The sequence below is a fragment of the Micromonospora sp. DT201 genome, assembly GCF_049841575.1.
In the GTDB taxonomy this organism is placed as follows: Bacteria; Actinomycetota; Actinomycetes; order Mycobacteriales; family Micromonosporaceae; genus Micromonospora.
Genome location: NZ_JBNCKP010000002.1, coordinates 1 through 56,063, shown reverse-complemented (window position 1 = coordinate 56,063; position 56,063 = coordinate 1). Strand labels below are relative to the sequence as shown.

Genomic DNA, 56,063 nt, shown 5'->3' with positions numbered 1-56,063 from the left:
GCGCTCTCGGCCGGGGCCAGCCGGAGCTGGGCCAACCCCCAGAGCACCAGCAGTGGGCCGACCGCGATCAGGCCGCTGGTCTTGGTCACCGCGGTCAGCCCGGTGGCCGCCCCCAACCCGAGGAGCGTGCCCCAGCCGGTCCGCCGACGCAGCCCATCCAGCACGAGGGTCGCCGCGCAGGCCACCCACGCCGCGCAGACCAGGTCGGTCTGCGTGCTGGTCGCCTGGAGCACCACCATCGGCGTGGTCGCCAGCACGAACGCGCTGAGCAACTGGGCCCTCCGGCCGCCGCCGAGCTGCGCGGTGATCCGTGCGACCACCAGCAGGCAGATGACTCCGGCCGCCCACTGCACCAGGTTGTACAGCTGGTCCCCGCCGGTGAGCAGGCGCAGGTGCAGCAGCAGATACTCGGCTCCGGGCGGGATGGTCACCTGCCGGTGGATCGCGGTGGGCCAGAAGTCCAGGTCGCCCTGGGCCACCCAGTGCTCCACCTTCGGCAGGTGGTACGTCTGCGAGTCGAAGTTGTTCGGCTCGGCCAGCAGCGCGACAAGCAACTCCACCAGGACCAGCCCGGCGACCGTGCCGGCGAGCAGCCGCTCCCCCCGACCCGCCGTACGCCAGGCGTCGACCGCCACGGCGAGCAGGCCGGATTGTGCCCGACCCGTCCGGGTCGGCGCGGGGTCGGACTCGGCCGCACCGGGGTCGACGGCCGGGGTGGAGGTCTCGGGGGTGCCACCGGACGCCACGGCGCCGACCGGCACCGGTCGCGCTGTGGCGGTGCGTGGCTGCGCGAGAAGGGTCGCCCGTCGCCGCCGCACCCACACTGCTGTCGCGGCAGCCGCTAGGAAGAGCAGCCAGGCGGCGGCGAACGCCGGCCGGGTCAGCGCGTGCAACGCGCCGAGCACCTCGACGACGAGCACCGCGTACGCCCCGCTGAGCAGGGCGGCGCGCACCACGGCGAGCCGCAGCGGTGCCACCGCGCCGGCCTCGCGCGGCCTCGTCGCGACGGTGAGCAGGAGCACCGCGGCGACAGGAACCGCCGCGAGCAGGGAGCCGGCAGCCGACATGGCGGGAAGTAAACACCATCGGGCTGAACCCGCCACGCCGACCGCCCGACGGTGGCGGCAGACCTTGGGCTGACCAGCCACGCTAGGCTATGGCTGACGTGTCGTCGCCACCGTGGAGATTCCCGTGAAGCTCTCGATCCTCATGCCGGTCTTCAACGAGGAAGAACGCATCGCGGATGCCCTCAAGCAGGCATTGGCGGTGGACTATCCGTGCGAGATCGAGTTGGTAGTCGTCGACGACGGTAGCCGGGACGGCACCGGCGAGGTCCTCGGCCGCGCCGATGACGTACGCCTGCGGGTCATCACCCACCAGCGCAACGCCGGCAAGGGTGCCGCCATCAAGACGGCGGTCGACAGCGCCGAGGGCGACTACATGGTCATCCTCGACGCCGACCTGGAGTACGACCCACAGGACATCCCCAAGCTGCTCGCTCCGGTGCTCGACGGGCGAGCCACGGTCGTCTACGGCAATCGCACCTTCGGCAGCCACAGTGCCTACAGCTTCTGGTACGTGATGGGTAACAAGGGCGTCACGATGGCGGCCAACGTGCTGTTCAACTCCTACATCGGTGACCTTGAGACCTGCTTCAAGCTGATGCCGGTGGCGCTCTACCGGTCGCTCGACGTGCGCTCGCGCGGCTTCGGCATGGAGGCCGAGGTGACCGGCAAGTTGCTGCGCCAGCGGATCCGCCCGTACGAGGTCCCGATCAGCTACCGGGCGCGTGGCCGCGAAGAGGGCAAGAAGATCACCTGGAAGGACGGCGTCGAGGCGGTCTGGATCCTCGGCCGCGAACGCGCCCGCCGCCGCCCCGCCGCCTCATCCGCGCGCTGATCCGAGGAACGCGCTGATCGACCGCCGCAGACCGTCGGCGTCCAGGCTGTGCCACCGGGCGTGGTCGGCCGGATCTCCGTACCGTCGCAGGTCGGTCTGACCCACCCCGAGCGCGAGGAGCCGATGCGGCACGTCCGCCAGGGCCCGGCTGACGACCGCGCTCGACGTGCCCGCCAGGTACGGCTCGACCAGCACCACCTCGGTCCCGACAAGCGCCCGTAGCCCGGGCGTGTCGAACGGCCGGGGAGTGTGGGTGTACGCGACCGTCACGTCCATCCCCTCGGTCGCCGCCAAGGTGGGATCGAGCATCGGCCCGACAGCCACCACCAGTGGCGCGTTCGTCCCACCCTGCCGGAGCACCCGTAGCCGATCGGCGTCCGGGTACGCCTGCGCATTGCGCTGCTCACTGAGCCGCAGGTAGATCGGGTCGTCGGTGGTCGCGGCGTGCCGGAGCAGCGGTGCGACCTCGTTCGGGTGACCGGGCACCCGCACCGTCCAGCCGTCGCCGAGAGAGTCGAAGAGCGCGACATCCCCGGGCGACTGATGGGTCCGGCCCTCCGCCGACCCGTCGTACGACGCGCCGATGCTGACCAGGACCGCGCCCACGCCCTGGTGGTCCAGATCCAACTTGATCTGCTCGTACGCCCGGTCGACCAGGAACGTCGCGTACGAGTGCACGATCGGGCGGAGCCCGGTCAGGGCGAGTCCGCCGGCCACGCCGATCATCAGTTGCTCCCGGATGCCGACGTTGAGCACCCGGTCGGGGTGCCGGTGACCGGCCGGAGCGAACTGGCTGGCTGAGATGTCGGCCAACACGAGTGCGGTTCGTGGATCCTCGTCGAGGAGTGCGGTGGTGGTGTCCAGGAAGGCGGCACGCATGGCGGTCATCCCTTGCTCTCGACGCGGGCGACGACCAGGTGCGGCCGTCGCGGCCGGTGCCCGGTCAGCGCCGTGTGCAGGGCGGTGTGGTCCCGGCCGTCGACGGTGTCGGCGGTCCAGCCGTTGACGGTGAACCGGCCGGCGATGCCACCGGACCAGCCGTGTGTGGCCGACGAGTTGTCGACCACGACTGCGGTGAGGTTTTCCAGGCCGGTTGCTCCGGCGTACGCGATCGCCTCGTGGTTGGAACCCTCGTCCAGTTCGGCGTCGCCGAGCAGCACGTACACCCGGGGTTTGAGCAGCCCTTGGGCCCGCAGGCCGAGGGCGGTGCCGACGGCCAGCCCGAGCCCGTGACCGAGCGAGCCGGAGCCGATCTCGACCCCGGGCACCAGCAGTCGGTCCGGGTGGTGGCCGAGCCGGCTCTCCGGCCCGGCCAGGTCGTCGAGCCAGGCGTCCGGGATGAAGCCGTGCGCGGCGAGCACCGCGTAGTAGGCGGCCGGTCCGTGCCCCTTGGAGAGCAGGAACCGGTCCCGCTCCGGGTCGCCGGCGGTGTCTGGGGTGACCCGCAGCACCCGGTCGTAGAGCACCTGGAGCACGTCGATGGTGGAGTGCGCGCTGGGCGCGTGCTTCTCGTCGCCGGTCAGTCGTCGGAGCAACCCGGGAAGCCGGGAGCCGGTGTCGGTGTCGGTGTCGGTGGTCATCGTGGTGGCCATGCCACTACTGTGTGACTTGAAGTGCACTTCAACTCAAGGACCTGGTGATGCAGGATCTACTGACGATCGGCGAGCTGTCCGTCCGCTCCGGCGTGGCGCCGTCGGCGCTGCGCTACTACGAGCGACTCGGGCTGATCCGCGCCGACCGTACCGGCGGCAACCAGCGTCGGTACGCCCGCGCCGAGCTGCGGCGGGTCGCCTTCATCCGGATCTCCCAGCAGGTCGGCGTCTCGCTTGAGGAGATCCGTGCCGCGTTGGAGTCGCTTCCCGAAGCCCGCACGCCGAGCCCGCAGGACTGGGCGCGGCTCTCCGCGAGCTGGCGGGGCCGGTTGGACGAGAAGATCCGGCTGCTCATCAACCTCCGCGACGACCTGGATGGTTGCATCGGCTGTGGCTGCCTGTCCCTGCAGCGCTGCACGCTCAACAACCCGGGGGACGCGCTGGCCGGCGAGGGGCCGGGCGCCCGCCTGATGCTGCCCCGCGCGACCGAGGAGTCGACGCCAGCGGACTCGCTCGCCTGACAGCCGGCATGTCGCCGGACCGGCACCCCGCCCACGTCACACGCGCATGAGCAGCACCTTGCCGAAGTGATCGTTCGACTCCACGAGCCGGTGCGCCTGCGCCGCCTCGGTCATCGGCAGCCGCCGGTCCACGACCGGTCGGATCATTTCAGCCTCGATCAACGGCCACACCTCGTCCCGTACGCCCTGGACGATCTCGGCCTTCTCCGCGAGCGGTCGGGAGCGTAGCGACGTCGCGGTGACGCTCGCCCGTTTGGTCAGCAGTGCGCCGAGATCCAACTCGGCTTTGCGCCCACCCTGCATCCCGATCGTCACCAGTCGGCCGCCGGTCGCCAGCGCGGAGACGTTCCGGCCCAGGTAGGACGCGCCCATGATGTCGAGGATGACATCGGCGCCGCGCCCATCGGTGGCTCGCCGGACCTCCTCGACGAAGTCCTGCTCCTGGTAGTCGATCGTGTGAGCCGCGCCCAACTCGCGCAGCCGGGGGTGCTTGGGCGCCCGTGCGGTGGTCAGGACGGTAGCGCCGAGGGCTGCCCCGAGCTGGATCGCGAAGGTGCCGATCCCGCTGCCGCCGCCGTGCACCAGCAGCCTTTCGCCCGCGCTGAGCCGCCCCACCACGACCAGGTTCGACCAGACCGTGCAGGCCACCTCGGGCAGCGCCGCGGCGTCGACCGGGTCGCAGGCCGGCACCGGCAGCAGTTGCCCGGCGGGGACCGCGACCCGCTCGGCGTACCCCCCGCCCGCCAGCAGCGCGCAGACCTGCTGCCCGACCGCCCAACCGGCGACGTCTGGGCCGACCACGGTGATCACCCCAGAGCACTCCAAGCCGGGGTACGCGGGCGCGCCCGGCGGCGGAGGGTAGTGCCCCTGCCGTTGCAGCAGGTCAGCGCGGTTGACGCCGCTGGCCCGCACATCCACGATCACCTCATTGGGGCCCGGCTCCGGGTCGGGCACCTCGGCCCAGACCAGCGCTTCGGGTCCACCGGGCTGCGGAATGGTGATGGCTCGCATGGGCTCAGTCTTCCCGATCTCACCGGGTGCCGCAGGCGCACGCTTCAGCCCACTGTGGACGCGCCGGACCGCCAGGCCGGCGCATTCGGGGAGGGACGCCGGGCCGCCCAGCGGGAGCCGTGGCAGACTATGCGTGGCCGTACACCTGCGGGTTGCGGCCCAGGAGGGTTCGCCTAGTGGCCGATGGCGCTGGTCTTGAAAACCGGTAAGGCAGCGATGTCTTCGTGGGTTCGAATCCCACACCCTCCGCCCCCTGGCAGCAAAACACCCCTGACCAGCGCGAGCGCTGGTGATCCACTCCGCTTCGGCGATGTGGCGGTGTCCGCAGCGCGGGATACCGCCACATCGGTGACATGGAGTCGATCACAGCCGCCGGGCGCCGGCCTGCTGACCGCCTGAAGCGTTGGGCAGCACCGCCTGAGGCGTTGGGCAGCATCGTTACGCGCCCGGTCATTCCGGCGGCGACGGCGGCCTGCCGTTCGTCGCGGACCGCCTGGTCCACGCCTCGTAGCGTTCCGGTGCCCCGCGTCCCGGTCACTCCGGCAGGTCTGTGCCCCGCCGTGCGTCTCGGATCGTCGCCTCGGCCAGCCGCTCGACCGCGCGTCGGCGTTCTCGGGCGAGCGACTGCTGGTCCGGCTTCCGCAGTGCGGTGACGGCGGCGATCAGGAAATCGCGCCACATGCCTGCCAAGAAGTCCCCCTGTGGAACGTTGCGGTGACAACCATATCTTTGTGGGGTGATTGCCGGACAGCGGCCATCCGGTCGTCCGCCGCCGCCGAACGGGGTATGAAGAGGCTGGTATCTCCGCACACCGGAAGGACACGTCCCGATGACCCTGGAACGACCGATCGCCCCGGACCCGTACGAGCTGCTGCCGACGCTGCCCTCGTTCACGCTGACGAGTGACGACGTCCAGAACGGCGAGCCGATGGACGCCCGGCACGCGCATGGCAGCACCGGGGGTGACAACGTCTCGCCGCAGCTGACCTGGTCGGATTTCCCTGCCGAGACGAAGAGCTTCACGGTGACCTGCTACGACCCAGACGCGCCGACCGGCAGCGGCTTCTGGCACTGGGTGCTCGTGAACGTGCCGGTCGAGGTCACGCAGTTGCCCAGCGGCGCCGGTGGCGCGGCTGGCGCCGACCTCGGTGGGGCGTTCTCGGTCCGCAACGACTACGGCGAGAAGGGTTACGGCGGGGCGGCCCCTCCGGCCGGCGACCGCCCGCACCGGTACGTCTTCGCGGTGCACGCCGTGGATGTCGACCACCTGGACCTGACCCCGGATGTCAGCCCCGCCTACGTCGGCTTCAACCTCGCGTTCCACACCCTGGCGCGAGCGGTGATCCGCCCGACGTACCAGATCAAGGAGTAACCCCTGACCCCCGCGATCTTGCACTTTCTGTCCCGGCATTAGTGACATAAGGGACAGAAGAGCCACCGAAACTGCAAGATCGCGGGGGTGGGTGGGGTGGGGTGGGGGGTGGGGTGGGGTTAGGACGGGACGCGGGCTACGGCGAAGACTGACTGGCCGAACGGGGGGCGTACGCGCTGCTCGGCGGCCTTCGTGGCGGGCAGGACCACGGTGTCGTAGACCTTGACCATCGGGCCTTCCTTCGGCATCAGCCGGAAGACCTTGGTGGCCATGAAGTAGCCGATCAACCCCAGCGCGTTGGCGTAGTGCATCTTCTCGATGGTCAGGCCGGCCTCGGTCATCGCCGCTGCGAGCGTCTTCTTCGTGTAGCGACGGACGTGCCCGGTGGCGATGTCGGCCGGGCTCATCGCGAACTCGAACGCCGGCACGATGATGATCACGGCGCCGCCGGGCCGGACCAGGTCGCGCATGCTGCTCAGCGCACCCACGTGGTCCTCGATGTGCTCCAGGACGTTGTACGAGACCGCGGCGCTGTAGTTGCCCCGGTCGTTGTGTGGCAGCAGCATCTGCCGGACGTCGATGTTCGGTCGGTCGGCGAGGCGCTCCTTGAGCTGCACCAGCCGGTCCGGGTCGGCCTCGGTGGCGGTGAATCGGGGCAGCCGCTCTGACCATTCCAGGGCGTAGTCACCGAGACCGCTGCCGATCTCGATCGGGTCGTCGCCGAGGTACGGCACCGCCAGTTCGATGAACCAGCGACGGTGGTTGACGGCGGTCGCCAGGCCTTCCAGCACCTCGGACTGCACGCGCTGATCCCCAGTGATTTCTGCCATGCGTCGATTCCTCACGATATGAACTCGACCCGTGCCTGGACCGACAGAGTGAATCATCCGCTGGGATGGCAGAAGAATCGGGGCATCGGGGGTGGCCGAATTGTGGTCGGGGGGTGGGTTCGTGATCGGCGGTCGGCGAACCCGGCACATAGTACGGCAGTACCCCGAAACGTGTCACGGCAGCGCCATGCTCTGACTACCCTATGAATTGTCATGACTACTCCTGAACCGGGCGTGCCCAGCGACAGCGACGGTTCGGCCGCTGTGTCGTCGGCGCAAGGGGCCTCTGGTGACGCTCGGCCTTCCCGCAGGGGTAAGTGGGCCGACTTGGCCGCCGTGCTGAGCTTCGTGGTGCTCGGCTTGTGGGTGACCGGCCGCCTCTGGCTGAAGCCGGGCAGTGGCGTGCGGGACAACCAGTCCGATCAGTCGCAGTTCGAATGGATGATGGCGCACGGTGCGCGAGTCGTCACGCATTTTGCGTATCCGTTCCATTCCAATCAGATGAACGTCCCGGACGGCGTGAATCTGATGGCTAATACGTCCGTATTATCCATTTCATTGCCACTGACGCCGGTCACCCTGCTCCTGGGGCCGCGAGTGGCATTCCTGGTCTTTCTCACCGCCGGCATGATTGCCACCGCCACTGCCTGGTATTTCCTGCTCTCCCGGGTCCTGATCGGCACCCGTGGGCCGGCGTGGCTGGGCGGCGGGTTCTGCGCGTTCGCGCCGGCCATGGTGTCGCACGCCAATGGGCACCCGAACATCGTGTCGCAGTTCGTCGTCCCGTTGATCATTTGGCGCACGCTGCGACTCGGTGAAGCGGGCCGCTGGCTGCGTAACGGGGTCCTACTCGCGCTCGTGATCGTCTGGCAGGCGTTCCTCAACCTGGAGATCCTGCTGATGACCGCGATCGGCCTCGCGGTCATCGTCGGCGTACTCGCCCTCGGTCGTGCCGATCTTCGGGCGCGGGCCCGGCCGTTCATCGCCGGTCTTGCCGTCGCAGCCGTGGTCGCCGCGCTGCTGCTGGCGTACCCCCTGTACGTGCAGTTCTTCGGGCCGGACGCCTACTCCGGGCTGTCCCGGCTGATCCGCGGCTACTCCAGCGACCTGGCCTCGTTCGTCGCGTACTCCCGCGAAGCGCTCGCCGGTAGCCCGCGTACCGCCGCCGGCCTCGCCAAGAACCCGACCGAGGAGAACAGCTTCTTCGGCTGGGCGTTGGTGGTGCTGGTGATCGCCCTGGTCTGGTGGTTGCGCCGCTCGGTCATGGTGCTCGCGCTGGCCGCGCTCGGGCTGCTCTTCGCGGTGCTTTCGCTAGGCCGGGAGGTTCGTTTCGACAACCGGGGTACGGGTGTGCCGGGGCCCTGGGCGGCGCTGGAGAACCTGCCGATCCTGCACTCGGTGGTGCCGACGCGGTGGGCATTGGCGATCACCCCGATCATCGGGCTGCTGCTTGCCTACGCCGCCGAACGCGCCCGCGAGCTGGCCAGCGCACACCCGGCCGCCAGGGGTCAGATCCGCTTCGTCACCGCAACCGTGCTCACGATGGCCCTGTTGCCCATCGTCCCCACTCCGCTGCCCGTGGCCGAGCTCAACCCGGTCCCGACCTTTGTGACGAGTGGGGCCTGGCGTCCCTACGTGACTGGTGGGCGCAGCGTGGTGACCCTGCCGTTGCCGGACACCACCTACGCGGAGCCGCTGCGCTGGTCTGCGGAAACCCGGCTGGACATGCCGCTGGCCCGGGGCTACTTCCTCGGCCCGGACACCCGCCCGAACGCCGAGGCCCCACGGGTCGCGCTGTTCGGTGCACCGCCCCGCCCGACCAGCAGCTTCTTCGCCACCATCCGGCGCACCGGAGCGGTGCCGCCGATCACTCCGCAGGGCCGGGTCGAGGCGGTCGACGACCTGCGTTTCTGGCGGGCCGGTGTGGTCGTCCTCGGGCCGCACGAGCACGAAACCGCGCTGCGCCGGGGAATGACCGAGCTGACCGGGATCGAGCCGGTCTTCACCGGCGGTATGTGGGTGTGGGACGTCCGATCGTTGACCGACTGAGAGCCAAAGTTAGCGAACGCAGCAGCCCTGGCAGACCTTGGGGCGGGGCAGGGTGAAGGCGAGGCAGCAGGTGCGCCGCTGCACGCTCGGCTCACCGGTCGGCCCCGGCACCAGCTCGATCAGGTCGGCCAGGTCGAGCGCGCCGAGCAGGGTGTCGATGCTCTGCACCGTCGAGCCGGGCAGACCGTCCGCAGCTCGCAGGATGCCGTGCGCGATGCCGGACGCGACCGAGCCGAGCAGCGTCCGGGTGCCCACCCGGACCTCCGACTGGATCGCCGTGATGAGCGGCGCCAGGTGGGCGTCGAGCAGTGAGGCACGCAGTGCGGCCAAAAGCTCAGCCTCGTCGGCGACGACCCGCACCTCCGGCAGGCCGGCGAGCGCCAGTGGGTCGCTCGGCAGCACTGCCACGGTGGTGCCACGGCGCAGGCCGAGGGTGAGCAGCTGCCGGTGGTCCTCGAAGTGGATCAGCACGTCGGCCGGATCGAGCAGCGGCACCCGCCGGGCGGAAGCCCAGCCGAGCACGACCGGCAGCGCGGTCCAATAGCTGTACGACTTCCAGGCCAGCGCGGCGCAGGCGTGCGGGGTGCCGCCCCAGCGGGCGGCAGCGCCGTTCAGCAGCTCCGGCAGCCGAGCGCCGTCGATCAGGGTGGTGGCGGGCGCCCAGCCGAACTCGTCGTCGACCAACAGGCCCCGGGCGAGCCCGGGAACGTCGTCGGTGCCGAACATGGCCCGTAGCGCCGCGGTGACGGGGGCGAGCGGCGTGGCGATGGTGTCCCGCCTCGGCAGCACCGCTGTCACCTGAGTCGCCCCCCGTTCGCGTGACCGAGGAGTGTGGCCCCGGCGGACGACCAGTGCCGTCCTGAGCTAAGGCTAGCCTAACCAGCCCTTCTGGTCTAAGGGAAGCCTCACCTTGGTCTGATCGGGAGGCGCAGGTCACCCCGGCTTTTGGCCGAAGCAGCGCTCCGTGCTCCGCGTACTACCCGGCGTGAGCGGTGGGAAACAGTGCCGCAGAATCGATGGTCGTCGGTGAATTGTCAACCCGTGTGTCGAAAAGGTGCCAGATGCGTGTGCGCCCGCGCACTGAACGTGAAACTTATAGCCCCGGCCACGAGGAAGCTGATGACGACCTCACCCCTCGAACGGGCTGCCGACTCCTTCGCGGCCGAGCTCGCCCGACAACGGACTGGGCGAGGGCTGTCCAAGAAACAACTCGCCATCCTGATGGGGTTCGACCCGTCCTACGTGAGCCACGTCGAAGGGCGTCGGCACCGCCCCACCGAGGACTTCGCCCGCCGCGCCGAGGCCGTCCTGGAGGCCAGCGGCGCGATCTGGCAGCGCTTCCGGGAGTACGACGACCTGCGGCACGCCCGGACGGGTCAGCCGCACCGCGAGCCGTACCTGCCCGGGCAGTGGCTGCCGCCCGGCACCGGCCTCGTCGTTGAGCGGGAGCTGGCCACCCTCACCCACACCGACGACGGCTACCGGTGTGTCATCCACCGCGAGCTTTACAACGCCGGCACCGAGCCGGTCACCCGCTACCTGGTCCGGGTCGCCGTGGACCGCTACCCAAACGATCCCGGCCGCTCCAACCGGCACCACCGGGAGCACCAACTCACGTTCGCCGAGCTGCAATTACAGGCCCGCCGAGACGATGGCACCGGTGACGCGGAGCCGATGCACTGGCGCGCCAAACACGATCGGGACGCGTTCAAGGAGATCTGGCTGCTCTTCGAGAACGGGGAGCGGCGCTTCCCGCTCTACCCGGGTGATCGGGCAACCATCGAGTACGCGTACAGCGTCGGGCACGAGAAGTGGGGTCCCTGGTTCCAGCGGGCCGTCCGGCTGCCCACCCGGCAGCTCGCCGTACGCCTGGACCTGCCTGCGGCGCTCGACCCGCAGGTCTGGGGCGAGGAAACCTCGCTCTCCACGGAGGAAGGCCCGCTGCGGACGGCGCCGCAGCGTCACGACGAGCGTGACCGGGCAATCTACGACTGGCAGACCGACGACCCGCCGCTGAACGCCCGCTACCGGATGCAGTGGCGCTTCCGCGCCCGCCCGGAAACCAAGCCGGACGGCGGCGGCCCCGGCGGTGTCCGAGTCCGGCCCAGCGACCGGATGCGCGGCCTCGGCATCGTGCAACGCGGCGAAGACCTGCTCCGCCAGCGCGTCCGCCCGTTCGACCTGCCCGGGGAGGAGCAGATCGCTCGGGAGGTGGTCAAACGGCTCACCACAGTCCTGGCCCGGCTCGACGAGCTGCACCCATTCAGCAAAGGGGTGGGTGTCGCCGCCCCGCAGCTCGGCATCGGCCGGGCGGCGGCCGTGGTGCGGCCGTCCGACCGGTCGGCCGAGCCGGTCGTGCTGCTCAACCCCCGGATGGTCGACGCCGACCCGGACACCGACGAGCAGTACGAGGGCTGCCTGTCCTTCTTCGATCACCGAGGACTGGTGCCCCGGCCGCTGCGACTGGACGTGGAGCATGCCCAGTGGGACGGCAGCCGGATCATCACCTCGTTCGAGTTCGGCATGGCCCGGCTGGTCGCACACGAGATCGACCATCTGGAGGGCCGGCTCTACGTCGACCGGATGGCACCTGGCGTGCCGTTGGTGCCGGTCGAGGAATACCGCGAGACCGGGCACCCCTGGCGCTACTGACAAAGGGGGACCGGGGCGCGTGCCCCAGGGGGCGGGGGCACGCGCCCCGGTGTGGGGGGAGGAACGTCTAGAGGTCACCGAAGGTGTCGTAGCGGATGTGCGGCGGCTGCACCTCGTCCGCGGCGAGCACCCGCAGCGTGGACCGGACCATCCGGGCCGAGCCGGAGACGTAGCAGTCGTGCGTGGTCCACGGGCCGTACCGGGCCACCACGTCCGGGATGTCGCCCAACTCGCCGTCGAAGTCCGGGTCCTCGCTGCAGGCTGCGGTGACCGACAACCACGGGTGTACGGCGACCAACTCCTGCAACCCGGCCAGGCCGTACAGGTCCGCCGAATGCCGGGCACCGTAGAAGACGTGCACCCACCGGGTCCGGTTGAAGGTGGCCAACTCCTCCACCAGCGCCTTGATCGGCGCCAGGCCGACCCCGCCAGCCACACAGAGGATGTCCCGTTCCGAGGAGCGGTCCAGGGTCATCGACCCCATCGGCGCCGCCAGCCGGAGCAACTCACCGGGCTGCACCCGACGCACCAGCGCACCGGACACCCAGCCGGCCCCCGGAGACCGCACGTGGAACTCCAGCACGTTGTCGCCCTTCGGGGCGTTCGCCACCGAGTAGTTCCGCCACACCCGGGGGTGGTGGCGTGGGACCTCCAGGCTCACGTACTGCCCAGCGCTCCAACGCAGCGGATGCTGCAACGCCCGGCAGGTCAGCACGGCGGTGTCCGGGCCGTACCGCTGGTGGGTCAGCACCTCGGCGTGCCAGAAGGGTGGGTCGTCGTCGTCCGCGGCACCGGCGACCATCAGAGCGGCGATCGCCGCGTACGCTTCCCGCCACGCCTGGTCGTACTCCAGGTTCCAGCCGTCGCCGGCGGTGCTGCGCAGCGCGTCCAACAGAGCCACCCCCACCGTCGCGTAGTGCTGATCGGCCACGTGGTACTTGCGGTGGTCGCGGCCCAGCGCCCGGAGGAACTCGTCGAAGCTCTCCGGGTCGTCGACGGTGTGGATCGCCGTGATGATCGCTTCCAGGAGGCGGTCGCCCTGGCCGGTCATCTGCACCGGGAAGAGTTGCCGCAGGGTGGGGTCGAGCAGGAACAGCCGGGCGTAGAAGTGGCTGCCCAGTCGGGCCCGCTCGTCTTCGACGAGAGTCCAGCTCTCCTTCAGCAACCGCGCGAGGTTGTCCATGCGGCGCTCCTCCTCCAGTCGGCAGCGGATCGGGCGCCCATAGAATGTCCACGGAGAGTGTCGGTTGGTCGCACAGAATGTGCGATCGGCTCATGCTGGCCGGTCAGCCGTGTCACCGGTGCCGCCCGTCGGGCAGAGTGGTGCGGTGACCGTTGAGCTGACCCGCCCGGTGTCCCGCCGACTACTGGGCACCGAGACGCTGCTGGTCCTGGGCCTCTCCCTCGGCCAGTCCGCGGTCTACGCGGTGGTTTCGATCATCGCGAAGCTGACCGCCGAGGGCCCGCTCTCCAAGCAGACCGCCTCCCTGAACACCTCGGCGTCGGCCCGACCCTGGCTGGACCTGACGTACCAACTGCTCGGCATCGTCTTCGCGCTGCTGCCGGTGCTGCTCGCCGTACACCTGCTCACCCGCGACCCCGGCGACCCTGCGCGGACCCTCGGCCTGGACGCCCGGCGGCCCGGCCAGGACCTGGCGCGCGGTGCCGGCCTGGCCGCGCTGATCGGCCTGCCCGGACTGGCCCTGGTCTGGGTGGCGGCTCAGCTCGGCCTCAACGCCACGCTCGTGCCGGCCGCGCTGCCGGACATCTGGTGGGCGGTCCCGGTGCTGATCCTCGCCGCCGTGCAGAACGCCGTGCTGGAGGAGGTGATCGTGGTCGGCTACCTGGTCACCCGGCTGCGCCAGCTCCAGTGGCGGCCCGCCGCGATCATCGCGGCCAGCGCCCTGCTCCGCGGCTCGTACCACCTCTACCAGGGCTTCGGCGCGTTCGTCGGCAACGCGGTGATGGGCGTCGTGTTCAGCCTCTTCTACCTGCGCACCAAGCGGGTGCTGCCGCTGATCATCGCGCACACCCTGCTCGACGTGGTCGCCTTCGTCGGCTACGCCCTGCTGCCCCGGGAATGGTTCGACTGGCTCTGACCGGTCAGCGCCGGTGGGGTCGGTAGGCGGCCACCGCTCGGGCCGCAAGCCGATCGGCCGCCGCCGCGTCACCCAGCGCCGCCGCGAGCACCGCCGCACCCGGTAGCAGCCGGGCCACCAGGCGCAACGCAACCCAGCCGCTGGCCTGCGCGGTGAGCGGCGCGGCCAACCGCCAGGCTGCCTCTGCCGCCCGCGGCCAGGCCCCCTCGACCGGATCACCCGCCGTCTCTGCGGCAGCCAGGGCCGCCCGCGCGCTCGCCGAATCCGGATGCACCTGGGTGAGCACCAGCAGCTCGACGGCCCGGTCGGGATGCGCCGGATCCTTGCCGTACGCCGCAGCCAGATGCAGCACCAGATTCGCATGCGTCCACAGCACCGAGGCCAACTCGGCCAGCGGTGCGAAGAGGCCGGCCAGCGCCGCGGTCGCCCCGCCCGCGCCCGCCGAGCGGACGAACCGCTGGGTGACCAACCGGGCCAGGCCGTCCGCCGACGCATCCGGGTAGCGGGCCCGCAGGCGCTCGGCCCACTCGGCCGCGCCGGGCCCGAGTGCCCGCACCGCAGCCAGAGCCAACAGCTCCGGAGCGAAGCCCGGGTGGTCGAGCACGCGCGCGGTGACCGCCCGCAGCTCCGATTCCGGGGTACGCCCCAGAGCCGGCGCGGTCTGCGTCGTGGCGGGGGTTGCCAGTGCCACGGGTTCGGGTGCGGGCTCTCTCGGCGTCGTGCTCTTTCGAGCGGGCGTCGTCCGTTTGGTGGGGCTCGAGGTGCGCTTGCGCGGGGATGGCGCGGTCGCTGCGGCCGGTGTGCTCGGGGTCACATCGCCCGACGCGGCGGCTGCCTTCCGGGCGGCGGCCTTGCGAACGGGGGTGGCCCGGGCCTTCGGCGGCTCGACTGCCGTCGGGCCTGGCTGGCTGCTGCCGCTCCTGGTGGCGGCCGGTGAGTCTGGCTGGTCGCCGGCCGGCGGGTCTGGCTTGTCGCTGCTCGGACGGCTGGGCCGCTCGCTGGTCGGCTGGCTTGACCGCTCGCCGCTCGGCTGGCTTGGTTGCTCGCCGGTCGGGTCGGTCGGCGGGCGGCTCGGCTGCCGGGGCAGGGGGCGGTCCGGCTCCGGTGGCTGAAAGAGCACCGCCGGGGCGGCCTTGGCCCGTCGAGGACGCTGGCTCGGCGGAGCGGCGGCCGGCGGTGCTGCCGTCTCCGCAGGCTGCTCGGCGGTGGTCGGCGGCGTGAAGGTGGCCCGTGGGGAGCGCCGACGCGCCCCTTGAGCAGGCTCTCGACGGGTCGACTCGCTGGGCGGCTGCTCCTGCATATCGATGGAGCGTAGTCCCGATCACGCCGCCGCACAGCGTTGAAACACGGGGGCGGGTGGCCGCGGAGGGCGTACCCCGGAAGTCGTTTTGCTCCCGGTGGGTGGCGACCTGTAGTCTCGGGCGCGGTGGTCTACAGGCCACCTGGGAGACTTCGCCTAGTCTGGTCTATGGCGCCGCACTGCTAATGCGGTTGGGGTCTTAAAGCCCCTCCCGGGTTCGAATCCCGGAGTCTCCGCGCGAAAGCCGGGTGTGTAGACTGGCTGAGCACGAGCGCCCGTAGCTCAATGGATAGAGCATCTGACTACGGATCAGAAGGTTAGGGGTTCGAGTCCCTTCGGGCGCACCACTTGAGCAGGGAATATAGCCAATAGGCTATATTCCCTGCTTTCGTATGGGTCACATGTGGGACACGGTTGTGACACACGTTTGCGCAGGTCAGAGGCCCTTTTTTGGCGGTTGCACCCCTCGGGAGGCTTCCCCGACGTCCGAGCAACCGCGGAGCAGTCACGTCTCACTAGTTGGGATTCCTGGGTGCGAAAATGGGACGCCAAGAGCGCGGGTTCGCTCGTTTCCGCAGGTAGCGGCCTTGCCTTGTTCGGTGGCTGGAGGCCAACTTTGAGGACTCGTGCCGATAGTTTTGGTAGTGGAAACAGTTCTGCCGGAACGGGATTGGGGTTCGGGGGCCTAGCCGCGGTCTAGGTCAGAGCGCGAGCGCTGGTCGGGTCGAGGACATCTCGGCAAGGCCGGACGGGGTGACTGCCAGTACGCCTGCACGCTGCAGTGGGCGGGCCTGTAGCAACTCCGTCATGGTGCGGTCCCCCCGGCGCTTAGACCTTGACGGTGGGTACCCGCCCACCTACTGATTCGTCCTTGAGGTGGTGACGTCGTCAGCGACCCGGCTACGGCGTCCCGGAACCCCTGTCGGTCTACGCCAGTTCGATGGGCATGGTGTGTGCGGTGCGTGCTGAGGCTGCCGCTGTGTGGGCGACGAGGACGGCGTGCAGTCCGGCCTCCAGGCAGGCACCTTCGTTGCCTTGACCCAGCAGCGCTGCCTGGAATGCGCGGTGTTCGGCAAGCAGTGGGTCCGCCGGCTGCAGCGCGAAACGGATGATGTCGCCGGGAGCTACGCCCCGGTAGGCCGGATGGTCAGCCGCGGGCGTGGAGGCGCCGTTGCTGCACCATGTCAGTGATGCGGCGATGGTGTCAGCGATGAGGCTGCCATGTTCCCCGGTCACGGTGATGATGCGTTCGGGTGCTGGGGTCAGCCAGTTGACGCGGTGCTGGGCAATGGTGCCGTCGGCGAGCTGGGCGATCGCGGCGAGTAGGTCCTCGTGGGGCCGGCCGCTGCGGTGCGCGGTGCGGGCGGTGATCGAGGTGTATCGCTGACGGGTCAGGTCGGCGGTCAGGTCGATGTCGTGGGTGGCCAGGTCGTGGATGACGCCGACGTCGGCGATCCGGGCGGGGTAAATGCCGGTGCGGCGGGTGCTGATGTCGAAGACGTCGCAGAGTAGTCCGTTCTGCAGTCGGGCGCGGAGTCCGGTGATCGCCGGGTTGAACCGCTCGGTGTATCCGACCGCGGCCGGCAAGCCGGCCGTTCGGTAGGCGTCGACCAGGCGGCGGGCCGATTCCGGGTCGGGAGCCAGAGGCTTCTCGATGAGCGTCGGAACGCCGGCGGCGGCGAGACGCAGACCGAGTTCGGTGTGCCGTGAGGTGGGTGCTGCCAGGACGGCGTAGTCGATGCCGTGGCGCAGCATGTCGTCGAGGTCGGTGAACAGGGCGATGCCGTCGGCGATGCGGTGGGGGTCACCGGCCGGGTCGACGGCGGCGACCAGGTCGACGCCGTTGAGCGCGCGCAATGCTCGGGCGTGGTGCCTGCCCATGTGCCCGAGACCGACGAGGCCGGCGCGTAGCCCTCGGCCGCTCATGCCGCCAGCTGCTCTCGGCGGGCGTGCCGGAGCACGGCGGTGACGATCCGGTCAAGGTCGCCGCGGGCGAGCCCGGGATGCACGGGCAGCGACAGCACCTGGGCGGCGGCGGTATCGGTGTGGGGCAGGTGAACGGCGGTGCGGTAGGCCGGGCTGCGGTGCAGCGGGACCGGGTAGTGCACGGAGCAGCCGACCCGGTCCTCGTGCAGGGCCTGGGCGAAGGCGTCGCGGTCGTCGTCAACGCGGATCGTGTACTGGTGGTACACGTGCCCGGCGCCGATGCCAGTGGTCGGCGGGGATATGCCGGCGACACCGGCCAGTGCGGCGTCGAGGTGCGCGGCGTGGGCCCGGCGGGCCGTGGTCCGAGCGGGGAGCTTGCGCAGTTGGGTGCGGCCGATCGCGGCGAAGACGTCGTTGAGGCGCCCGTTTGTGCCGACGATCTCGTGGCAGTAGCGGGTTTCCATGCCGACGTTGCGTAGTAGCCGCAGCGTGCGGGCCAGGCCCGGATCGGCGGTGGTGATCATTCCGCCTTCGACAGACTGCATGTTCTTGGTGGGGTAGAAGCTAAACGCCGCGGCGGTGCCGAATGTGCCGACGGGGCGTGCGTGCAGGGTCGCGGCGTGGGCTTGGGCGGCGTCCTCGATCAGCGCGATTCCGTGCCGTCTGGCCAGCGTAAGCAGGGCGCCGAGGTCGGCGGGGTGGCCGAACAGGTGCACCGGGATGATCGCCGCGGTGCGGCTGGTGACGGCGTCGGCGGCCGCGGTGGGGTCAAGGCAGAACGAGACCGGGTCGATGTCGGCGAAGACGGGTGTCGCACCGGTGAGGCGGACCGCCGCGGCGGTGGCGGCGAAGGTGAACGCCGGGATGATGACCTCGTCGCCGGGGCCGATGCCCAGGCCGAGCAGGGGCAGCCACAGGGCGGTGGTGCCGGAGTTGACGGCGATGCAGTGCCGGCCATCGACGAGGTCGGAGAACTCGTCCTCGAACGCGGCGACTTCGCGGCCTTGGACCAGTGCTCCGGAGCGCAGTACCCGGACGGCTGCGGTGATGTCGTCCTCGTCGAGGTGGGGGCTGGCCACCGGGATCACGTCGATCATGGGGGTGTCCTTTCCTGCCGGGCGCCGCCCGGGCAGGAAAGGCCGGGCGGTCAGTGTGCGGGTTTGGCGGGATCCCACCCGTGGTGCAGGTAAGCGGTGCTCTGGGTGCGTAGCGCGTCAGCGCAGGCGCGTAGCCGGCGGGCCATGTGCGGAGCCATGAGCTCGTCCCACTGCTGCGGCCCGGCCAAGCGCCATTCGCGGAGCTCGTCGGTCTGCAGGCTCACCCGCTGCTCGGCCTGGTCTTGGGTGATGCGGCCACCGTCGAACAGGAAGTTCGCCAGCGCGGGCCTGCCGTCGGGTTGCGGGGGAACCCAGTCGAGGACCAGGAGCCGGCCGGGTGTCAGGTCCAGGCCGAGTTCTTCCTTGATCTCCCGGCAGGCTGCCTGCCAGGGGTATTCGCCGTGCTCCAGCCCTCCGCCGGGAATTTCCCAGGTGTCGGTGCGGTAGCTGGGCCGCACGAGCAGGATCCGGCCGTGCTCGTCGTGCAGGACGGCACCGGCACCGGTGATACTTCTCGGCAGGCTCGCGTAGTACTCGGCAGGAGGTAGCGGGACTCGACTCATGCCGGGCGACGCTAGCCAACCATGGGGGCCGGCGCACCCCTGCCACCCCGCGTACCCCGAACGGGTGACCGGGCAGGCCCTCACCCATCGCAGGCGTCCGCGGGGTCGCCGAGCAGGTGCAGCTCGTCGCCGTGGCGGACGTATCCGCGCGAGCAGCGCGGGCACCGCAACGTGTCGGCGAGGGTGCGCCCGCAGGTACACACCCAGCCGCATTGGCGGGCCGGGTTGCCCGCGACCAGGGCGTAGGGCAGGACGTCGCGCACGACGACCGCGCCGATCGCGACCAAAGCGTCATGCCCGACCGTGACCCCCGGCGCGATCATGGCGCCCGCGCCGATGGTGGCCCGCCGGCCCACGGTGACCGGGCACTGGTCGAAGTCGGTGTGCTCCTTGCGGCGCCCGTCCGGCGTGGTGGCCCGCGGCGCGGGGTCTTCCAACAGCGCGGCGTGAGGGCTGATCATCGCGTCATCGGCGATGTTCGCCCCGAACACGCACGCATAGTTGCCGAGTTTGACGCGGTCACCGAGCTGGCTGCCGGCGCCGACGTAGGCGCCTTTGCCCAGGGTGCAGTCCGCGCCGATGCTCGCGCCGGCGGCGACCTGCGCCTGATGCCAGAGCCGGCTGCCCGCGCCGACGACGGCACCGTCGTCGACAACACCCAGCTCCGTCTCAGCGGCTCCCGGCCCTGCGGGGTCCTCATCAGCGGCCGGACCCACGGTGTCGAGGTAGGACAGCAGGTCGTCGACGTGCCGGGCACCGGCCAGGACATGGTCGGGGACGGTGACGCCGGTGGCTTGCTCCACGGTGTGGACCAGCACGAGGCGGTCCAGGGAATCCAAGCCGAGATCAGCGAACGACCGGTCGCCCGCGATGCACCCGGGCTGGGGCCGAACGGCGGTGACTGCGGCCAGGAGAGCCGTCCGCAGCGTGGCGGTGTCAGCGGTCAGCATCGGGAGTGCCTTTCATCCGTCGAGGCAAGGCGAACAGGGCAGGGACGACTTCGACGACCGGGGCGGAATGCCACAGACGACGCAGCGCCGCTCCCTGCGCGCAGGCGTCGTCGAGCAGCACCCGTAAGGCGAGTTCGACGAAACCGGCGAACTGTTCGGCCGCAGCCGCCGGCAGGCTCGCGCCGCCCTGCAGCAGGTGCTCGATCAGTGCCTGCGCGGCGCCGGCGTCCAACGCGTCGCCAGCGGTTGGGGTCGGCATCGGGCGCAGGACCCGGTACGGGTGGTCGTCGAGCGCGCCGGGTGCGGTGATCTCGTCAGCAATCAGGGCAGCGATGCGCGGTGCGAGCAGGACCCCGCACCGGTAGGTTGCGGTCGCCACCAGGAGGCCCGGGTCTCGGGTCCGGCCCAGCAGCGGCAGGTGGTCCACCGTGTATGGGCGCAATCCGACCCGGTGGCTGCACAGCTGCGCCCCGGCGAGGCGGTGGTCGAGCAGGGTGCTCGCATCAGCGGCCAACACGGCCAGTTCGTCGAGCGTGACCGGGCGGGTGAAATCGGCGCTGGTGGTCAGCCGGTTCGTCGCCCCCAGATACACGGTGCCGTCCGCGCGGGGGACCAGGTGCGCGCCGCACGCGAACGCCGCGTTCGGGGTCCGGACCACGTGCGGCACGCTGATCGCGGGGGCGTGCAGGAGCACGCTCGCGCCGCGGCCGGCCAGGATGGGCGGCACCCCGACCCGGCGTCCGGCCTGCTCCAGCAGCGACGCCGTCGCAGCGCCGGCCGCCAGCACGACGTCGCCGGCTTCGACCCGCGTGCCATCGGCACACCGCGCGATGCCGGTCGTGACGGCGGTCGCGGTGGTGTCGTGCCAGGCTGCCCGCGGGTGCCGGCGGACGACCCGGGACAGGGCCTGCATCAGGGCGCCGCTGTCGATGCGGGCCTCGGTCGGCAGCCACAACGCGCCCGCCGTGTCGACTGGGGTACGGAGACCCGGAATCTGCCCGGCGTCATGCTCCTCCGCCGGGTGCCCCGCCGCCCGCGCCGCAGCCGCGATCGGTGCCAACTGCGCCAGCCGCCCGGCCGGCGCCAGTACCCAAGTGCCCGCCACCGTGGACACCGCCGGTTCACCACTGGCGGCGAGGCGGCTCAACCAGAGCGGGTACGCCTGGTGAGCGGCGAGCCTTTCACCGGTCTCCACCGCGACCCGCTCGGCCGGGTGACCCGGCTCGATCTCCGAGAACGTCGACAGCATCGCCCCGGCGGCCCGAGTCGCCTGCCCCGCGTGTTCCCCGCCGTACGGGCCGATGACCGCCACCGTCAACCCTCGGGCCAGCAGTTCCTGCGCGACAGCGAGCGCGACCACTCCGACGCCGACCACCGCCACGTCGTAGGTCTCAGGCATCGCCGACACCGGCCTCGGCAGCGACGAGCTGCGCGATCGCCGTCGCCTCGAACGCGACCTTGGCCTGCAGGAGGCACCGACGGACGCTCGTGACCGCCGACCGGGGATGGCCCAGGGCGGTACGACCGTGAGCGATGCGCCGCTGGTCGGCGATGAGCAACTGCCCGCGGCCCAGCACGACCGCCCGGGTCTCGACGCTCAGAGCCTGCGCGAAGCGACGCAGCACCGGCAGGTGCTCGTGGTTGCGGGGGTCGTCGAGCAACTTGCCGGCCCACCGGATCCACGGCCAGCCACCACCCGCTCCGGCAGCTACTACCGGGAACGGCAGCAACGGGGCACCCACCCCGAGCAGGCCATCCGCCCGGCCCTCGAAGACCTCGGTCCGGCGCAGCAGGGCCTGCTCCGCGTCGGTCAGATGCGCCAGCGCCTCCTGCAGATCACCGATCAGCGAGACGCCGCCGCCGGCTGGATCCGGGCGCAGCACCAGCAGACTGGTGTAGTCCGGCACGTGGTGCACATTCGGCGCGTCGATGTGCAGCGCCTGCGCCCCGAAACCGCCGAACGACGCCTGATCATGCTCCGGCGACGACTCGCCGCCGATCCACAGCCCACCGCCCTGGTCGATGGAGAAGAAGGGCCGGCCCAGCGTGGCGAGCAGCCCGGCGGCTGCCCGTTTCACATCCTCGTCACCGAGGCGCTCCGGCAGCGCGACCACCGCCCAGCCCGGCGCGGTCGGTACGGCCCGGGCAAGCCGCCGCCGGAGCGCGTCGAGCACCGCCCTGGCATCCGGAGCCTCGAGCACCTCACGAGCCGCGACCACGTTCGCCGCAGCCCACCGGTGGCCCTCCATCTTCAATGTGCACACCTGCGCCAACCGACGCGCCAACGCGCTCGGCACGACTACCCGTACCGGATCTGTGAACAACATGACGACCTCTTCCCCGAGCCGCTGCCTGCCGGCCCCGCTGGTGATTGGTGCATCCATCACCGCCCATCGCCACCGCCCGCCGGTAGCTGCTATGCAGGGCCCGCAACGCGTTTGCATAACCCGCACAACGCGACCCACCACCTCGCCATGACAGTCGGTTACCGTGACGAAGGTGGATGCCAACGAGCGCAGACCAGCACCGACCCACCCGATGTGGCAGTCCCCGGAACTACGCGCTGCCGTCGCCCGCGACGACGCCGGAGCCGTCATCCGCCTCGTGCGTCAAGCCGCCGGTCTGACCCAGAGCGAACTCGGGCACTTGTGCGGATACTCCGGCTCGACGATCTCGCGCCTCGAACGCGCCCCACTGCACGACATCGACGTCCGCCGCCGACTGGCCCACGCCCTGTCCATCCCTGCGGTGATGCTCGGGCTCTCGGATGACGTCCGGCGACACGACGGTCGTGCCGCTCTCACCTCGGCCGCGCGCAACCCCGAGGCCGATAGGCTCCGCCGATCGGGCGACGGCGAAGGCGGCGACTTCATGCGACGACGGACCTTCCTGGCAGGCGCAGCAGTGACTGCGGTCGCCGGCCTCACCGCCGGCTCCGGGCCGGGCCCGGCGACCAGTCTCGAAGCGCTGCTGCTCACCGGCGGCTCCACAGCCCTGCCGATGGCACCCGACGCGCTCACCACCGGCCTCGCTGCGGCAAGCCGCGCCTACGCCGACAGCCGCTTCGCAGAACTCACCCGCGGACTTCCCAGCCTGCTGTCCGGTCTACACACCGCCCGCGACCAAGCGGCCGGCCGCCAGCGCGAAGCGCTCGCCGGCCACCTCGCCCGGGCGTACGTGCTCGCCTCGTCGGTCAGCACGAAGCTCGGCGACGACGCCATCGCCTGGGTACTCGCCGACCGCGCCCTGACCGCCTCCCGGGAAACCGGCAACGGGGTGGTGATGGCCGCCGCCACCCACACCGTCGCGATCGCCATGCGCCGCGAGGGCCACCACGACGGCGCCCTGCGTCTGCTCACCACCACCGCCGAGGGCCTGGGCGCCGACTCCGGCGGAGCCGACGCGGCCCTCATCGCGGCGTACGGGAACCTGCTGTGCACCGCCGCGTACAGCAGCGCCCAAGCGGGCAACGCCCCGGCGGCAGCCGCATTCATCGATGAAGCCGCCGCGGCCGCCGGCCGGCTCGGCGGGACCACCGTGCCCGGCACCGTCGTGCCGCTGAGTCCGGCCACCGTCGCCATATACAAGATCGGCGTCTACACCGCACTCGGCGATACCGGCACCGCACTGCGTAGCGCCGAAACCGTACGACCGGCAGAGTTGCCCAGCACCGAACGGTACGGCCGCTTCTGCGTGGACACCGCCCGCGCTTGGACCCACCACGGCAAACCCGACCGCGCCGTTCAGGCCCTACTCTCCGCGGAACGGCACGCCCCCGAAGAGGTCAACCGCCCCTCGGTCCGCGACCTCGTGTCATCGCTGCTGTACGCCCCGACAGCAACCCCGGCAGGGCTTCGCGATCTTGCAACCCGCGTCGGCGCCACCACCTGACGGCCAGAACCTGCCTCATACAGCACCCGGCGCCCGGCTCTGGACGTCGAGCCAACGCTCGACGATCGCGGTGACAGAGCCGAGACATGTGAGGCCCCCGGCCTCGGCCGAAAGAGCCAAGCGCGATCACCACGCCGACCTCCCATCGGCCTGACAGGCATGTCGGAGAGACACGCTCGTGCCGTACGCGCACGGCCCTCGCGCACCGGCTCACGCCAGAGGCGGCCCGAGCGGCGCTCGCCACCAACGCGCGAACGGCGGCGGCGTGCCGCTGGTCGAGTGGATCGGCGGCGGTGTCGCTCACCGGTCAACGCCGAGCGGCCGACCGCGGCCGATACGGGAGAACGGCCGGTTGCTGAGGCGGATCCACGAGGCCGTCACCGGGCCAGAACGACCCCTGCGCCGCAAACCCGCGGACGTGGTCGGCCAGCTGGTTCAGCTCCCGTTGCCGCTCGGCGGGGCCAACCAGGCGCGGCAGCGCGCCGGCCGAGGAGATAGTGAGTTGCGTCTGCGGTCCGTGAGCCAGGAGGTTGCCGGCCACGGGCGGTAGGCCGAGGGGCATCGCGTCGCACAGCCCCTTGCGGCTGATGGCGACGATCGCGTCGACGACAGCCTCCCAGTCGCCGATCTGGCTCCACCCGGCGCCGCCGTCGAGCTCGAACGTCAGGGTCGACAACGGGACCACGCAGCCGGGGTGCCGGACGGGAAACTCGACCAGGCATCGGTACATCAGACCGCCGGTGGGCTGCGGGACGGCGGGGTGCAGCAACGTTCGGGCGTGCACGACCGTGGCGTTAATCGGCACCGGATGCATCGGTGCCGGATACGGCTGATGCAGGGCAAGGAAGTACACGTCCAAGGTGGGCATGTCGCCTGCTCCTTCGTCGATAGTTACGGCCGCTGCGCGGCCCGCTCGGGGCATCGTCAGGTCGTCGAGCACCCTCGGGTAGACCGGGTTCGCGTCGGTGACCACCTCGGCAGGCGTCGCCCTCAGAGTGGTCAGTGCTCGATGGAAGAACCGCCGGCGGAAGCCGCGTCTCGACGCGCCGATACGAGCAGGTCAATGATTTGGCCATGCGGGTCGACGGCCCGGTAGACGCACCGCCAGATGCCGTTGATCTTGACGTAGGTCTCGTCCACGAACCAGCGGTCACCAGGTGAGTGGCGGGTGATCCGGGCGGCGTCGGCAAACAGCGGGGTGACCCGCTGCACCCACCGGTAGACCGTGACGTGATCAGCATCCACATCCCGCTCGACCATTAACTCCTCATGCTCTCGCCCGAGGCAACATACCGCTTGGAAGCCATCGGCCGTTCTGGTCATTTACCCATCGGCACTGACCGGATACGTTCGGTGCTCGCTGTCTGTTTGGAGGTGTTCGTGGAGGTCCTCAGCTTCACGGAACGCATGTTCGTAAAGACCATGTTCCGCGATCGGATGGCGGACCTGAACGGATCAGCGTTCGAGGACTTCTTCATCCGCATCATGACCGCCCGCTACGCCGACTTCGTCGAGGTTCGGACCCACGGGAACATCGGCGATCTCTCGTCGGACGGCCTGCGCCTTCACGACGGTAAGTTGTACGCCTGCTACGCGCCAGAGACCTTCGACGCGGACAGCGCCCGCGACGTGAAGAAGAAGTTCACCGGTGACCTGACCGGCGCGCTGGCCAAACGAGCGGGCGAGTTCCAGACGTTCGTTTTTGTCTACAACGACCCGCGGCGCGGACTGCACCCCGAGATCACCCAACTGCTGGCGCAGGCGCGGCGCGGTCACGCCCCGTTGGCGTTTGAAACCCTAGGGCCACGTCAGCTCCTTGGCGAGCTATTTCGGCTGGTGAAGTATCAGATCGAAGAGGTCTTCGGAGCCCCCATCCCGGTGGAGGACGTCGTCTACGGCATGGGCTTAGAGGACCTCAAGCCCCTTCTGGACCATCTCGTCGAACGCCGGCGACAAGCCAACGGACAGCAGTCGCCGCGGGAAGTATCTGCGCTGAAGATGGACTACAACCAGCTCGACGAGGATGATCGAGAGATGCTCCGTCGCGGGATGCTCCACACCCACCTCGTCGAGGAGTATTACCAGGGGCTCACGGACGTCACCGAGCGAGACGAGGTGGCAGCCGACTTCAACGCCTACTACCGTGAAATCGCGACGGTCTACTCGACAGCCGCCGACGTCATCTACGAGCTTGAGAAGTACGTAGCGGGCAACCGCCACCTCGACCGCGCGAGTGCGAGAGCCCTTTCCGTTGTCTTGGCCTACTTCTTCGAGACCTGTGACATCCTCGCTGAGCCGCCAACCGGTTGGACTCCGCCAGCCCGGGAACCTGCGCTGACATGATCATCCCGACTAAGGGCATCACGCCACAGCGTTCGCTCATCGCCGTGGGTGCCCAGATCCTAGAGATCATGGACGGGCCGCTCACCGTGAGCCAGGCATGGGCGAGACTGCGGCAATGGCGTCGCAACCATGATCACCACGCCCCGGTACCTTTCTGGTGGTTTGTGCTAGCTCTTGACCTACTGTATGCCCTCGGAGTTGTCGAGCTGGACAACGAACTCCTGGTCAGGAGGAGGGCAGATGCTGCGGCACTTGAGCGCCGATGATCCACGCTTCAAGGCCCTGACATTCCAGCCTGGCCTCAACATCCTGGTCGCGGATACCACCGGTGCTTCGGCCGAGACCGACAGCCGGAACAGCGCCGGCAAGTCCAGCATGATCGAACTTCTGCACTTTTTGCTGGGCAGCAGCGCGGACAAGAACTCCTTGCCGGCTCACCCGAAGCTTCGGCAAACAACGTTCGCCTTGAACCTGGACTGGCCCGGCCTGCCCGAAGGGCTCACCGTCGAGCGCACGGGAGCAAGCGCTGGGGTGATCCGCCTACGGCCTCTGCCTGCAGGAGTTGGCTCAGACCAACTTGACCTCGGCGACGGCCAGGTCACGCTGCCCGAGTGGCAGACACTGATCGAACGGAATCTTTTCAACCTTCCGGCCGAACACCCGGGCATCACCGGCCGTAGCCTCTTTAGCTTCCTCATGCGAAGAGTCGGATCGCACGCCTTCAACGAGGCCACCCGCAGCTTCGCCCGCCAGGCGAACGCTGAAGCGGCCACGTCGCTGGCATACCTACTCGGACTGGACTGGCGGCTTGCCGATCGCTACCGCGAGCTACAGGCCCGCGAAGCCGTCAGCAAGCAGCTCCGTAAAGCCGCCTCTGATCCGGTTCTTGGACGAATCATCGGTCAGACCGCGGAGCTCCGAGGCCAGATCGCCATTGCGGAACACCGTGTCGCGGAGATCCAACGACGGATCGAGAACTTCCGGGTGGTCCCGGAGTACGACAACCTCCGCGCCCAAGCCGACCAGACCGACCAACGAATCCGCCAGCTCCGCAACGACGACGTCATCGACCGGCGCAACCTCGCCGACCTGGAACGGGCCGTCGACGAAACCGTAGATCCCGACCTCGCCTACCTCGAAACGGCCTACGCAGAACTCGGCGTGGTGCTCGGCGACCAGGTCCGTCGAAGTTTCGACGACGTACGGGCATTCCACGGATCCGTTGTCCGCAACCGGCGCCAGTACCTGGACGAAGAGGCCTCGTCGATCAGATCACGTCTCCAGCAACGCGAGGCCGAGCGAGAACAACTCGGTGACCGACTCGCTGCAACCTTGCGCATCCTCAACGAAGGTGGCGCACTCGACGCGCTGACCACCCTTCAACAGATCCTGGCCCAGGAGCAGGCACAACTCGGAGCTCTCCGGCACCGCTTCGACGCCGCGCAGGCGCTCGAATCAAACCGTCGTGAGATCAAGCAACAGCGCGTCGGTCTCCAACAGGAGATGGAGATTGACATCGAAGAGCGGCGGCCCATCGTCAACGACGCTGTCGTCCTGTTCGCCCAGTACGCCCAAGCCCTCTATGGTGCCAACCGCGAGGCATACCTCCGTATCGGTCCAGGCGAAACCAGCCTGAAGATCGAGACGCACATCGCGAGCGACAACAGCGGCGGCATCGGCAACATGGTCATCTTCTGCTTCGACCTGACCGTCGCCGTCCTAGCGCACAGAAACGGGCGAGCACCGGACTTCTTCGTCCACGACAGCCACCTCTATGACGGCGTCGACGAACGCCAGCTCGCCCGCGCCCTCACCCTCGCAGCCGAGGTGAGTCGTCAGGAAGGGCTCCAGTACATCGTCACGCTGAACTCCGACGAACTTGACAAAGCCGTTCGCCGGGGCTTCGACCCGGCCGGCCATGTCCTCGAACAAAGGCTCACCGACAGCTTTGATGAAGGTGGACTTTTCGGCTTCCGATTTTGAAAAAAATCGTGGCCGCAAGGAGGAGGTGGCGGTCGTCGAGCTTGGCGATCTGCTCGACCGTCATGCCTGGCTCGCGGTCACGGGCCACCCGCACGACGTCATCGCGAAACTCTCGTGGTTAGGGCTTGGGCACAACGACATCCTTCCAGCCCGCCACCAGGGCGCGCCATCTCAGATGTCACCTATCGGTGCTGCAGGCCCCTTGTGAAGCTCCCGGCTAATCTATCCAATATCATTGGCGGTAGCTTCAAGTTTCGCGAGCGATGTCTTGGCAGAGGGTACCCCACTGTCTATCGCTCGACGCAAAATATCTATGGCCCCCGCTGTGTCTCCAGCGCCTAGCCGCACGTCAGAAATCATCGTTAGGGCCCGTTTTTTGCCAGCCGCCACGAGTCGCTGCAGAAGAGCTTCGGCACCGCGAAAGTCTCCGCGTTCCTGCCGAATCTCTGCGATCGCTTCCCACCCGGCATCGCCGCCGCCAGGATGAGGATCGCGCTCGAACTCCTCGGCCAGCTTCTCGGCTGTGGCGTGATCACCAGCGCGCTCATACGACTTAGCCAGCTCGACGATTGCGTAGGTTTCCCCCATCATCGCCAACCGTCGGTAGATCCTGCGTGCCTTGCGGGTGCAGCCCTGCTTCTCGCGAAGCGTGCCCAGCTCGAACAACGCCCACGGAACTCCACCGTTGAAGGCCCTCCAGAGTAGGCCCGCGCCTCGACGCTCGGCCCCGTCTCTCAACAGAATCGTCCCCGCCACCCGCAGCCCATCCGGATTGCCGAGCTGCTCCGCTAGATGACAATAGGCGACCGTCAGTTCCCGGTTCTTCGTCGTCGTGGCAAGGATGATCAGTTCGTTGATCGCACCCCGGAACCCGAGCTTGAGAGCGTGTTCCATCACGGCGAAGGCGCGGTCGGCGTCCGTTGAGATGTAGGTCCAGGCCAGGCCAGTGAGGGCCTCTGTGTTGCCGTTGGCGTACGACCGATCGGCGAGGCTCAGGGCAAGGTCGTGGGCGCCCTGAGTGGCGAGGTGTCTGGCCTGGTGCTCGACTGCTTTTGCGCCGCCGGCAGAGAGTGCCTGCTCGTACAACTGCTCGGCCTTCTCGGGGTGTCCACGCAGCGATTCGAGTGAGGCCAGCCCGACCAGCGCCAAGGGGTTCTTGCCGTCGTTGGCCCTGGCGTACCAGGCCTCGGCTGTGTCCCATTCGCCCTTGTCCTCGTGCCAGACACCCACCGTCACCTGCGACCGTGCGTCACCGTTCTCGGCCGCGCGTCGGAAGTAGGGCAGCGCGGCCTCACGATCTTCGTCTCGGTCGATCAAGGCCGCGAAGGCTGCAACACCTGCAGCGTTACCGCCGGCGGCGGCAGCTGAAGCCAACTGATGGGCGGCCTCGATCCGATCGCGTTCGTAGGCAGCTCGGGCCATGGCAGCCTGATCTCTGCTTGCCACGTCACCGCAGAGCGCGGCGAGCCAGAACTGGTCCGGCGGGCATAACTCCGATCGGTTCTGCTTGCCGTATTGCTCCAGGTAGTCGACGAGCTTGTAGCCGGCCTCCGAGGCGGCCCTCGGCTCTGCTCTGACTCTCGACAGCGGCCCTCGAGCACCCCGGCACATGGGCAGCAAGTAGCCGAGCGCACGGTCGAACCAGTCGCCCGGCAGGTTGTCCTGCTGCAGTTCGGTTAGGTACGCCTGGGCTGCGTGGACGAGAAACGCTGTAGGGAGGGTCGGGCCCCACCCGAGTCGGCGAGCGTCCATCGCAGCGTGCAATACGGCTCGTGCGGACGGATCCGCTGTCAGATAGCGCTCGACCTGAGCAGGCCCACCTGCCAAATACTGGGTGATGTGCCCTTGTTCGGCCTTGGTCTGAGCCTCGGCAAGCCGGGGGTCTTGGCTCGCCGCGTCGGCGAGCAGCTGTAGTTCGGTCTGGCCAAACGTCTCTGGTACGGGGATGAAGTGTTCAGAGACGAGGGCCCGCACCTGTGGCCGGACGTCGTTGAGGCTCTCGGCTGGCGCTACTCGGAGACGGTATTCGTGCCATAGGGTGCCGAGGATCAGCACCGGAGCGCGGGAGGAATCCCGGAGCATCTCCAGCAGCCGTCCAGCGATCGTCTCGTCGCGTCGGATGTCGTCGGTGCATATGTAGCGGTGCAACTCGTTGAGCCAGAGCACGGTGTGTGGCGTGATCCCCGATAGCTTCGCCAGCAGCTCGTCCGGGAATGCCGGATGCCAGAGCCGCCACGGGGTGGGTAGACGTTGGATCTGCTCCCAGGCCGAGCGCGTCTTGCCCGTTGACGAGTTGCCCAATAAGACAGCGATCTCACTCTGACCTGCCAGTGCCAAGTCAACGACCTTCTCGAGATCACCGTCATGCTGTCGCCGGATATAGATTGGCAACCGGGCGAGGGGCGACGTGATGACGGGTGCCCGGATGGCCTCGTGTACCTCGAGCGCGAACGGGTCGTGGACCTCCGACACCAGCTGCCCCGGCCCAGGCTGGACCTCAATCGCCGCCTCCCGGGTGGCGAGTTGCTGGGCCACTGCGTCCCCGGAGGACTGGTGTGCTGCCTCTCCGGTCAACTCGAATCCTGCTGCCTGCAAGACAACGCGCCACGTTGCGATATCTGCTCCGGACCGGCGGCTGGCAAAGGTACGAGCTGCCGCCGTCAGCTCGGCCATAGCCTGCGGTGCCACCTTGGCGTCGGCAAGCACAGCACCGAGCAAGGCCGCGCCCAACTGGGCCTCTCGACCGTGCACCGGTTTTCCGATCTTGGCGTTCTCTGCGTCACCGGCGCCCACATGCCAAATGACAGCGGCGTCGAAAAGCTGCCTTTTCGCGTCTTCGTCCAGATCGGGCGCTACCCGCACGAGCTGCGTCGTGAGGACCTGGAGAGCCTTGTGCTGTTTTGCCGTCAAGGCGCCGCTGTGCGGATCCCTCCGCCGGTTGAGGGCCGATCGCAGCACTTCCAGCGGACCAGGTAGCCGAGCCACGGCCAACACCAGGCCGTCACCATGTTGCACCGATCCCCGCCGGATCATCTCGGCCCACTGGACGAGTATCGGTGCCAGGCCCCCGCCGGCGGTCCCTACGGTCACGTCATGCTTTGCCTGCACCCATGCCCTTCGGCCGGATGCGCACTCGCAGAGAATGTCGTCGGTCGGATCGTCGGTCTCCATCCGAACCAGCACTGGGGGTCCGCCGCGGGATGGGAGCAGTCCTTCAGCCTCCCGCTCCAACAGGCCATAGACCACGAGTAGAGCCGCAGCGCCAGCGCGATGAGCGCTGCCGATCTCACCCGCTGCCCCGCCTATCGCCCCGCGTGCCGCATACGTCACGGTTGAACCCTGCCGGAACCCGAGGCCGACATCAACGGGGGCTGTGCCGATTACTGCGCCGGCGCCTGCTCGTAGCCCCGCCCATTGCCGACGTGGCACCGGACTCGCCGCACGTCAGGCAACCACAAGCCTCGCAACGTGACCGCGCTGACAGGCGATCAGAGACAGCTGACAGCCGACGTTCGGCACATGCTCGCCGCACCTAACGCCGCGACGACCGTCAACGGAAACCGGGGCAGGCGACGGCGATGCCGCCCGTCGCCACGCCGCCCGGAACTCCACCGACGACACGTGTCAGCGAGACGGGTTCGCCCGTCCGGACCGCCGGCCTGCCGAGGACCGAAGCTTCTGCTGCACGATCGGGCTCACCGTCCCACGTGGCGTCTCCGTAACGCGCTCTAGCACCTTGTCGACGGGGCCTGAGGCCGCATCGATGCGCCGAGCATGGGTGCCAGGTGGCGAGGTTGCACGGCAGACGGGACGGGCGGCCGCGAGGCGGCCGCGATGGAGCCGCGAGCACGCGACCACTTCCTCTACAGTGGAACTCGTGCACCGAGTTCCGGAGGTTACCTTGTCGCCCGACGTCCTCGACGTTGGTGTCGACCTGCCATGGCTCGGAGGGCAACGCGACGCGCAGCGGGCTCTCGTCGTGCTGTGGGATGCGTGGGACCGTGTCCGTTCTTCCCTCGGTGCTCACCACCCGGCTCTAGCGGCAGTACGGCGTAACGCCGACATCACACCTTCCGTGTTTCGTCTCGCTAACGGCTTAGGCAAGACCCACACGATCGCGTACATGTTGGCAGCTGCGGCCACGCGGCCCTCTCAGGGGGATTTCTTTACACCGCGTGCCGTGGTTCGCACGCTCGCCCGCCATCTTGTCTCGCACGACTTGGCCGTTCATCCCACTCCCGCAGTCTCGCCACTCTCTTCGTACCTCGACGCGCTGTCGCAGGTGACGGACGGACGCGAGCGACCGCTGCAGGATCTCGCGAGGGTACCGGAGTTCTTAAGTCCGACCGAGGTGGCGCTTGGTCACAGCCCGGCTTTGGCCAGGCTGGCGAAGATCACTCAGCCGTCGGCGCCGCCGACGACTGCGATCGGGTGGGCACGAGAGCTGCTGACCAGGCTTGCGGGTGCGGTGATGTCGCCTGTTCGTCGCCACTGGGTGCAGACGCTCCTGTTCCACCTCGCTAGGGCACTGGACGCATGTCGCGGGCACCGTGGCTATGAATCCAGGCCTGCCTATGCGCTGTCCGGCGCCCGGGCTGCCGCAACTCGTGGTGGACCACGCGGTCCCAACCTCGCCCTGCAGAAGACCAGGCCGCTAGTCATCGGCAGGGAGCTAGGCGCTCTGTAGGCGTAACTCCCTGCCATCCCTGCAGGGAGTTATTGGTGTCAACCTCATCCACTCCATCGCCTCGCTCCCGCCGGTCGCAGTCCGGTAATCCGGGCGGACAACCTCCTGCTCGGCGCAGCCCGTCCGGCAGCCGGTTTGCCGGCGGGGCGGGGGCCATGGGCGCCCTGATTGGCAGCGGCGCGGCGGGCATCGCCGGCGCTCCATTGCCCGTCGTAGCCTGCGGGGCGGTGCTGGCCGGCGTGATCAGCGTGTTCCCACAGGAGTCCAGCGACCGGCTGCAGCTCCTTCTTGCGGTGCTGAATCACCTGCGGTGGCGATCCGAGTGCCGCGAGCGCAGGCGGCGAGCCAACGCGAAATCCCCGCGCTGATCTGGCTGCACGCCGATCCACCCTCCAGCGGACTCGGGTGGCAGTGCGCGTGAGGCCGCTGACGGCGGTGACGAGGGCATTGGACCGCCTGCCATGTAGCAGGCTGTAGCCCATTGACCGTGGAGGGCGAACGCGAGTTCGTTCGGATCGATGAGGTCGTGCACACGCGACTGGTTTGCAGCGCGGCGGATGCGGCTGTCACCGGCCGCAGGTGGGGCAGCTCGCCGTCGTGGGCTGGGTCGTGACGGTGGCTGATCCGCCAGAGCGTGCTCCGTGGCGAGCGGCGACCGCTGCTATCAGCGTCACCGCGGTGAAGATGATGACCGCAGCGGCGGTCCCCGTTGCGACGTGGAAATTGGGGTAGCTGGCGCCGACGAGGTCCGCGGTGATCTCGCTTAAGGGGTAGAGGCCGAGCAGCCCGATCGGGGTGAGCAGAGTCAGGAGGGCCCAGAGCCCTCGGGTGTCGTGGCGGAGAGCGAGGACGGCCGCGGCGAGCATGGCGACCAGTAGCAGCGCGACGCCGGTCTGGGGTAGGAATGCGCCCCAGTCGCCGTACCGGTATGGGGTGCCTCGCTTGGCCATGCCGTTGGCTGCGATAAATGCTGCCAAAGGGGCGACTACTGGCGGCACGAGCTGCTGCCACCGTACTGATTCGCGAGGCAGCGCCAGCGCCAGTAGCCCCAGCACGGCTTGAGGCACCAGGACGAATAGTGGCGGACGCGGCAGGCCGGCCAGGGCGCCCACCGGGAGCGCGGCGGCGCTCAGCAGCAGCGCCAGGCCGATGGTCATCCGAGTCCAACGGAGCGGGGCGAAGCAGTGCACGATGGCGGCCAGCAGCCAGGCTGTCCAGACGACGATGCCGGTGGTGGCGAATGGTCCGAAGGTCGGCACGCCCCAGGACGCCTGGCCGGCGATGTGCTCGGCTGCCGTCCAGATGCCGGCCAGGGCGGTCGCGGTGGTGAACGCGAAGACGGCTGCGAGGCGTACGCCGGGGATGAGGTCCGCAGCGCCGGCGGCCCGCAACCGTTCCCGGGTTCCACCGGCAAGCACGTCCGCTGTGTCGGCCGGTGACGGCCAGCGGCGGCCCTTTCCGGTCAGGTCGAGGTACGTCCCGACGATCTCGGTGCCGCGGGCCCGCCGGTAGCCCACCGGATACGCGTGTAGAAGCCGTCGGTAGCGGCGCTCGAGGTCCCTCATGCCATCCCTCCCACGGTTCGTGGCGCAGCCCGGGCGGAGCGGGCGCGTTCACGCAGCCGGGCCGCGGCGGCCTCGACGTTTCGGCGCAGTCGATCCGTCTCCTCGACGAGCGTGGTATCGCCGGCGGGGGAGAGGTAGTAGTAGCGGCGCAGCCGACCCTCCACGATTTCCTCGTGGTGAACCTCGACCAGGCCGGCATCAACCAGCCGGTCCAGCGCGCCATAGAGGGTGCCGGGGCGCAGCGGCAGCCGGCCCTCGGAGATGGCCGCCACCTCGCCGATGATGCCGTAACCGTGCAGCGGCTCACCGGCCAACGCGGCCAGAATCAGGAAGGTGGGTTCCCGCAGTGGCATGTCCACCCCCGCAATATATCGGCCACGAAGCTATCTACAGGCGAAATCACTGATTTGCGCAGGAGTTCAACGAATGTCGGGCCCGCATCGTGAACGCGTTGCCCAACTCGGCGTTCTCCGTGCTCGTACAGCGCTGCGCGGGCAGGAGCCGGCCGCGTCGGGGGAGGCGAACTTCGCGCACGGCTCGGCGCTCCCACCTACCCCGTACGGCCACCCGGACCTGGTTTTGGTCCGCGCGGTGCGCCTCGGGGTGATCACCGTCGCCGAGGCGGAGCTTATCGGCGGGACGTTCCTAGAGGACGTCAGCCTCGCCGCGTACGCCGAGCGCAGCGGCTTGCCCTCTGGGGTGTCTACAAGCGGCGCAGCGCCGCCGTGGAGCGGCTCGTCGCAGCGACCCGGTCCGGTGCCGCTCAGCGACCCGACCGCCGAGGTCACCGGGACCACCGCACCAGAGGCGTCATCCCGTCACCGCCACTGACCCGCAACCGCTGCAGCACCCCGGCCGGGTCACCCGCGACAGAGCTTTGGCAAGACGGACGAGCTGCGGCCATGCCCGGTACGTGCCCGATCTCGCGGGCGCTGACGGGCAAGCACGGTCATGGTCCGCCGGCAGGTGGCGTGCGTGTCCAGCATTGTTGGCAGGCAGCGAGGCTGCTCGGCGCACCGGGCCGAGAATTTCTCAACCGTGTGCTTGAAGGCCGGCGGCAGCTCGCAGCGCAGGTTGTGATGGCCTGCTTTACTGACGGGGTGTGTGCCCGCCTACTCCCCTGTGTTGCGTTGCTGGCCGCGGGCGTGATGATGGCAGGGACCGGACTCATGGTCGCCATGGGATACGTCGGGCAGCCCGGGCCCTTCAACGAGGCGATACTCGGCGCGATCGGCGCAGCCGTGGCCTCGGCTGGTTTCCACCGTTGGAGGAAGTACCGCCCTTCGGGCTTGGTGCAGCCCGGGTGACTTACGACTTGGCGGTGTGGGAGGGCGACGAGCCCACAGGCGATGGCGAGGGCGGTCGGGTCTTCCAGCAGTTGTACCGCACGTACATCGACACGGAGGATGAGACACCTCCGACACCGCGTATCCAGGCTTACGTCCGTGCGCTCCTAGAGCGATGGATCGACATGACCGAGGACGAGGAGGACGTCAGCCCGTGGTCGGATGGTCCCATGATCGGTAACGCCTCTGGGCCCATCATCTACTTCGCCATGCGGTACAGCATGTGCGAGGAGGTGTCGGCCGAGGCGGCCGGGATGGCGGCAGAACGAGGGTTGATCTGCTTCGACCCGCAGTGGAACCGTCTCCGGCCCAGCGATGGAGAAGCAGTCGCCTAACAACTCGGCCCGCTCGACGGCCGCTGAGAAGATCAGCGAGCCGTAGTAGTCGTGCCGGTACGGGCCGGCGAAGCGGGTGGTGAAGATGGTGCCGTCGGCGGCCGGCGGAAACTGCGCCGAGTGCTCGCGGATGGCGGTCGCCACGACCTGGGGTAGCGGAATGGTTCGGCGCGAGCGGCCGGTCTTTGGCTCGGTGCGCACCTTGGATTGTGGCGCGAACTGCCATTCGATCCGAGCTGTCCGGGACGTGTGGTCGACGTCCTGGACGCGCAGTGCGAGCAGTTAGCCTGAGGCCGGCTTGCACGATCACCATGGCACGGTTGCGGGCGGGCATCGCGGCGGCCAGGGCGCGCACCTGGTCGACGGTGAGTGGCACGATGCGTTCTCCGGTGGGCTGACGGCAGGCTAACTCTCACCACGGGAGAGCGGCCCACAAGCCGATCCAGCACCGCAGCCGCGTAGACAGACCGAAGCAGCCCGACGAGGTTGCGAAGAGTCGACGGGGCGAGCACCTTGGATCGGTCGGCCCCCGGGGCGCTACCGGTGATTGCCTAGTCCCACCCCATGCCTGACAGTTCCGTCCCACCGGATGCTTGGCGGTTGGCCTAGTTCCCTCGCCCCAAAGTTGTCATCTCGCCTCGATCGTTCGGTCGTCTGATCGGCTACTGAACGGACCGACTCAAATGGCGTCGAGCTCGACTTCCTCGTACACCCTCGACCACCAGGTGTCGTCGTCGAACGCGACCGGGTCCTGTTGGCGCAGCTGCTCTGCGATTGCAGCCCCGAAGGCCACTCGTGCCTCTTCCGCCGGGTCGTCGTCCTCGTCATCGTCGTCCGGTTCCAACTCGTCGAAGTCGTCGAGGTGTTGGTTCCGGTAGTCCCATGCGGCGAGCGCGTCGAGGAACGCGATCAGGGAGGAGTTGACGAACCGGGGCGCCGGGAGGGACGGGTCCAGGAGCACGACCTGGCCATTGCTGTCGAGTACGTACTCGAACACGTACTCGTCGCCGATCTGAGAGTCGTGCTGGCCGAGCCGCCAGAAGCGTTCGCTCGTCGCCGCGACCGTTTGGGTGAAAGGTGCGCCGTGTGTGCTGGGGTAGAACATCCCGTCCACCTCGGCGGGCAGACCGTACTCGCGCCCGATCTGAAGGGCTGCACGCACCTGCCCAGGCCAGTCGGCCACCGAGCCCTGCACGTTCTGGCCCAGTTGCATCGCTCCCGTCTCAACCCACGACTCGGACGTCAGCCACCGCGGCAGGTATTCCATCGGTTCTTCCCTCCGGCGCCCTTGTGCGCGCTATCGACTATGGCCACGCGATCATGTCAAGCATCTGGTGAGACGCAACCGTCAGGCGCGGGGCGTCACCGTCGAGCCTGCTGATCACGCCCTCGGCCGGTCCGGCGGCGGGTTGACCACGAAGCTGCACCTGGCCTATGAGTAGGGACAGAAGTCTCTCGCCATGGTGCTGACCGGCGGTGAGCGCGGTGACAGCCCGCAGTTCATCCCGCCTGGTCATGGGCCGCCCCAGGACCGGCCGGACCGGGTCCTGGCCTCGAAGCCGGTCGGGCACCGTTGTCAGTCGAGGACCGTCGCCGAGCGTCCTTCGTCGATCGCGTACGCGCCTGCGGAGATCGCGCCGAGGCTCGTGGGGTTGAGGGTCAGCGAGACGACGCCGCCGGGCAGTACGCGCGAGCTCTCTTCGACGGTTGCGAACGTGGCGGGCGTCGATCCGTCCGGGAACAGGCGCTTTCCCGTGCCGACGATGACCGGGTACTGGAGTAGCCGGTAGACATCGACGAGTCCTGCCTGGTGCAGCGTCTGCACGAGTTTCCAGCTTCCGTGAACCTGGAGTTCCTTGCCGGGAAGCTCCTTGAGGCGGCGTACCTCGTCAGCCGGGTCACCGCGTAGGACCGTCGTCGGGCTCCAATCGGCTTCATCGTCGGTCAGCGTAGAGCTGACGACATACTTTGGCAGCGTGTTGAGCTTGGTGGCAATCAGGTTGTCAGGCTCGGTGACCTTCGGCCAGTACCCGCCGAGCAGGCCGAAGCTGGTGCGGCCGAAGAGGAACGCGTCGGCCTCACGGAACCAGCTCTCGACGACTTCGTTGGTGTGCGTCGAGGCGTGCGGAACGAGCCAGCCGCCGCGGTCGAAGCCGCCGGAGCGGTCCTCGTCGGGATTTCCGGGTCCTTGCATGACGCCGTCGAGACTGACGAAGACGTTGACGCTGAGTAGCACGGTTTTCCTCAAAGTTCTGGTTGCGGACAGCCGGCCAGGGCTGGCTGGCAGACGGACGCTAGCTGCCGGGCCCAGGGTGGGTCTTGTACAGGAACGACATCGCGGCAAAGTGGCCCGCCTGCAGCTCGCGTGCGGTGCACCCGACGTAGCGACGCAGCGTATGCGCGAGGTGGGCTTGGTCGAAGTACCCCAACGTCTCGACGACTGGGCGCCAGTCAAGGCCGTCGCGCAGCATCGTGGCTGCGGCGTTCGCGCGGTCGATCTGCCTTACAGCGGTTTGCGATAGTCCAATGATCGCTCGGTAGCGACGCTGCAGGGTTCGCTCGGTCGGGCTGGCTTCGGGATGCTCGGCGATTTGCTCTTGGTTCCCGAGATGCGATCGCACCAGCAGACCCGCGTCCTGCAATCGCCGGACGAAGTGCTCGACGTTCTCGAACGTCGGCGCCTCCCAGCTTTCGCCGCCGATGACGATCCTGCCCGATTCCGTCACTGGGAACGGCACGTACCCATCGACGATCGAGGCTGCAGGATGCGGCCGAAGAACCGCGCCGAATGCGAACCGGACCCCGAGGAATTCGGTGCCCGGCGGGACCGGTGCCGTAGTCGCCCTCGTTTCCGGCCCGCGCAGGCTGGCGAGTAGGCGTCCCTGCGCCCGCGAGAGGATCAGATGCCAGCAGGTGCGTGCTGCGGACGTCATCGTCTCCTCCGCGTCAGAGCGGGTGCGCCACACGCGGTCGACGAGGCTCACGTCGATCTCGGTGTCGCGATGCTCGAACCGCAACGCCATGGCCTCCTCCGTCTTCAAGCTGCCGAGGTTCCCTCCTGAGGCTACGTAGCGACGTCGACAATCCGGACCGACAACCTCCGGAAGCGCAAGAAGTACGACCGGAGTTCCGTGCGGGAGCCGGGGGCGTCATCTCAAGCGGTGATAGAAACCGCAACCTCGCTCACGCCAAGATGGGGCCAACCGTTCCGGAGCTCTGAGCCCGGCAGCCGTCCGAGAGGTTTTGGCGCGACAAAACGAAGTCTTTCGGCGCTACCCAGAGGGAGGGGGAGTGGTGAGCGTCGAGAAGATCCTTAGCAAGGTCCCGTTCTGCGTCGAGCAGGCCTCGTACTGCATGAGCTACCACGAAAAGGGCACCTGCGGGCGGTGCACGTCGGAGGGCTGCCCCCGGCTGGACGAGGCTGCGGAGCTGCTAGCCGAGTACCGAGCCCAGCGGGCCGAGCGGTACAGCCGTAAGGGATTTTCGTAGCTTGAATCGTTGCGGTTGTGGATTCCTGTCAATGAGCCGGTTCGCAGACCCTCTGCTATGCGTGGAGAACGTGTGACACCTGGCCTTCGGCCGCTTCCAGCCAGCGTCGATACCAACGGCCGAACCCGAGCGTTGTCCCGTCGTCGTCGCGGAGCGGCCGGAAACCACCATCTTCGGCCGTGTCGTCCGCCCACATCTGCCCGCGCGCCGGACCGCTGATGACGAGAGCCTCTCGCAGCGCACAGCCAAGATGACACAGGTACAGCAGGCCAACCGAATGCTCAGGCTTGAAGACGGCGGCGTCGTGCTGTTCCCAGTAAGCGTCCTCAGCCGCGTTGAACTCCTCGTGCGAGTCGTAGTCTTCCTCGTCGGGCGGATCGGGTAGACCGTCGGCAGGGTTGAACGCCTCGACGTGTGGAAAAGCCACCTTGAGCGTGTCCCGGTCGGTCAGATCCGCACCGTCACCCTCCCACTGCCACCGTCCGTCCAGACGACGCATCGGAAAGAGCCCGTAGGCTGGCCCTGCACCGCCTCGCCCCGCCTCCAGCAGAAAGGAGCGGTACTCGCTGGGCAGTTCCAGTTGGAGTTGTGTCTCCGCCTCAGCCAGTTCCTCGGCCCTCAATGGCGGCTCAAGCTCCCAACGGTGAGCCAAAGAACCAGAGACATCAGGGGAACCGGGCGCAGCGGCCAGCCGCGCAAGCCGTTCGCGTACGTCTGACCAGTCGGAGCGCGTCACGGGCGGGACGATACAAAACCCGGCGGTCGACGGCAATGGTCAGCAGGGGGCATGAACGATCGCACCCCTCGCGGCGGTCATGGGCGGCGGGCGATCTGCCCGGCGTACGGTTTCGTCGCCGAGCAGTGCGGCGAGCACCGCTCCGACCGGTCCACCTCCGGCAACCACCACATCCGCGTCCATGGGTCAATGTTCTTTGCCACCGCTCACGTTGGGCAAGGCTTGAACCGTGGGCACCCGGCGTCGGTCCGCAGCTCTGGGGCGCAGGCGATGCGTTACCACCCGCGGGCGAGGCGTCGAAGGGGACGAGTACCGCCGCACGCAGCCAGAAGCGACCCGGGGTTGGTGGAAGCCCGGGGATGTGCGCGGCGGGAAGATCAGGCTTGATATCCATGGCGAGTCGTCGATGTTAGCGCCCACGAACGGTAGCCCCAAGTAGTCAGCCGAAGTCCTGCGCCGGTGGGCGGGGTGATGGTCTGCGGGGGTAGTGACTCGATCATGGCCGCACTGCGTCATCGGTCGATGTTCCCAGCACGTTACGTCTTGACGAACGGCATGTTATCGCTCACAGTCGATGGCTAAGGACGACGACACCCTTGGCTTACCGGGCGAGCCTGCTTCGTCGACCTCGAATCAGGCGTGCGCCAGGGCATGCGGACATGTTGTTAGCGCTAACGTGCTCGAAGCATGCTCCCGGACACGCGTCGCGGTGCGCCCATCTTCGGGCAGACCGTTCGGCTCTTGGTCTCTGAAGGAGGATCATGTCTGCCCTCGATAGGTCTCCATCGATCGCACCCCCGCGACGGCGCGGGTGGTTGATGCGGGTTTTCGCCGCTGGCGTGGCGGCGGTGGCGGTCGGCGGTGCTGCCGTAGCCGTGGTGTCGTCGCCAGCCGCCGCAGCGACTGTCGACACGAGCGCGTGGTACGTGTTGATCAACCGCAACAGCGGCAAGGCCCTGGACGTGTACAACCTGGCCACGAATGACGGCGCCCGGATCACCCAGTGGACGCGCAACAACGGCAACCAGCAGCAGTGGCAGTTCGTGGACTCCGGAGGCGGCTACTACCGGGTGAAGTCGCGGTTGTCGGGCAAGGTGCTGGACGTCTCGGGCCGCTCGACCGCCGACGGCGGGGCGATCGTGCAGTGGTCCGACAACAACGGCACCAACCAGCAGTTCCGGTTGGCCGACTCGGACAGCGGGTACGTCCGGTTGATCAACCGCAACAGCAACAAGGTGATGGAGGTGCAGGGCGCCTCGACTGCCGACGGCGGCAACATCGTGCAGTACGCCGACTGGAACGGCACCAACCAGCAGTGGCAGTTCGTCCGCGTCGACGGCGGGGGCAACCCCACGACGCCGCCGACGACGCCGCCGCCGGGTGGCACCTGCGACCTTCCCTCGACGTACCGCTGGTCGTCGACGGGCCAGCTGGCGACCCCGAAGTCGGGGTGGGTGTCGCTCAAGGACTTCACCGTGGCCCCCTACAACGGCCAGCAGTTGGTCTACGCCACCACGCACGACTTCGGGAGCAGCTGGGGCTCGATGAACTTCAGCCTCTTCTCGAACTACTCGCAGATGGCATCGGCAACCCAGACCGGGATGAACTCGGGGACCGTCGCGCCGTCGTTGTTCTACTTCGCGCCGAAGAACATCTGGGTGCTCACCTACCAGTGGGGTGGGACTGCCTTCTCCTACCGGACCTCGACCAACCCGACCAACGCGAATGGCTGGTCGGCGGCGCAGCCGCTGTTCACCGGAAGCATCACGGGTTCGGGCACCGGGCCGATCGACCAGACGATCATCGGTGACGGTACGAACATGTACCTCTTCTTCGCCGGCGACAACGGCAAGATCTACCGGGCAAGCATGCCGATCGGCAACTTCCCCGGCAACTTCGGCAGCAGCTACACGACCATCATGAGTGACACGACGAACAACCTGTTCGAGGCCGTGCAGGTCTACAAGCTGCAGGGTCTGAACAAGTACCTCATGATCGTCGAGGCGATCGGCTCGACGGGCCGCTACTTCCGCTCGTTCACGGCCACCAGCCTGAACGGTTCGTGGACGCCGCAGGCCGCGACCCAGAGCAACCCGTTCGCGGGCAAGGTCAACAGCGGTGCCACCTGGACCAACGACATCAGCCACGGTGAGCTGCTGCGGACCAGCGCCGACCAGACGATGACGGTCAACGCCTGCAACCTGCAGTTGCTCTACCAGGGTCGTTCCCCCAGCTCCGACGGCGTCGACTACGGGCTCCTGCCGTACCGGCCGGGTCTGCTGACCCTGCAACGCTAAAGGCACCACCCAGGTCCGACGCGGGTGATCCACCGAGACGGGTGAGATCACGGTCGAGCGGAACTGAAACGGGCGGGCTCGGCGCACCAGCCGGGCCCGCCCGGCTCACGATGGGAGTGCACGATGCCAGCAGGCAGCGTCACTCGATCGGTGTGCCGCTGACGCAGGTGAGCACCTGGCCCTGACCGCGAATGGCGCTCGATCTGGTTGTGGCGAACCCGCGGGCCTCGAGTAGCAGCTTCGTCGCGGTCAGGTTTGCTGTGGCGTGTGCGGCTGTGGGCCGCTCGCCGAACACGTAGAGCCGCCCTCCCGGTGCCAGCAGGCTCCGCATCCGATCGATCGGCTGGGTCGCGTCGCCAAGCCAGAACAGGCTGACGTTCACCGCGAAGATCTTGGTGAAACGGTGAGCCGGGAGGTCGGCCGACTCGAATCTGGCACATCGAATCTCAGCTCTGCCGGCGTCGATGTGGCTCAGGTTCCGTTCGGTCGCGAGCCGCACCATCGCCGCTGCTCGGTCGATCGCGACGATTCGGCCGGTCGTGAGTCGGCTGGCGACGAGGGAGACGGCAGCCCCCCGACCGCAGCCGATTTCCAACACCTGGTCGTCCGCTGCGACAGCCATCGTCTCCACTGCCCATCGCTGTCGATGGGCTGCCGTCGCCTGCAGAGGTGCGTCAGGTGTGGGATCGGTGCCAGCGGTGGAGGAAGCAGGATCACCGGTAGGCAGAGTGCACTTCACGACGTCCCTCGCCGATCCTGCTCCGCCCACACATCTGATTCCACCCTGCCAGACGAGTCAGCGCACCGTGTCCTCGGTCACCGGTGCCTAACCCCTCAGGCCCGGTGTGGAGGTCGCACGCCTCCGCACCGGGTCCGGTCGGCTCCGCGACGGACAGCCCCGATCGTCAGAGCCAGAGCACGATTCCGGTCAGGTCGTTGAGCACGGCCGCCACGCCCGCCCTGATGGCCGCCCCGCAGCGCTCGGCCGTGAACGAGTTCGGGTCGTACGTCGAGGACATGCCGAGCCCTTCCCCGCGGAATGACGCGCCGTCCCAGTCGACCGAGGTGACGTTGTGGGTGGGCTCGGCCAGCTCCGCGCCCACCACGAGAAACTGCTCGTCCAGGTGGTTCGGGGTGACCAGCGCGAGGGGGTCGATGAGGTCGTTGCCCGCACTGACGATGAGGTCCGGGCGCATCTCTCTCGCCTTGGTGATGCTGGGAAGGGCGTCCTGCGCGTCACCGACGACGATCGTCCTGAGGTCGACGTGCTCGTCGTCGGCCCAGTCCTTGACCGCCGTCACGAGCGCCTTCGTCGGGGCGTCGTCGCCGATCGTGAGCAGCACCACCCGGTAGTCCTTCGGCGGGTGGACACCGGCCCACGAGTCGGGCTGCGGCGTGATCGTCGCCTCCGGAGCGGGTGTGGTGGAGGGATCGACGAAACCTGGGCCGAGAGTCCCGATGGCGGCGGGCTTGGGGTGCGGCTGTGACCAGTCGTCTCCGGAGTTGCATCCGGTGATCAGCGCGGCGGTCGCGGCCAGCATGGCAACGGCCCGAAGCGGGGGGCGCAAGGTGATCGTCCTCCGAGTGGTGGCGGAAAGTGCGCGTAGTTCTTTGTATTCCTATCGCACTTCGGGCCGGCGATTATCTGTGGGCGGTCGCGCCGAGTCTTTGTTTTCCGGCGGTTCGTCGGTGCGGGGTCTGACGTTCACCCGCGACGTGCAACGTGCACTGGCCAACCGAGGGAGTCGCATGTTAGGGCGCGTTCGCCGTACCGTTATCGTCATCGCTGTCGGGATCGCCGCGGCGGTGATCCCGTTTTTGGGCGTCGGAACGGCGTCCGCGCACGGCTTTTCGTCGACTGTCTACGCGAAAATCTCCGCGGGAGACGAGGGTCACATTCGCACGGCGTTGGAGCTCGAATACGACCTCCTCATCGTGTCAGCCGCCGACTCCGGTCACGATGATCCGCTCTTCCAGGCGGGAACTGCCGCATTTGAGGCGGGTGACGCCGACGCTCAGGCCGCAGCATTGAAGGGTCACGCTTCGACGGTCCTCACGTATGTCTCCGACCGATTCTCGGTGCGCGCGCGGAGCGCGGACTGCCGGCCGACCCAGGTGGGCGACGCGACGATGGGCGAGCGCGACGGCGTGCCGTACGCGACTCTGCTGCTGGACTGGACCTGCCCCGAGCGGGTCGCCGACCACGAGGTGCGCAGCGGTCTCTTCCCTGATGACGAGGGTTACGTCAAGGGCACCAAGACGATCGTCACCTACGAGATCGACGGCCGTTCGGGCAGCGCGGCTCTCGACTCCGCCAACCCCTCCTTCTCGACCGGGCAGGCCTGGTACGAGCGGTTCGGTGAGTTCTTTCTGCTGGGCGCCGAGCATCTGCTGACCGGGATCGACCACATCCTGTTCCTGCTGGCGCTCATCGCCGGGTCGCGGCGCCTTCGCGAGATCGTGCTCGCGGCCACCAGCTTCACCCTGGCGCACTCGGTGACGTTCATGCTCGCGGCACTTGGCCTGGTCGAGGTGCCGGGGGCGATCGTGGAGCCGATCATCGCGTTGTCGATTGCCGTGGTCGCGGGCTGGCACCTGTGGGGGATCTGGCGGCGCGGTGGGCACGCGACCGACCTGGAGACGACGGGGCAGGGTCACTTCAGCCTGGATCGAGCCGGCTGGATCCGCCTCGGCGTGGTGTTCTGCTTCGGCCTGGTGCATGGGCTGGGCTTCGCCGGCGCGCTGGGCATCGACGAGGCGTGGTCCTGGACCCTGTTGTGGTCGCTGCTGGTGTTCAACGTCGGCATCGAGACCGTTCAGTTGACGATTATTGCCATCGTCTTCCCGCTGCTGATCGTGCTGCGCCGCCGTGCGCCGAAAGCTGGTCTCTGGGCTACCGGCGCCGTTTCAGCAGCCGTGTCCATTATGGGGTTGGTCTGGTTCGTGCAGCGCGTTTCTGGGTCCTGAGTAGGGCTAAGTAGTTTGCGAAGTGCAGTATTTCGCAAGATCGCGTTCATGATTGGTTCATCGGGCAACGAAAGCGTGGAAGCACTTCCCCAGCGTCGGGTGAAGTCACAATCCATTTCTCTATTTGAAAAGGGAACAATGTCGATGACATTGAGCACCTCGACACGGGCCCCCGGGCTCGTGCGGCGGCGCCTGGTCGCCGGGGTCGTAGCCGGGTTCCTCGGAATGGGCGGGGCCCTCGGTAGTGGTCTGATGACCACCGCGAGTGCAGCCGAGTCCACCGCGATCACCGGTGTGGTCCTCGGCGTCGGTGCCAACGAGACCCAGCGCATCGTGACCTGGTACTCCTCCGCCGACACCGCGCAGAAGATCCAGCTCGCCCCGACCGCCGAGATCGTCAACGGCGAGTTCCCGGCCAGCGCGGTCAGCTTCGAGGCCGTTGGTGCGGCGAACACCTCCACCACCGGCTTCAACCGGCACGCCACGATCAGCGACCTGCGCGAGAACACGACGTACTCGTACCGGGTTGGCGCCGAGGGCAGCTGGTCCCCGGCGTACTCCTTCAAGACGCGGTCCTTCGAGGGCGACTACGACTTCCTGTTCTTCGGCGACCCGCAGATCGGTGCCTCCGGTGACCGGCTGAAGGACCAGGCCGGCTGGGCGGAGACGCTGAAGGTTGCCACCGCGGCCAACCCGAACACCGAGCTGCTGGTCTCCGCTGGTGACCACGTCGAGAGCGCCAACGACGAGAGCCAGTGGGACTCGTTCCTGGCCCCCGACCAGCTGCGTCAGTACCCCCTGGGTGCCACCATCGGTAACCACGATGTCGGCGGCAAGTCCTGGGAGCAGCACCACTTCACGCCGAACACCGACCGCTCGGCCCAGTACTACACCGGTGACCAGGCGACCCGCTCCGGCGGCGACTTCTGGTACATCTACAAGGACGTGCTGTTCATCGACCTGAACAGCAACAGCTACGTCAACCCGGCGGATGGCTCTGCCGGCGGCGACGCCGCCCACGTCTCGTACGTCACCGACGTCGTCAACAAGCACGGCAACGAGGCCAAGTGGAAGGTGCTGGTCTACCACCACTCCATCTACTCGGCAGCGACCCACTCCACCGACGGGGACAACGCGAACCGTCGGAAGGACTTCACGACGGCGTTCTCCGACCTCGGCATCGACATGGTGCTGCAGGGGCACGACCACGTCTACACCCGTAGCTACTCGATCAAGAACGGCCAGAAGGAGAACCCGGCCGAGCAGCCCGGTGCTGCCGACGTGTTCCCCGGCCCGGGCGGCGTCATCTACGTGACGGCCAACTCGGCCTCTGGCTCGAAGTACTACGACATCAAGAAGCCGGGCACCACCGGCACCGGTCCTGCCGGCCTCGGCCCGGACCCGCTGAACCCGAGCAACTACTGGTTCAACTCGGTGGAGAACCAGGAGCACGTCCGCAGCTACGTCAAGGTGTCGGTCAAGGCCGACAAGCTGGTGCTCGAGAACCTCCGCAGCGGCACCTGCGCGGCGCCGAACGCGTCCGTCGAGAACGGCAGCTCCTGCACCAACACCGCGGACGGTCAGCCGGTCGGCTCGATCGTCGACAGCACGACCATCCACCCGTACCACGGTGACGGTCAGGCCATCCAGGTCAACGTGCCGAACCCGGCTCCGGGTGAGTTCGGCTGGACGATCGACGGCTACAACGGCCTGGTCAACCTGGGCACCGCTCAGGAGCGCAACGGCACCTCCTTCGGGGCGACCGGCAAGATCAACCCGCTCCTCGTGACGGACAGCCGGCGCTCGCTCGCCCCGTGGTCGATCTCGGCCAACGTCGGCGACTTCCAGGACGCCGACAAGAAGTTCTCCGGCTCCTACCTGGGCTGGACCCCGTACGTGCTCGACGGTGGCGCGGGTGCCGAGGCTGGTGCCCCGGTCCTGTCGTCCTTCGACGACCAGGGCAAGGGCCTCTCGGTCTCCAGCGGCCTCGCCGCGGCCGTGCAGGGTCACCCGCGGGGCGGCGCCCGGCTCGGTGCTGACCTGGATCTGAAGATCCCGGACAGCATCGCGATGGGTAGCTACCGCACCACCCTCACGATCACTGCGCTGAGCAGCTGACCGAACGGTTCCATCGGGCGGGGTAGGCACCTTCGGGTGCCTACCCCGCCACCCATTTGCAACCCTCCCAAGATCACCTCAAGGATCCGAAAGGCAACCGTCCGTGACGCGCTGGAAGACCAAGACCGCCGTACTCGTTCGTACGACCGCACTGTCCCTGCTCGCCGCCGTCGCGGCCGCGGGCGTCGGTGCCGGCCCCGCCCACGCGGCAGACGGCAACGTCGCCTGGACGGTCCGGACGGCCTCCAACAGCTACGGCGAAGCTCGGTCCAGTTACAGCTACAACGTCAACCCAGGTGGCTCTGTCGAAGACGCCATGGTCGTGGCCAACCGCGGCACGGCGCCGCTGACCCTGGCCGTGTACGCCGCCGACGGTTTCACGACCGACGCCGGCCAGCTCGACCTCCTCACCAAGGACAAGAAGTCCGTGGCGATCGGCGCCTGGGTGAAGGCGAACGCCGGCAGCGTCGTGGTCCAGCCCGGGAAGACCGCGCAGGTCCCCTTCAAGGTCAGCGTCCCGGACAACGCCACGCCTGGCGACTACGTCGGCGGCATCCTCACCACGCTGACCCAGGCCGACCAGGCCGAGGGCGTCAACGTCGACCGGCGCCTCGGTATCCGGATCAAGATGCGGGTTGGCGGTGAGCTGAAGCCGAACCTCGCGATCGAGGACCTCCACGTGAAGTACGCCGGCCCGTCCAACCCGTTCAGCAAGGGTGACGCCACCATCACGTACAAGATCCACAACGTCGGCAACGCCGCCCTGTCCGCGCAGCAGGCGGTGTCGGTCTCGGGTCCGTTCGGTCTGCTGCGGGTGCGAGCCAAGGACATCGCCGCGCCGCCGGAGCTGCTGCCGGGTGAGAGCTGGAACGTGACGGTACCCGTACACGGTGTGGCCCCCGTCGTCTCGCTGGCCGCGACCGCGACCCTCACACCCCTGCTCAACGATGCCTCGGGCTCCACCACCCCGCTCACGGCGATCCAGGTCACCGCTCACGGCTGGGCCCTCCCGTGGACGTTCGTGCTGGTGCTCGTCGTGCTGATCGCCGTGCTCGTCGGGGCGTTCCTGTACCGGCGCCGCAACCGGACGCAGCGCAAGGCCCGCGAGGACGCCCGCGTACGCGACGCCGTCGAGCAGGCGCTGCGTGGTCAGGAGCCGCAGACGTCCTGATCGCGGCTCCGGTCAGCGCCGCTGGTTGCGGCCGTGGGCGGTCGCCCTTGTGGGTGAACGGCACTCAGCTCCGGACCACGCCTGTCCCCGAGCCGGCATGCTGCGACGGTGACGCCGGCACAAAGGGGGAATCCACATGGTTGACGGGGATGTGCCAGAGCGGATGCAGGCCGCGGCCTTCGACGAGTTCGGTGGGCCGGAGGTGATCACCCTGCGGAAGCTGCCGATCCCACAGGTCGCCGCCGACGAGGTGCTGATCAAGGTCTTGAGCGCCGGGGTGGGGGTGTGGGACGCGTACGAGCGACAGGGCGAGCTGGTGCCCGAGGGCTCGACCCTCCCGATCGTGCCCGGCTCCGACGGTGCCGGAACCGTCATCGCAGCCGGCAGCAAGGTGACCGGCTTCGTGGTGGGCGACCTTGTCTACGTCTCCGCCACCACCCGGCCGAAGGGCGGCTTCTACGCCGAGTACGCGGCCGTCAAGGCGGAGTACGCGGCGAAGCTGCCCGACGGTGTTCCGGCCGAGCATGCCGGTGCGATGCCGACCGACGCGCTGACCGCGCTGGCCGGGCTCGACACCATCAGCCTGTCGGCTGGCGACTGGGTGCTGATCTTCGGGGCGAGCGGCGGCCAGGGTCACCTGGCGGTGCAGTTGGCCAAGCGGCAGGGGCTGAACGTGATCGCCGTCGCCTCGGGTGCGGACGGCGTCGCCCTGGTGACCCGCCTCGGCGCCGACGTGTCCCTCGACGGCCACGGCGACATGACCGACGTGCTCGCCCGGATCCGGGACGCGGCGCCTGCCGGAGTGCCCGCCATCCTGGCGATGGCCGCCGGTGAGACGTTGGACCGGCTCACCGAGGCGCTCGTCGACGGCGGAATCGTCGCGTACGCCCACGGTGTGCGGCCGGAGCCACGCGAGCGGCCGGGCGTCGTGGTCCGGGCGTACGACGGCGTGGCGAACCCTGGACAGTTGCAGCGCCTCAACGAACTCATCGAGGCGGGCCCGTTCGTGGTGCACGTCGCGGAGAAGTTCCCGCTCGGCAAGGTGCGGGAGGCGCACAAGCGCCTGCAGACGTCCTACCCGGGCAAGCTGCTGCTGACGGTCGGCTGAGACTCAGCGCGAGCGCTGTTGCGGCACGCGTACCGATGCCATGCCGGCCGCGGTCGCGGCCTGGATGCCGAGGTCGGTGTCCTCGAAGACCAGGCAGGACGCCGGGGGTACGCCGAGGTGCTGCGCCGCGAGCAGGAACGCCTCCGGGTCGGGCTTTGCGCGGGTGTAGTCGTCGGCGCAGACCAGCACGTCGAACCGGTCCAGCAGACCGAGCGCGTCGAGGGAGGCGGTGACCGAGGCCCGGGTGCTGCCGGAGACGACGGCGAACGGGACCCGTCGGTGCGCGTCGTGGATGTGCGCCAGCACATCGGGCACGGCGGCGAGTTGCGGCAGCAACTCCTGGTAGTAGCTCTCCCGGCGCTCGACCACTGTCGCCACCGGCATGGCCAGGCCGTGCTGCTCGTTCAGGTCGACGATGATGTCGGCGGTCGGCCGCCCACCCCACGCGTAGAAGAGGTCCTCCGGAAACTCGCAGCCCCACTCGTCCAAGGCACGCTGCCAGGCCAGATAGTGCAGCGGCATCGAGTCGACGATGGTGCCGTCGCAGTCGAACAGGTACGCCGCGAACTCACCGGATGGCAGAGGCAGACTCACCCGAGCAGGGTACAGCGGGCCGGTCGCGACCGACGGATCCGCTCAGTCGGTGGTGACGGACGCCAACCGGCGCAGCAGGTGCGCCCGTTCCGGCTCGGTCCCGACCAGCGCCAACGCGCCGCGGTACGCCGCCGCGGCCTCGTCGTACCGGCCGAGCCGGCGCAGCAGGTCCGCCCTGGTCGCTGGATAGAGGTGGTAGCCACGCAGACGCGGATCATCGGCCAACTCGTCCAGCAGGGCGAGCCCGGCGTCCGGCCCGTCCCGCATGGCCACGGCGGCGGCGCGGTTCAGCGCCACCACCGGTGAGGGGACCATGCCGAGCAGCACGTCGTAGAGCGCCACCACCTGCGGCCAGTCGGTGCTGGCCACGTCGGCGGCCTCATCGTGCAGCGCGGCGATGGCGGCCTGCACTCCGTACGGCCCGGGTGCCGGGCCGGTCAACGCGACAAGCACCAGCACACGCCCCTCGTCGATCATCGCGTGGTCCCAGCGTTCGCGGTCCTGGTCGTCGAGGAGGACCACCGCACCGTCCGGCCCGGTACGAGCGGCACGCCGAGCGTGGATCAGCAGCAGCAACCCGAGCAGACCAGCGACCTCCCGTTCGGCGGGCAGCAGCCGGCGCAGGATCCGGGCCAGCCGGATGGCCTCCTCGGCGAGGTCGATCCGTTGGAGATCGGGTCCGGAGCTGGCGGCGTACCCCTCGGTGAAGACCGAGTAGATGGCCTGGAGCACCGTGGGCAGACGGTCGGGCAGCTCGTCGGCACCCGGCACCCGGAACGGGATGCGGGCGTCGCGGATCTTCCGCTTGGCCCGGACGAGTCGCTGGGCCATGGTCGCGGGTGGCACCAGGAAGGCCCGCGCGACCTCGTTCGTGGTGAGGCCCGCCAGAAATCGCAGGGTCAACGCACCCCGGTCCTGCGCGGCCAGGGCCGGATGTGCGCAGGTGAAGAAGAGCGCCAACCGGTCGTCAGGCAGGTCGCGCTCCGCGTCGGCGGGTGGGGCGGGATCGGCCCGCTCGGCCTCCGCCCGGAGAACGGCGAGCCGTGTCGCCAGCACCCGGTCGCGGCGCAGCCGGTCGACGGCGCGGCGGCGGGCCGTGGTGAGCAACCACGCACCCGGCCGGCTCGGGACGCCGTCGGTCGGCCAGTGCACCAGCGCCGCCTCGATCGCCTCGGAGGCGACCTCCTCGGCCAGGTCGAGGTCACCGAAGCGGTGCACGAGTGAGGCGAGCAGCCGGCCGTGTTCCTCCCGGAACACCGCCTCCACCGAGCCGGCTGCCGCCTCTTGACCCGCCACGGTCAGACCTCGACCTCGATCTCGGCGACTGGGCGCACCTGCACCGACCCACTGCCGGTGGCGCCTGGGCTGCGGGCCGCCCAGTCCAGCGCGACGTCGAGGTTCGGCACGTCGATGATGTCGTACCCGCCGAGCACCTCGCGGGTCTCGGCGAACGGCCCGTCGGTGATCGTCCGGTCGCCGTCCGGGCCGACCTGCACCGTCGTACAGGTGGTCAGGTCCTGCAACGGATGCCCGGAAACCCAGATCCCGGCATCCTTCATCTCCCGGTCGTAGCGGATCCAGTCTTCGAAGGTGCACCCGTTGCCGGCCTCTGCGTCGTTCGCGGGGCTCATGAACAGCAGCATGTACTTCACGTTTCGGCTCCTCTCGGTGCGGCGGGTTGCCGTACAGCATGACGACGAGCGGAGACCGGGGATATCGACACGGCGTCCCGTTTTTTTCGCGGGCCTCGGTGGCTAGTGCCCGAGGCCGTACGCGTCGCCTGCCACCGCGGCCCGCCGCTCACCCGGCACGTTGCTGACGGCCTGCCGTGCGGCGGGCGCCAGTCGATCGAAGTAGAGCCACCACAGGCAGACGGTGCTGGAGAGGCCGAGCAGTGCGGCCAACAAGGTAGAGCCGACCGGCGCCATCGCCCTTGGGCCGGCACCGGCAGAGATCAGCGACTCGCCCAGCGCGATGATGAGCACCAGCCCGAACCGCTCGGTGAAGTGATCCACACTGCGCAGTTGCCACGGCCGGAAGGTGGATGCGATCCGGGCACCGCCGATATTCAGCAGAAACGCGGCCGTCCAGAGCACCGTCTGGGCTGCGCCTCCGAGCAGCGCGCCGATGATCAGCGGGATCCAACCCAACATCACCGGCACGGCGAAGAACCGCAGCGTCGAGCGCAGTGGGGGGTTCGTCGTGCTCGCCCAGAACAGGATCACGAGCTGCACGGCCCGGCCGACCACGTAGGCAAGGGCGAGGGTGAGTGGCGCGTCGAAGAGCTCGGAGCTCTGCTGCCACGCATTCGGCAGCACTAGCGCGGCCACGAAGATCGCCGCCATCGCGACCAGGGTGGCCGCGCGGACCAGGCCGACATCCGGGCGGACCAGGTTCCCCACCCAGATGTACGGCGACCAGGAGTAGAGCAGCAGTAGGAGGAGGAGTAGCCCCTGGGCCAGGGTGAGCGCGCTCGGCGACCCCGCCATGAACGTGATGACCCGGGTGAGCGCGAAGACGAAGACCAGGTCGAAGAAGATCTCGAACGTCGTGGTCCGGTGCGTCTCCGTAGCCGGCACCGGACCAACGCCGAGAACCCTCTTCATCCTCGCATTCTGCGCCACGAATAGGGGCCAACCGGTTCATACCATCTCAGGTCGAGGCCTCCGTCCGGCGCCGGCTTCGCTCGGCCCGTCGCCGCAACTGCTGGTACGCGCCGGTCAGCCCCATCGCCCGCCGCACCTCGACCAGGGTCTGGCGTACCTCCTGGCGGGTCCGTTCAGTGCCCTCGACGATCAGCCGGTCCACCAACCCTCGGTCGGCTTCGATCTCGGCCCGGCGCTCCCGGATCGGCGCCAGGAACCCCTCCAACGCGACGACCAGCCGTTCCTTGACCTCCACGTCACCGACCCGGCCGGCCCGGTAACGCTGGGCCAGATCGGCCACCTCATCCCGGTCCGGATTGAAAACCTCGTGGTACGCGAAGACCGGGTTGCCCTCCACCCTGCCCGGCACATCGGCCCGCACCCGGTTCGGATCGGTGTACATGCCGAGCACCTTGCGGCGCACCGTGGCGGCGTCGTCGGAGAGAGCGATCGTGTTGCCGCGGCTCTTGCTCATCTTGGCCGCGCCGTCGGTGCCCACCAGGCTCGGAGTGTCCGCCGGGATCAGCTCGGGGATCGGGAACACTGGACCGTACAGGTGGTTGAACCGCCGGGCGACCTCCCGGGTCACCTCGACGTGCGCGGCGTTGTCCCGCCCGACCGGGACCACCTCACCCTTGACGCAGAGGATGTCCGCCGCCTGGAGCACCGGGTAACCCAGCAGCCCGTACGGCATCTCCTCCTTGCCAGCGTCGCGAGCCATGTCCTTGAGCGACGGCACCCGCTCCAGCCGGGGGACGGTCACCAGGTTCTGCAGGAGGGTGTTGAGGTCGCCGACCTCGGGGATGGCCGACTGGAGGTAGAAGGTGGCCCGTTCCGGGTCGACGCCGGCGGCAAGGATGTCGGTCACCATCTCACGGGCGTTGCCGGAGACCTGGTCGATGTCCTCGCGGCGGTTGCGGGTGGTGAGCATGTGCAGGTCGGCGATGATGAAGAAGCTCTCGTAGCTCCGGTGCAGCCGTACCCGGTTGGCGATGCTGCCGACGTAGTGGCCGAGGTGCAGGCGGCCGGTGGGCCGGTCGCCGGTGAGCATTCGTGCGACGGACATGGTGGTGTGCCTTTCGTGCGGGAAGGTGGGTAACGCGTGGGCGCGCGCCGAGCAGGGATTCAGCCCTCTCGGTCAGCGGGATCGGCTCAGCGAGCCGTCCGCCATCGCGCGCCGGCGCGGTACCGCAGACCACCGGCACGGAGGACGCTCAGGAGTTGCTCACGGCCATCGCCGGAGCTGGTCAGGACCGCGGGCACAGCACCGATCGGGAGGCCGACGAACATGTCGACCGCCTCCGATGTGCAGATGCCTATCCGGACCACGGCCTCACATTACCCGCGGCGTCGCTCCCGGGGGCGGCAGGTACTTGTCGGCGTAGTAGTTGCCCACGCGCTCCCGGTACTCCGGGTCGGCTGACTCCGGATCGAACGGCGGCGCGTCCTTGATCTCCTGGCGAGTGCGGTCGACGTGCACGACGCGTTCCTGGTGATCCACGTGAGCCACCGTGCCGGCTGGCAGCAGCACCTTCTGGCCGAAGATCCATGGACCGGTGTCCACGACCACGTACCCGGCATCCGCCTCGTTGCTCGCCTCGTCGATGGTGCCGATGCGCCCGTCGTTCGCCTGCACGTGATAGCCCACCAGGTCGACAGGCGTGCCGGGGCCGGGGGCGTCCGGGGCGTCATGGCCACCGTCCGGGCCATCCGGCGGTGTGACCGAGGGCGTGGTCTGCGTGTACCCGCCCGCGAGGGCGGACGGATCACGCCAGGCCCAGGGATTGAAGATCGAGGGTTGCACGGGGCACCTCCGGGGGAATGGTCCTTGGCTGACCTGTTTCGCAGTGCCCACCCCGCTGGCGCTGAAAACAGATCGACGAAGACCAGGCTCCGCCCCGACGGTCGCCCCAGGCGTCGTCCACCCGGTTCGCGCCCGCGACCGGCCTGATGAAGAGACGCGCTGGCATACTCGGCTGCCATGGTGCTTACGCGAGGGTGGTCTGTCTTCCTGGTCGGAGTAGGGATCTGGACCTGGGTGATCTGGCCGAGGTTCGCGGTCGCCATCTGGCAGGACCCGCGGTCCTGGGCCTCCGGCACCGTGGCCGAAGGCGCGGCTACCAGCTTCCTGTGGGTGCACGCGCTGTTGATTGCCGCGTCCCTGGCCATCGGCACCACCGTCGGTGTTCTCGGCATCCGGTCCTGGTTTGCCGCCCGCCGGCGGCAGGCGTCCTGACCTTTCCCGCGGCCAGACACTCGACCTCTCCCCCGCGGCCAGACAGCTGCGGGACCGTTGCGCACTGATCGACACCAGGTCGGCGATATCGCGGTATCGCACCAGCCGGGAGCCCCCGAGATCGCCGAGCTGGAGTGGATCAAACCGCTCGGTGCCGCGAGTGTGACGCGGGACGCGTCCTGCGGATTTGACGATCAAACCCGCAGACGCGTAACTTTCTCTCTGCCAGCGCGGAACGGGGCAAACGGGACGAAAGTCCTGGGGCACCGAAACGGGCAGGCAGCCGGGTCAAACAGGGGTTTCACTCCTGCGAGACACGGTCCGGGCGGGGCTCGCCGGATCGGCCGCGAGGCGGATTTGGTGCGGCGAAGCCGACCGGGTAAGGTTCACGACCGGCAGGGCACCGGGCGCGACTGCGGGACACCGCAGCGGCCGGCCTGCCAAATCCGACGACCTGACACAGCGGCTTCGCCGCTGAGTGAGTGCGCCGGCGCCAAGCTGAACGAAGCATGACAGACCGGGACACACGGTTTGACACGGCCGAGACGGTGAGGTAACGTAGTAAAAGTGCCCGGCGCGAGAGCGGCGGGGGCGCGGTACGAAAAGCCCCGGTTGGGGTTCCACTGAGGTGGGGCTTCTGGTCGGTGTGTGGTTGTTCTTTGAGAACTCAACAGGGTGCTTGTAAAGCCAG

General features: G+C 68.8%; 51 protein-coding genes, 3 tRNA genes and 2 pseudogenes (1 of these 56 running past the window's edge). 25 read left to right on the top strand and 31 right to left on the bottom strand.

Annotation, left to right across the window (positions count from 1 at the left end; all coding sequences use genetic code 11):
• A protein-coding gene (locus ACLQ28_RS03955) for a glycosyltransferase family 39 protein (RefSeq protein ID WP_425684830.1) crosses the window boundary here: on the bottom strand, window positions 1-1,067 show its start. 1,135 nt of this gene lie to the left of the window's left edge; the window shows 1,067 of its 2,202 coding nt (coding positions 1-1,067); the start codon lies at window positions 1,065-1,067; the stop codon falls past the left edge of the window.
• Window positions 1,068-1,191: 124 nt separating this feature from the next.
• On the opposite strand from ACLQ28_RS03955, the gene ACLQ28_RS03950 reads away from it, so the two are divergent.
• On the top strand, window positions 1,192-1,899 hold the full coding sequence (locus ACLQ28_RS03950) for a glycosyltransferase family 2 protein (protein ID WP_425685325.1): 708 nt from the start codon (window positions 1,192-1,194) through the stop codon (window positions 1,897-1,899).
• Here ACLQ28_RS03950 and ACLQ28_RS03945 read toward each other — a convergent pair.
• Together ACLQ28_RS03945 and ACLQ28_RS03940 are read right to left on the bottom strand one after the other, a co-directional pair.
• The gene (locus ACLQ28_RS03945; protein ID WP_425685324.1) at window positions 1,885-2,778 is read right to left on the bottom strand and encodes a transketolase family protein; all 894 of its coding nucleotides are present in this window, start codon (window positions 2,776-2,778) and stop codon (window positions 1,885-1,887) included. The genes ACLQ28_RS03950 and ACLQ28_RS03945 overlap by 15 nt on opposite strands.
• 5 nt (window positions 2,779-2,783) lie before the next feature.
• Window positions 2,784-3,491, bottom strand: coding sequence for a transketolase (locus tag ACLQ28_RS03940; protein WP_425684829.1), 708 nt, complete (start codon window positions 3,489-3,491; stop codon window positions 2,784-2,786).
• A 47-nt stretch (window positions 3,492-3,538) separates the two neighbouring features.
• Between ACLQ28_RS03940 and soxR the strand changes: the two genes are divergently transcribed.
• On the top strand, window positions 3,539-4,012 hold the full coding sequence (gene soxR / locus ACLQ28_RS03935; protein ID WP_425684828.1) for a redox-sensitive transcriptional activator SoxR: 474 nt from the start codon (window positions 3,539-3,541) through the stop codon (window positions 4,010-4,012).
• A gap of 36 nt (window positions 4,013-4,048) precedes the next feature.
• On the opposite strand, the gene ACLQ28_RS03930 is transcribed toward soxR, so the two are convergent.
• Window positions 4,049-5,023, bottom strand: coding sequence for an NAD(P)H-quinone oxidoreductase (locus ACLQ28_RS03930; protein ID WP_425684827.1), 975 nt, complete (start codon window positions 5,021-5,023; stop codon window positions 4,049-4,051).
• A 162-nt stretch (window positions 5,024-5,185) separates the two neighbouring features.
• Between ACLQ28_RS03930 and ACLQ28_RS03925 the strand changes: the two genes are divergently transcribed.
• A tRNA-Ser gene (locus ACLQ28_RS03925) sits at window positions 5,186-5,272 on the top strand.
• Between the two features lie 285 nt (window positions 5,273-5,557).
• On the opposite strand, the gene ACLQ28_RS03920 is transcribed toward ACLQ28_RS03925, so the two are convergent.
• Window positions 5,558-5,713, bottom strand: coding sequence for a hypothetical protein (locus ACLQ28_RS03920; protein ID WP_425684826.1), 156 nt, complete (start codon window positions 5,711-5,713; stop codon window positions 5,558-5,560).
• Between the two features lie 139 nt (window positions 5,714-5,852).
• On the opposite strand from ACLQ28_RS03920, the gene ACLQ28_RS03915 reads away from it, so the two are divergent.
• Window positions 5,853-6,395 carry a YbhB/YbcL family Raf kinase inhibitor-like protein gene (locus tag ACLQ28_RS03915; protein ID WP_425684825.1) on the top strand — a complete coding sequence of 181 codons (543 nt, stop codon included), beginning with the start codon at window positions 5,853-5,855 and terminating at the stop codon, window positions 6,393-6,395.
• Window positions 6,396-6,514: 119 nt separating this feature from the next.
• Here ACLQ28_RS03915 and ACLQ28_RS03910 read toward each other — a convergent pair whose 3' ends face one another.
• On the bottom strand, window positions 6,515-7,225 hold the full coding sequence (locus tag ACLQ28_RS03910) for a class I SAM-dependent methyltransferase (RefSeq protein WP_425684824.1): 711 nt from the start codon (window positions 7,223-7,225) through the stop codon (window positions 6,515-6,517).
• A 213-nt stretch (window positions 7,226-7,438) separates the two neighbouring features.
• Between ACLQ28_RS03910 and ACLQ28_RS03905 the strand changes: the two genes are divergently transcribed.
• Window positions 7,439-9,274 (top strand): hypothetical protein, encoded by a 1,836-nt coding sequence (locus tag ACLQ28_RS03905; RefSeq protein WP_425684823.1) that lies wholly within the window; start codon window positions 7,439-7,441, stop codon window positions 9,272-9,274.
• 9 nt (window positions 9,275-9,283) lie between these two features.
• Here the strand turns inward: ACLQ28_RS03905 and ACLQ28_RS03900 are convergent, their stop codons facing one another.
• Window positions 9,284-10,000 (bottom strand): hypothetical protein, encoded by a 717-nt coding sequence (locus tag ACLQ28_RS03900; protein ID WP_425685323.1) that lies wholly within the window; start codon window positions 9,998-10,000, stop codon window positions 9,284-9,286.
• 393 nt (window positions 10,001-10,393) lie between these two features.
• Here ACLQ28_RS03900 and ACLQ28_RS03895 point away from each other — a divergent pair, with 393 nt between their 5' ends.
• Entirely contained in the window at window positions 10,394-11,926 is a 1,533-nt protein-coding gene (locus ACLQ28_RS03895; protein WP_425684822.1) for a peptide deformylase, read from the top strand.
• Between the two features lie 67 nt (window positions 11,927-11,993).
• On the opposite strand, the gene ACLQ28_RS03890 is transcribed toward ACLQ28_RS03895, so the two are convergent.
• Window positions 11,994-13,109 carry a globin domain-containing protein gene (locus ACLQ28_RS03890; protein WP_425684821.1) on the bottom strand — a complete coding sequence of 372 codons (1,116 nt, stop codon included), beginning with the start codon at window positions 13,107-13,109 and terminating at the stop codon, window positions 11,994-11,996.
• 145 nt (window positions 13,110-13,254) lie between these two features.
• Here ACLQ28_RS03890 and ACLQ28_RS03885 point away from each other — a divergent pair, with 145 nt between their 5' ends.
• Complete coding sequence (locus tag ACLQ28_RS03885) at window positions 13,255-14,025, top strand: CPBP family intramembrane glutamic endopeptidase (protein ID WP_425684820.1); 771 nt, start codon at window positions 13,255-13,257, stop codon at window positions 14,023-14,025.
• A 4-nt stretch (window positions 14,026-14,029) separates the two neighbouring features.
• Here ACLQ28_RS03885 and ACLQ28_RS03880 read toward each other — a convergent pair whose 3' ends face one another.
• Window positions 14,030-15,325, bottom strand: a complete 1,296-nt coding sequence (locus ACLQ28_RS03880; RefSeq protein WP_425684819.1) for a hypothetical protein — start codon at window positions 15,323-15,325, stop codon at window positions 14,030-14,032.
• Between the two features lie 145 nt (window positions 15,326-15,470).
• On the opposite strand from ACLQ28_RS03880, the gene ACLQ28_RS03875 reads away from it, so the two are divergent.
• Together ACLQ28_RS03875 and ACLQ28_RS03870 are read left to right on the top strand one after the other, a co-directional pair.
• Window positions 15,471-15,561, top strand: a tRNA-Ser gene (locus ACLQ28_RS03875).
• A 35-nt stretch (window positions 15,562-15,596) separates the two neighbouring features.
• Window positions 15,597-15,672: transfer RNA gene (locus tag ACLQ28_RS03870), tRNA-Arg, on the top strand.
• 580 nt (window positions 15,673-16,252) lie between these two features.
• On the opposite strand, the gene ACLQ28_RS03865 is transcribed toward ACLQ28_RS03870, so the two are convergent.
• The 6 genes from ACLQ28_RS03865 to ACLQ28_RS03840 form a co-directional block, all read right to left on the bottom strand.
• Entirely contained in the window at window positions 16,253-17,251 is a 999-nt protein-coding gene (locus ACLQ28_RS03865; protein ID WP_425684818.1) for a Gfo/Idh/MocA family protein, read from the bottom strand.
• On the bottom strand, window positions 17,248-18,348 hold the full coding sequence (locus ACLQ28_RS03860; RefSeq protein ID WP_425684817.1) for a DegT/DnrJ/EryC1/StrS family aminotransferase: 1,101 nt from the start codon (window positions 18,346-18,348) through the stop codon (window positions 17,248-17,250). Before ACLQ28_RS03860 ends, ACLQ28_RS03865 begins: the two co-directional genes overlap by 4 nt.
• A 50-nt stretch (window positions 18,349-18,398) precedes the next feature.
• Window positions 18,399-18,911 carry an NUDIX domain-containing protein gene (locus tag ACLQ28_RS03855; protein WP_425684816.1) on the bottom strand — a complete coding sequence of 171 codons (513 nt, stop codon included), beginning with the start codon at window positions 18,909-18,911 and terminating at the stop codon, window positions 18,399-18,401.
• A gap of 80 nt (window positions 18,912-18,991) precedes the next feature.
• Window positions 18,992-19,861, bottom strand: coding sequence for a phosphopantetheine-binding protein (locus tag ACLQ28_RS03850; RefSeq protein WP_425684815.1), 870 nt, complete (start codon window positions 19,859-19,861; stop codon window positions 18,992-18,994).
• Window positions 19,848-21,260 carry an FAD-dependent oxidoreductase gene (locus ACLQ28_RS03845; RefSeq protein WP_425684814.1) on the bottom strand — a complete coding sequence of 471 codons (1,413 nt, stop codon included), beginning with the start codon at window positions 21,258-21,260 and terminating at the stop codon, window positions 19,848-19,850. Before ACLQ28_RS03845 ends, ACLQ28_RS03850 begins: the two co-directional genes overlap by 14 nt.
• Window positions 21,253-22,188, bottom strand: coding sequence for a TauD/TfdA family dioxygenase (locus ACLQ28_RS03840; RefSeq protein ID WP_425684813.1), 936 nt, complete (start codon window positions 22,186-22,188; stop codon window positions 21,253-21,255). The genes ACLQ28_RS03845 and ACLQ28_RS03840 overlap by 8 nt, the downstream gene beginning before the upstream one ends.
• A gap of 163 nt (window positions 22,189-22,351) precedes the next feature.
• On the opposite strand from ACLQ28_RS03840, the gene ACLQ28_RS03835 reads away from it, so the two are divergent.
• Window positions 22,352-23,752, top strand: a complete 1,401-nt coding sequence (locus tag ACLQ28_RS03835; protein WP_425684812.1) for a helix-turn-helix domain-containing protein — start codon at window positions 22,352-22,354, stop codon at window positions 23,750-23,752.
• 910 nt (window positions 23,753-24,662) lie between these two features.
• Here ACLQ28_RS03835 and ACLQ28_RS03830 read toward each other — a convergent pair.
• Window positions 24,663-25,030: pseudogene (locus ACLQ28_RS03830) on the bottom strand (DDE-type integrase/transposase/recombinase); the annotation flags it as partial.
• 96 nt (window positions 25,031-25,126) lie between these two features.
• Here ACLQ28_RS03830 and ACLQ28_RS03825 point away from each other — a divergent pair.
• From ACLQ28_RS03825 to ACLQ28_RS03810, 4 genes are read left to right on the top strand one after another with little or no spacing between them, the layout of a single operon-like run.
• Window positions 25,127-26,095 (top strand): ABC-three component system protein, encoded by a 969-nt coding sequence (locus tag ACLQ28_RS03825; protein ID WP_425685322.1) that lies wholly within the window; start codon window positions 25,127-25,129, stop codon window positions 26,093-26,095.
• Window positions 26,092-26,361, top strand: coding sequence for an ABC-three component system middle component 6 (locus ACLQ28_RS03820; RefSeq protein WP_112583820.1), 270 nt, complete (start codon window positions 26,092-26,094; stop codon window positions 26,359-26,361). Before ACLQ28_RS03825 ends, ACLQ28_RS03820 begins: the two co-directional genes overlap by 4 nt.
• The gene (locus ACLQ28_RS03815; protein WP_425684811.1) at window positions 26,336-28,078 is read left to right on the top strand and encodes an ABC-three component system protein; all 1,743 of its coding nucleotides are present in this window, start codon (window positions 26,336-26,338) and stop codon (window positions 28,076-28,078) included. The genes ACLQ28_RS03820 and ACLQ28_RS03815 overlap by 26 nt, the downstream gene beginning before the upstream one ends.
• Window positions 28,047-28,286, top strand: a complete 240-nt coding sequence (locus ACLQ28_RS03810; protein WP_425684810.1) for a hypothetical protein — start codon at window positions 28,047-28,049, stop codon at window positions 28,284-28,286. Before ACLQ28_RS03815 ends, ACLQ28_RS03810 begins: the two co-directional genes overlap by 32 nt.
• Before the next feature lie 14 nt (window positions 28,287-28,300).
• Here ACLQ28_RS03810 and ACLQ28_RS03805 read toward each other — a convergent pair whose 3' ends face one another.
• A complete protein-coding gene (locus tag ACLQ28_RS03805; protein ID WP_425684809.1) occupies window positions 28,301-31,249 on the bottom strand; it encodes a hypothetical protein in 2,949 nt (982 codons plus the stop codon).
• Window positions 31,250-32,920: 1,671 nt separating this feature from the next.
• On the opposite strand from ACLQ28_RS03805, the gene ACLQ28_RS03800 reads away from it, so the two are divergent.
• Window positions 32,921-33,133 carry a hypothetical protein gene (locus ACLQ28_RS03800; protein ID WP_425684808.1) on the top strand — a complete coding sequence of 71 codons (213 nt, stop codon included), beginning with the start codon at window positions 32,921-32,923 and terminating at the stop codon, window positions 33,131-33,133.
• 198 nt (window positions 33,134-33,331) lie between these two features.
• Here ACLQ28_RS03800 and ACLQ28_RS03795 read toward each other — a convergent pair whose 3' ends face one another.
• A complete protein-coding gene (locus ACLQ28_RS03795; protein ID WP_425684807.1) occupies window positions 33,332-34,330 on the bottom strand; it encodes a hypothetical protein in 999 nt (332 codons plus the stop codon).
• The gene (locus ACLQ28_RS03790; protein WP_425684806.1) at window positions 34,327-34,689 is read right to left on the bottom strand and encodes a PadR family transcriptional regulator; all 363 of its coding nucleotides are present in this window, start codon (window positions 34,687-34,689) and stop codon (window positions 34,327-34,329) included. The genes ACLQ28_RS03795 and ACLQ28_RS03790 overlap by 4 nt, the downstream gene beginning before the upstream one ends.
• Before the next feature lie 67 nt (window positions 34,690-34,756).
• Here ACLQ28_RS03790 and ACLQ28_RS03785 point away from each other — a divergent pair, with 67 nt between their 5' ends.
• Both ACLQ28_RS03785 and ACLQ28_RS03780 read left to right on the top strand, forming a co-directional pair.
• Complete coding sequence (locus tag ACLQ28_RS03785; protein ID WP_425684805.1) at window positions 34,757-35,161, top strand: hypothetical protein; 405 nt, start codon at window positions 34,757-34,759, stop codon at window positions 35,159-35,161.
• Window positions 35,162-35,633: 472 nt separating this feature from the next.
• Complete coding sequence (locus ACLQ28_RS03780; protein WP_425684804.1) at window positions 35,634-36,011, top strand: hypothetical protein; 378 nt, start codon at window positions 35,634-35,636, stop codon at window positions 36,009-36,011.
• Between the two features lie 679 nt (window positions 36,012-36,690).
• Here ACLQ28_RS03780 and ACLQ28_RS03775 read toward each other — a convergent pair.
• Complete coding sequence (locus tag ACLQ28_RS03775; protein WP_425684803.1) at window positions 36,691-37,278, bottom strand: SUKH-4 family immunity protein; 588 nt, start codon at window positions 37,276-37,278, stop codon at window positions 36,691-36,693.
• A gap of 67 nt (window positions 37,279-37,345) precedes the next feature.
• Here ACLQ28_RS03775 and ACLQ28_RS03770 point away from each other — a divergent pair.
• Window positions 37,346-37,441, top strand: a pseudogene (locus tag ACLQ28_RS03770) (IS5 family transposase); the annotation flags it as partial.
• Window positions 37,442-37,587: 146 nt separating this feature from the next.
• Here ACLQ28_RS03770 and ACLQ28_RS03765 read toward each other — a convergent pair.
• A complete protein-coding gene (locus ACLQ28_RS03765) occupies window positions 37,588-38,247 on the bottom strand; it encodes a dihydrofolate reductase family protein (protein ID WP_425684802.1) in 660 nt (219 codons plus the stop codon).
• 58 nt (window positions 38,248-38,305) lie between these two features.
• Window positions 38,306-39,052 carry an AraC family transcriptional regulator gene (locus ACLQ28_RS03760; protein WP_425684801.1) on the bottom strand — a complete coding sequence of 249 codons (747 nt, stop codon included), beginning with the start codon at window positions 39,050-39,052 and terminating at the stop codon, window positions 38,306-38,308.
• 253 nt (window positions 39,053-39,305) lie between these two features.
• Between ACLQ28_RS03760 and ACLQ28_RS03755 the strand changes: the two genes are divergently transcribed.
• Entirely contained in the window at window positions 39,306-39,500 is a 195-nt protein-coding gene (locus tag ACLQ28_RS03755) for a hypothetical protein (protein ID WP_425684800.1), read from the top strand.
• Between the two features lie 55 nt (window positions 39,501-39,555).
• On the opposite strand, the gene ACLQ28_RS03750 is transcribed toward ACLQ28_RS03755, so the two are convergent.
• Window positions 39,556-40,236 carry an SMI1/KNR4 family protein gene (locus tag ACLQ28_RS03750; protein WP_425684799.1) on the bottom strand — a complete coding sequence of 227 codons (681 nt, stop codon included), beginning with the start codon at window positions 40,234-40,236 and terminating at the stop codon, window positions 39,556-39,558.
• A gap of 761 nt (window positions 40,237-40,997) precedes the next feature.
• On the opposite strand from ACLQ28_RS03750, the gene ACLQ28_RS03745 reads away from it, so the two are divergent.
• Window positions 40,998-42,533 carry a non-reducing end alpha-L-arabinofuranosidase family hydrolase gene (locus ACLQ28_RS03745; RefSeq protein ID WP_425684798.1) on the top strand — a complete coding sequence of 512 codons (1,536 nt, stop codon included), beginning with the start codon at window positions 40,998-41,000 and terminating at the stop codon, window positions 42,531-42,533.
• Between the two features lie 139 nt (window positions 42,534-42,672).
• Here the strand turns inward: ACLQ28_RS03745 and ACLQ28_RS03740 are convergent, their stop codons facing one another.
• Window positions 42,673-43,155, bottom strand: a complete 483-nt coding sequence (locus tag ACLQ28_RS03740) for a class I SAM-dependent methyltransferase (protein WP_425684797.1) — start codon at window positions 43,153-43,155, stop codon at window positions 42,673-42,675.
• Window positions 43,156-43,438: 283 nt separating this feature from the next.
• The gene (locus tag ACLQ28_RS03735; RefSeq protein ID WP_425684796.1) at window positions 43,439-44,101 is read right to left on the bottom strand and encodes a hypothetical protein; all 663 of its coding nucleotides are present in this window, start codon (window positions 44,099-44,101) and stop codon (window positions 43,439-43,441) included.
• A 79-nt stretch (window positions 44,102-44,180) separates the two neighbouring features.
• Between ACLQ28_RS03735 and ACLQ28_RS03730 the strand changes: the two genes are divergently transcribed.
• From ACLQ28_RS03730 to ACLQ28_RS03715, 4 genes are all read left to right on the top strand, one after another.
• On the top strand, window positions 44,181-45,500 hold the full coding sequence (locus ACLQ28_RS03730) for a HupE/UreJ family protein (protein ID WP_425684795.1): 1,320 nt from the start codon (window positions 44,181-44,183) through the stop codon (window positions 45,498-45,500).
• Window positions 45,501-45,644: 144 nt separating this feature from the next.
• Complete coding sequence (locus tag ACLQ28_RS03725; RefSeq protein ID WP_425684794.1) at window positions 45,645-47,618, top strand: fibronectin type III domain-containing protein; 1,974 nt, start codon at window positions 45,645-45,647, stop codon at window positions 47,616-47,618.
• A 103-nt stretch (window positions 47,619-47,721) separates the two neighbouring features.
• On the top strand, window positions 47,722-48,789 hold the full coding sequence (locus tag ACLQ28_RS03720) for a WxL protein peptidoglycan domain-containing protein (protein ID WP_425684793.1): 1,068 nt from the start codon (window positions 47,722-47,724) through the stop codon (window positions 48,787-48,789).
• A gap of 136 nt (window positions 48,790-48,925) precedes the next feature.
• Window positions 48,926-49,897: a quinone oxidoreductase family protein gene (locus ACLQ28_RS03715; protein WP_425684792.1), complete on the top strand. Its 972-nt coding sequence runs from the start codon at window positions 48,926-48,928 to the stop codon at window positions 49,895-49,897.
• 3 nt (window positions 49,898-49,900) lie between these two features.
• On the opposite strand, the gene ACLQ28_RS03710 is transcribed toward ACLQ28_RS03715, so the two are convergent.
• The 6 genes from ACLQ28_RS03710 to ACLQ28_RS03685 all read right to left on the bottom strand — a co-directional run bounded on the left by ACLQ28_RS03710 (window position 49,901) and on the right by ACLQ28_RS03685 (window position 54,940).
• Window positions 49,901-50,491, bottom strand: coding sequence for an HAD family hydrolase (locus ACLQ28_RS03710; protein ID WP_425684791.1), 591 nt, complete (start codon window positions 50,489-50,491; stop codon window positions 49,901-49,903).
• A gap of 42 nt (window positions 50,492-50,533) precedes the next feature.
• Entirely contained in the window at window positions 50,534-51,787 is a 1,254-nt protein-coding gene (locus tag ACLQ28_RS03705) for an RNA polymerase sigma factor (protein ID WP_425684790.1), read from the bottom strand.
• 2 nt (window positions 51,788-51,789) lie between these two features.
• The gene (locus ACLQ28_RS03700) at window positions 51,790-52,134 is read right to left on the bottom strand and encodes a YciI family protein (RefSeq protein ID WP_425685321.1); all 345 of its coding nucleotides are present in this window, start codon (window positions 52,132-52,134) and stop codon (window positions 51,790-51,792) included.
• Window positions 52,135-52,245: 111 nt separating this feature from the next.
• Entirely contained in the window at window positions 52,246-53,097 is an 852-nt protein-coding gene (locus ACLQ28_RS03695) for a low temperature requirement protein A (protein WP_425684789.1), read from the bottom strand.
• Between the two features lie 46 nt (window positions 53,098-53,143).
• Entirely contained in the window at window positions 53,144-54,202 is a 1,059-nt protein-coding gene (gene trpS, locus ACLQ28_RS03690) for a tryptophan--tRNA ligase (protein ID WP_425684788.1), read from the bottom strand.
• 267 nt (window positions 54,203-54,469) lie between these two features.
• The gene (locus tag ACLQ28_RS03685) at window positions 54,470-54,940 is read right to left on the bottom strand and encodes a PRC-barrel domain-containing protein (protein ID WP_425684787.1); all 471 of its coding nucleotides are present in this window, start codon (window positions 54,938-54,940) and stop codon (window positions 54,470-54,472) included.
• Between the two features lie 177 nt (window positions 54,941-55,117).
• Between ACLQ28_RS03685 and ACLQ28_RS03680 the strand changes: the two genes are divergently transcribed.
• The gene (locus ACLQ28_RS03680; RefSeq protein ID WP_425684786.1) at window positions 55,118-55,372 is read left to right on the top strand and encodes an SCO4848 family membrane protein; all 255 of its coding nucleotides are present in this window, start codon (window positions 55,118-55,120) and stop codon (window positions 55,370-55,372) included.
• Window positions 55,373-56,063: the final 691 nt, after the last annotated feature.

Bases quoted from the DNA above. Each gene is read 5' to 3' on its own strand.
- ACLQ28_RS03945 (WP_425685324.1), bottom strand. From the start codon at position 2,778: ATGCGTGCCGCCTTCCTGGACACCACCACCGCACTCCTCGACGAGGAT.
- ACLQ28_RS03940 (WP_425684829.1), bottom strand. From the start codon at position 3,491: ATGGCCACCACGATGACCACCGACACCGACACCGACACCGGCTCCCGG.
- soxR (WP_425684828.1), top strand. From the start codon at position 3,539: ATGCAGGATCTACTGACGATCGGCGAGCTGTCCGTCCGCTCCGGCGTG.
- ACLQ28_RS03930 (WP_425684827.1), bottom strand. From the start codon at position 5,023: ATGCGAGCCATCACCATTCCGCAGCCCGGTGGACCCGAAGCGCTGGTC.
- ACLQ28_RS03915 (WP_425684825.1), top strand. From the start codon at position 5,853: ATGACCCTGGAACGACCGATCGCCCCGGACCCGTACGAGCTGCTGCCG.
- ACLQ28_RS03910 (WP_425684824.1), bottom strand. From the start codon at position 7,225: ATGGCAGAAATCACTGGGGATCAGCGCGTGCAGTCCGAGGTGCTGGAA.
- ACLQ28_RS03905 (WP_425684823.1), top strand. From the start codon at position 7,439: ATGACTACTCCTGAACCGGGCGTGCCCAGCGACAGCGACGGTTCGGCC.
- ACLQ28_RS03900 (WP_425685323.1), bottom strand. From the start codon at position 10,000: ATGTTCGGCACCGACGACGTTCCCGGGCTCGCCCGGGGCCTGTTGGTC.
- ACLQ28_RS03895 (WP_425684822.1), top strand. From the start codon at position 10,394: ATGACGACCTCACCCCTCGAACGGGCTGCCGACTCCTTCGCGGCCGAG.
- ACLQ28_RS03890 (WP_425684821.1), bottom strand. From the start codon at position 13,109: ATGGACAACCTCGCGCGGTTGCTGAAGGAGAGCTGGACTCTCGTCGAA.
- ACLQ28_RS03880 (WP_425684819.1), bottom strand. From the start codon at position 15,325: ATGCAGGAGCAGCCGCCCAGCGAGTCGACCCGTCGAGAGCCTGCTCAA.
- ACLQ28_RS03865 (WP_425684818.1), bottom strand. From the start codon at position 17,251: ATGAGCGGCCGAGGGCTACGCGCCGGCCTCGTCGGTCTCGGGCACATG.
- ACLQ28_RS03860 (WP_425684817.1), bottom strand. From the start codon at position 18,348: ATGATCGACGTGATCCCGGTGGCCAGCCCCCACCTCGACGAGGACGAC.
- ACLQ28_RS03855 (WP_425684816.1), bottom strand. From the start codon at position 18,911: ATGAGTCGAGTCCCGCTACCTCCTGCCGAGTACTACGCGAGCCTGCCG.
- ACLQ28_RS03850 (WP_425684815.1), bottom strand. From the start codon at position 19,861: ATGCTGACCGCTGACACCGCCACGCTGCGGACGGCTCTCCTGGCCGCA.
- ACLQ28_RS03845 (WP_425684814.1), bottom strand. From the start codon at position 21,260: ATGCCTGAGACCTACGACGTGGCGGTGGTCGGCGTCGGAGTGGTCGCG.
- ACLQ28_RS03840 (WP_425684813.1), bottom strand. From the start codon at position 22,188: ATGTTGTTCACAGATCCGGTACGGGTAGTCGTGCCGAGCGCGTTGGCG.
- ACLQ28_RS03820 (WP_112583820.1), top strand. From the start codon at position 26,092: ATGATCATCCCGACTAAGGGCATCACGCCACAGCGTTCGCTCATCGCC.
- ACLQ28_RS03815 (WP_425684811.1), top strand. From the start codon at position 26,336: ATGCTGCGGCACTTGAGCGCCGATGATCCACGCTTCAAGGCCCTGACA.
- ACLQ28_RS03810 (WP_425684810.1), top strand. From the start codon at position 28,047: ATGAAGGTGGACTTTTCGGCTTCCGATTTTGAAAAAAATCGTGGCCGC.
- ACLQ28_RS03805 (WP_425684809.1), bottom strand. From the start codon at position 31,249: ATGGAGACCGACGATCCGACCGACGACATTCTCTGCGAGTGCGCATCC.
- ACLQ28_RS03800 (WP_425684808.1), top strand. From the start codon at position 32,921: ATGGGCGCCCTGATTGGCAGCGGCGCGGCGGGCATCGCCGGCGCTCCA.
- ACLQ28_RS03795 (WP_425684807.1), bottom strand. From the start codon at position 34,330: ATGAGGGACCTCGAGCGCCGCTACCGACGGCTTCTACACGCGTATCCG.
- ACLQ28_RS03785 (WP_425684805.1), top strand. From the start codon at position 34,757: ATGTCGGGCCCGCATCGTGAACGCGTTGCCCAACTCGGCGTTCTCCGT.
- ACLQ28_RS03775 (WP_425684803.1), bottom strand. From the start codon at position 37,278: ATGGAATACCTGCCGCGGTGGCTGACGTCCGAGTCGTGGGTTGAGACG.
- ACLQ28_RS03745 (WP_425684798.1), top strand. From the start codon at position 40,998: ATGTCTGCCCTCGATAGGTCTCCATCGATCGCACCCCCGCGACGGCGC.
- ACLQ28_RS03740 (WP_425684797.1), bottom strand. From the start codon at position 43,155: ATGGCTGTCGCAGCGGACGACCAGGTGTTGGAAATCGGCTGCGGTCGG.
- ACLQ28_RS03725 (WP_425684794.1), top strand. From the start codon at position 45,645: ATGACATTGAGCACCTCGACACGGGCCCCCGGGCTCGTGCGGCGGCGC.
- ACLQ28_RS03715 (WP_425684792.1), top strand. From the start codon at position 48,926: ATGGTTGACGGGGATGTGCCAGAGCGGATGCAGGCCGCGGCCTTCGAC.
- ACLQ28_RS03700 (WP_425685321.1), bottom strand. From the start codon at position 52,134: ATGCTGCTGTTCATGAGCCCCGCGAACGACGCAGAGGCCGGCAACGGG.
- ACLQ28_RS03695 (WP_425684789.1), bottom strand. From the start codon at position 53,097: ATGAAGAGGGTTCTCGGCGTTGGTCCGGTGCCGGCTACGGAGACGCAC.
- trpS (WP_425684788.1), bottom strand. From the start codon at position 54,202: ATGTCCGTCGCACGAATGCTCACCGGCGACCGGCCCACCGGCCGCCTG.
- ACLQ28_RS03680 (WP_425684786.1), top strand. From the start codon at position 55,118: ATGGTGCTTACGCGAGGGTGGTCTGTCTTCCTGGTCGGAGTAGGGATC.